38 protein-coding genes and 1 pseudogene are annotated in these 49,238 nt (G+C 72.6%); 10 read left to right on the forward strand and 29 right to left on the reverse strand.

All coding sequences use genetic code 11. The features are described 5' to 3' along the window. The 4 genes from GA0115242_RS21870 to rimP form a co-directional block, all read right to left on the reverse strand. On the reverse strand, nt 1-230 hold a 230-nt coding region (locus GA0115242_RS21870), incomplete at its 3' end, for a translation initiation factor IF-2 N-terminal domain-containing protein (protein ID WP_141721708.1). A gap of 147 nt (nt 231-377) precedes the next feature. Further along, nucleotides 378-674 (reverse strand): YlxR family protein, encoded by a 297-nt coding sequence (locus GA0115242_RS21875; protein WP_093831052.1) that lies wholly within the window; start codon nt 672-674, stop codon nt 378-380. Nucleotides 675-803: 129 nt separating this feature from the next. Then, nucleotides 804-1,799 carry a transcription termination factor NusA gene (gene nusA, locus GA0115242_RS21880; RefSeq protein ID WP_093831054.1) on the reverse strand — a complete coding sequence of 332 codons (996 nt, stop codon included), beginning with the start codon at nt 1,797-1,799 and terminating at the stop codon, nt 804-806. A 2-nt stretch (nt 1,800-1,801) separates the two neighbouring features. After that, nucleotides 1,802-2,314 (reverse strand): ribosome maturation factor RimP, encoded by a 513-nt coding sequence (rimP, locus tag GA0115242_RS21885; protein ID WP_093831056.1) that lies wholly within the window; start codon nt 2,312-2,314, stop codon nt 1,802-1,804. Nucleotides 2,315-2,516: 202 nt separating this feature from the next. Here rimP and GA0115242_RS21895 point away from each other — a divergent pair, with 202 nt between their 5' ends. The 3 genes from GA0115242_RS21895 to GA0115242_RS21905 all read left to right on the forward strand — a co-directional run bounded on the left by GA0115242_RS21895 (nt 2,517) and on the right by GA0115242_RS21905 (nt 4,601). Continuing rightward, nucleotides 2,517-3,071 carry a hypothetical protein gene (locus GA0115242_RS21895; RefSeq protein WP_093831058.1) on the forward strand — a complete coding sequence of 185 codons (555 nt, stop codon included), beginning with the start codon at nt 2,517-2,519 and terminating at the stop codon, nt 3,069-3,071. 26 nt (nt 3,072-3,097) lie between these two features. Further along, complete coding sequence (locus tag GA0115242_RS21900; protein WP_093831060.1) at nt 3,098-3,607, forward strand: ferritin-like domain-containing protein; 510 nt, start codon at nt 3,098-3,100, stop codon at nt 3,605-3,607. A 94-nt stretch (nt 3,608-3,701) separates the two neighbouring features. Continuing rightward, on the forward strand, nt 3,702-4,601 hold the full coding sequence (locus GA0115242_RS21905) for an aminoglycoside phosphotransferase family protein (RefSeq protein WP_093831062.1): 900 nt from the start codon (nt 3,702-3,704) through the stop codon (nt 4,599-4,601). Between the two features lie 110 nt (nt 4,602-4,711). Here GA0115242_RS21905 and GA0115242_RS21910 read toward each other — a convergent pair whose 3' ends face one another. From GA0115242_RS21910 to dxr, 6 genes are all read right to left on the reverse strand, one after another. After that, the gene (locus GA0115242_RS21910) at nt 4,712-6,415 is read right to left on the reverse strand and encodes a proline--tRNA ligase (RefSeq protein WP_093831064.1); all 1,704 of its coding nucleotides are present in this window, start codon (nt 6,413-6,415) and stop codon (nt 4,712-4,714) included. Nucleotides 6,416-6,488: 73 nt separating this feature from the next. Then, nucleotides 6,489-7,019 carry a GNAT family N-acetyltransferase gene (locus GA0115242_RS21915; RefSeq protein WP_093831066.1) on the reverse strand — a complete coding sequence of 177 codons (531 nt, stop codon included), beginning with the start codon at nt 7,017-7,019 and terminating at the stop codon, nt 6,489-6,491. Between the two features lie 107 nt (nt 7,020-7,126). Then, nucleotides 7,127-7,975, reverse strand: a complete 849-nt coding sequence (locus tag GA0115242_RS21920) for a GNAT family N-acetyltransferase (RefSeq protein ID WP_093831068.1) — start codon at nt 7,973-7,975, stop codon at nt 7,127-7,129. 166 nt (nt 7,976-8,141) lie between these two features. Beyond that, the gene (gene ispG, locus GA0115242_RS21925) at nt 8,142-9,299 is read right to left on the reverse strand and encodes a flavodoxin-dependent (E)-4-hydroxy-3-methylbut-2-enyl-diphosphate synthase (protein ID WP_093831070.1); all 1,158 of its coding nucleotides are present in this window, start codon (nt 9,297-9,299) and stop codon (nt 8,142-8,144) included. A 180-nt stretch (nt 9,300-9,479) separates the two neighbouring features. Next, nucleotides 9,480-10,772: a M50 family metallopeptidase gene (locus GA0115242_RS21930; protein WP_176729880.1), complete on the reverse strand. Its 1,293-nt coding sequence runs from the start codon at nt 10,770-10,772 to the stop codon at nt 9,480-9,482. Nucleotides 10,773-10,780: 8 nt separating this feature from the next. After that, entirely contained in the window at nt 10,781-12,040 is a 1,260-nt protein-coding gene (gene dxr / locus GA0115242_RS21935; RefSeq protein ID WP_093831074.1) for a 1-deoxy-D-xylulose-5-phosphate reductoisomerase, read from the reverse strand. Nucleotides 12,041-12,226: 186 nt separating this feature from the next. Between dxr and GA0115242_RS21940 the strand changes: the two genes are divergently transcribed. Then, nucleotides 12,227-12,676 (forward strand): lamin tail domain-containing protein, encoded by a 450-nt coding sequence (locus GA0115242_RS21940; RefSeq protein ID WP_093831076.1) that lies wholly within the window; start codon nt 12,227-12,229, stop codon nt 12,674-12,676. A gap of 51 nt (nt 12,677-12,727) precedes the next feature. Here GA0115242_RS21940 and GA0115242_RS21945 read toward each other — a convergent pair whose 3' ends face one another. Continuing rightward, nucleotides 12,728-14,662, reverse strand: a complete 1,935-nt coding sequence (locus GA0115242_RS21945; RefSeq protein WP_093831078.1) for an acyl-CoA dehydrogenase family protein — start codon at nt 14,660-14,662, stop codon at nt 12,728-12,730. A 279-nt stretch (nt 14,663-14,941) separates the two neighbouring features. Here GA0115242_RS21945 and GA0115242_RS21950 point away from each other — a divergent pair, with 279 nt between their 5' ends. Further along, entirely contained in the window at nt 14,942-15,961 is a 1,020-nt protein-coding gene (locus tag GA0115242_RS21950) for a LacI family DNA-binding transcriptional regulator (RefSeq protein WP_093831080.1), read from the forward strand. 67 nt (nt 15,962-16,028) lie between these two features. Further along, a complete protein-coding gene (locus GA0115242_RS21955) occupies nt 16,029-18,077 on the forward strand; it encodes a glycoside hydrolase family 31 protein (protein ID WP_093831082.1) in 2,049 nt (682 codons plus the stop codon). A 50-nt stretch (nt 18,078-18,127) separates the two neighbouring features. On the opposite strand, the gene GA0115242_RS21960 is transcribed toward GA0115242_RS21955, so the two are convergent. From GA0115242_RS21960 to GA0115242_RS21985, 6 genes are read right to left on the reverse strand one after another with little or no spacing between them, the layout of a single operon-like run. Next, nucleotides 18,128-18,841: a glycoside hydrolase family 12 protein gene (locus tag GA0115242_RS21960; RefSeq protein WP_093831084.1), complete on the reverse strand. Its 714-nt coding sequence runs from the start codon at nt 18,839-18,841 to the stop codon at nt 18,128-18,130. Nucleotides 18,842-18,876: 35 nt separating this feature from the next. After that, the gene (locus GA0115242_RS21965; protein ID WP_093831086.1) at nt 18,877-21,063 is read right to left on the reverse strand and encodes a glycosyl hydrolase family 95 catalytic domain-containing protein; all 2,187 of its coding nucleotides are present in this window, start codon (nt 21,061-21,063) and stop codon (nt 18,877-18,879) included. Then, nucleotides 21,060-23,039: a beta-galactosidase gene (locus tag GA0115242_RS21970; protein WP_093831088.1), complete on the reverse strand. Its 1,980-nt coding sequence runs from the start codon at nt 23,037-23,039 to the stop codon at nt 21,060-21,062. The genes GA0115242_RS21965 and GA0115242_RS21970 overlap by 4 nt, the downstream gene beginning before the upstream one ends. Further along, the gene (locus GA0115242_RS21975) at nt 23,036-23,974 is read right to left on the reverse strand and encodes a carbohydrate ABC transporter permease (RefSeq protein WP_093831090.1); all 939 of its coding nucleotides are present in this window, start codon (nt 23,972-23,974) and stop codon (nt 23,036-23,038) included. The genes GA0115242_RS21970 and GA0115242_RS21975 overlap by 4 nt, the downstream gene beginning before the upstream one ends. Continuing rightward, entirely contained in the window at nt 23,971-25,005 is a 1,035-nt protein-coding gene (locus GA0115242_RS21980; protein ID WP_093831092.1) for an ABC transporter permease, read from the reverse strand. The genes GA0115242_RS21975 and GA0115242_RS21980 overlap by 4 nt, the downstream gene beginning before the upstream one ends. A gap of 26 nt (nt 25,006-25,031) precedes the next feature. Continuing rightward, a complete protein-coding gene (locus GA0115242_RS21985) occupies nt 25,032-26,735 on the reverse strand; it encodes an extracellular solute-binding protein (RefSeq protein WP_093831094.1) in 1,704 nt (567 codons plus the stop codon). 372 nt (nt 26,736-27,107) lie between these two features. Between GA0115242_RS21985 and GA0115242_RS21995 the strand changes: the two genes are divergently transcribed. Beyond that, nucleotides 27,108-29,948: a glycoside hydrolase family 3 C-terminal domain-containing protein gene (locus GA0115242_RS21995; RefSeq protein ID WP_093831096.1), complete on the forward strand. Its 2,841-nt coding sequence runs from the start codon at nt 27,108-27,110 to the stop codon at nt 29,946-29,948. Between the two features lie 79 nt (nt 29,949-30,027). Here GA0115242_RS21995 and GA0115242_RS22000 read toward each other — a convergent pair whose 3' ends face one another. The 3 genes from GA0115242_RS22000 to GA0115242_RS22010 form a co-directional block, all read right to left on the reverse strand. After that, complete coding sequence (locus tag GA0115242_RS22000) at nt 30,028-31,473, reverse strand: aldehyde dehydrogenase family protein (RefSeq protein ID WP_093831120.1); 1,446 nt, start codon at nt 31,471-31,473, stop codon at nt 30,028-30,030. Between the two features lie 135 nt (nt 31,474-31,608). After that, the gene (locus tag GA0115242_RS22005; RefSeq protein WP_093831098.1) at nt 31,609-33,198 is read right to left on the reverse strand and encodes a PucR family transcriptional regulator; all 1,590 of its coding nucleotides are present in this window, start codon (nt 33,196-33,198) and stop codon (nt 31,609-31,611) included. A gap of 151 nt (nt 33,199-33,349) precedes the next feature. Next, on the reverse strand, nt 33,350-35,476 hold the full coding sequence (locus GA0115242_RS22010) for an ATP-binding protein (protein ID WP_093831100.1): 2,127 nt from the start codon (nt 35,474-35,476) through the stop codon (nt 33,350-33,352). Nucleotides 35,477-35,744: 268 nt separating this feature from the next. On the opposite strand from GA0115242_RS22010, the gene gabT reads away from it, so the two are divergent. Together gabT and GA0115242_RS22020 are read left to right on the forward strand one after the other, a co-directional pair. Beyond that, entirely contained in the window at nt 35,745-37,079 is a 1,335-nt protein-coding gene (gene gabT, locus GA0115242_RS22015; protein WP_093831102.1) for a 4-aminobutyrate--2-oxoglutarate transaminase, read from the forward strand. A gap of 418 nt (nt 37,080-37,497) precedes the next feature. After that, nucleotides 37,498-38,079: a phosphatase PAP2 family protein gene (locus GA0115242_RS22020; protein WP_311638852.1), complete on the forward strand. Its 582-nt coding sequence runs from the start codon at nt 37,498-37,500 to the stop codon at nt 38,077-38,079. Here the strand turns inward: GA0115242_RS22020 and GA0115242_RS22025 are convergent. The 8 genes from GA0115242_RS22025 to GA0115242_RS22060 all read right to left on the reverse strand — a co-directional run bounded on the left by GA0115242_RS22025 (nt 38,067) and on the right by GA0115242_RS22060 (nt 47,762). Continuing rightward, a complete protein-coding gene (locus GA0115242_RS22025) occupies nt 38,067-39,878 on the reverse strand; it encodes a chitinase (protein ID WP_093831104.1) in 1,812 nt (603 codons plus the stop codon). The genes GA0115242_RS22020 and GA0115242_RS22025 overlap by 13 nt on opposite strands. Nucleotides 39,879-39,963: 85 nt before the next feature. After that, nucleotides 39,964-40,419 carry a hypothetical protein gene (locus GA0115242_RS22030; RefSeq protein ID WP_093831106.1) on the reverse strand — a complete coding sequence of 152 codons (456 nt, stop codon included), beginning with the start codon at nt 40,417-40,419 and terminating at the stop codon, nt 39,964-39,966. Between the two features lie 141 nt (nt 40,420-40,560). Next, nucleotides 40,561-41,979, reverse strand: coding sequence for an NAD(P)/FAD-dependent oxidoreductase (locus GA0115242_RS22035; RefSeq protein ID WP_093831108.1), 1,419 nt, complete (start codon nt 41,977-41,979; stop codon nt 40,561-40,563). Nucleotides 41,980-42,026: 47 nt separating this feature from the next. After that, entirely contained in the window at nt 42,027-42,827 is an 801-nt protein-coding gene (locus tag GA0115242_RS22040; protein WP_093831110.1) for an ABC transporter permease, read from the reverse strand. Continuing rightward, nucleotides 42,828-43,754 (reverse strand): ABC transporter permease, encoded by a 927-nt coding sequence (locus GA0115242_RS22045; RefSeq protein WP_093831112.1) that lies wholly within the window; start codon nt 43,752-43,754, stop codon nt 42,828-42,830. Then, nucleotides 43,754-44,908, reverse strand: a complete 1,155-nt coding sequence (locus GA0115242_RS22050) for an ABC transporter ATP-binding protein (protein WP_176729878.1) — start codon at nt 44,906-44,908, stop codon at nt 43,754-43,756. Before GA0115242_RS22050 ends, GA0115242_RS22045 begins: the two co-directional genes overlap by 1 nt. A 5-nt stretch (nt 44,909-44,913) precedes the next feature. Next, entirely contained in the window at nt 44,914-46,158 is a 1,245-nt protein-coding gene (locus GA0115242_RS22055; protein ID WP_093831116.1) for a polyamine ABC transporter substrate-binding protein, read from the reverse strand. 68 nt (nt 46,159-46,226) lie between these two features. Continuing rightward, the gene (locus tag GA0115242_RS22060; RefSeq protein WP_093831122.1) at nt 46,227-47,762 is read right to left on the reverse strand and encodes a gamma-aminobutyraldehyde dehydrogenase; all 1,536 of its coding nucleotides are present in this window, start codon (nt 47,760-47,762) and stop codon (nt 46,227-46,229) included. 209 nt (nt 47,763-47,971) lie between these two features. On the opposite strand from GA0115242_RS22060, the gene GA0115242_RS22065 reads away from it, so the two are divergent. Then, nucleotides 47,972-48,562 carry an NADAR family protein gene (locus tag GA0115242_RS22065; protein ID WP_093831124.1) on the forward strand — a complete coding sequence of 197 codons (591 nt, stop codon included), beginning with the start codon at nt 47,972-47,974 and terminating at the stop codon, nt 48,560-48,562. A 151-nt stretch (nt 48,563-48,713) separates the two neighbouring features. On the opposite strand, the pseudogene GA0115242_RS22070 reads toward GA0115242_RS22065, so the two are convergent. Further along, a pseudogene (locus GA0115242_RS22070) lies at nt 48,714-49,238 on the reverse strand (hypothetical protein); the annotation flags it as partial.

Here is a 49,238-nt window from a genome sequence, read left to right on the forward strand (position 1 = left end):
GCAGCCGGACGTGCCGCCTGCGCCTGGGGCGCGGCGGGCCTGGGGGCTGCCTTGCGCGGGGCCGGCTTGCCGCCGCCCTGGAACGCGTCGGTCAGCTTGCGTACTACGGGCGCCTCGATCGTCGAAGACGCCGAACGGACGAATTCACCGAGTTCCTGGAGCTTGGCCATGACGGCCTTGCTCTCCACACCGAACTCCTTGGCGAGTTCGTATACCCGGACCTTAGCCACTTCGCTCCTTTTAGGTCCGGGTTGCGGCCGGACCGTCGCTACTTCATGGGCGTACTCATCGCGTACTCATCGAGTGCTCATCGCAATCTCGACCTACTTCCGACTCGCGAGGTACCAGGGCCGCACGGAGGTTCCGCACGACGCTTCTTACGGTGTTGCCTGCTGGGCAACGATTGCCTGCTCGACGTAGAGGCGCAACGCCTTTGTGTCGAGCGCTCCCGGGGCACGCAACGCCCTCGTGAACGCCCGGCGGCGTACCGCCAGGTCGAGACAGACCAGGGCGAGGTGCACGTAGGCACCCCGGCCGGGCAGCGTACCGCGATGATCGGGGAGACATTCACCCTCGACCGCCACGATGCGCAGCAGTTCTTGTTTGGCCGCTCGCTGCCTGCACCCCACACAGGTGCGTTCAGGGCATGCGCGGGCTCGCGTCCGGCCAGACACCTTCAAGTCTACCTCCCCGCGCCGACCTCACCCGTTCGGGGCAACAATCGAACACCTGCCGCGCAAGAACTGTCGTGATCTCAGCGGACGGCGGCTTGGATCTATTCCCCGGCCGCCTGCCCCGGCCGCCTACTCCTCGGACTGGCCCTGCTCCTCGGTGTCCGGCCGGATGTCGATCCGCCAGCCGGTGAGCCGGGCGGCGAGGCGGGCGTTCTGGCCCTCCTTGCCGATGGCCAGGGAGAGCTGGTAGTCGGGGACCGTCACCCGCGCGGAGCGGGCGGCGAGGTCCACGACCTCCACCTTGGAGACGCGGGCCGGGGAGAGCGCGTTGGCGACCATCTCCGCCGGGTCGTCCGACCAGTCGACGATGTCGATCTTCTCGCCGTTCAGCTCGCCCATCACGTTGCGCACCCGGCCGCCCATCGGGCCGATGCAGGCGCCCTTGGCGTTCAGCCCCGACCGGGTGGAGCGGACGGCGATCTTGGTGCGGTGACCGGCCTCGCGGGCGATCGCGGAGATCTCGACGGAGCCGTCGGCGATCTCGGGCACCTCGAGGGCGAACAGCTTCTTCACCAGATTGGGATGTGTGCGCGAGAGGGTCACGGACGGACCGCGCACGCCCTTCGCCACCCGGACGACGTACGAGCGCAGCCGCATGCCGTGCTGGTACGTCTCGCCGGGGACCTGCTCCTGCACCGGCAGGATGGCCTCCAGCTTGCCGATGTCGACCAGCACGTTCTTCGGGTCGCGGCCCTGCTGGACGACGCCCATCACGATGTCGCCCTCGCGGCCGGCGTACTCACCGAGCGTCGCGTCGTCCTGGGCGTCGCGCAGCCGCTGGAGGATGACCTGCTTGGCCGTGGTGGCCGCGATCCGGCCGAAGTCCGACGGGGTGTCGTCGAACTCGCGCGGCTGCTGGTCCTCCTCCAGGTCCTCCGGGTCCTCCTTCGCCCACACCGTGACGTGTCCGCTGTCCCGGTTGAGCTCCACGCGCGCGCGGCGGCGGCTGCCGTCGGTGCGGTGGTACGCGATGAGGAGGGCGGACTCGATCGCCTCGACCAACAGGTCGAAGGAGATCTCCTTCTCCCGCACCAAGCCCCGCAGGGCGCTCATGTCGATGTCCACGGCTACGCCTCCTCTTCCTTGTCGTCGCCGACGTTCTTGTCCTTGCGGTTGAACTCGACCTGCACGCGCGCCTTGTCGACGTCCGCGAGGGCGATCCGCCGGGCGGTGGGCCTGCGCCCCTTCACCCCGGGCACCTCGACGTCGAGCGCGTCCTCGTCGACGGTCAGGATCCTGGCCACCAGCTCGGTGCCGTCGGTCAGCCGGAACGTCACCAGGCGGTCCACCGCGCGGCGGTAGTGGCGGTGCTCCTCAAGGAGCCGCTCCGCGCCCGGGGTGCCGACCTCCAGGGTGTACTCGCCCTCGCCCATCGCGTCGGTCTCGTCGAGCTTCGCCGAGAGCGCGCGGCTCACATCGGCGATCCGGTCGAGGTCCGCGCCGTCGTCCGAGTCGACGACCACCCGCAGCACCCGCTTGCGTCCCACGGAGTCCACCGCGATCTCCTCGAGATCCAGTCCCTGGGAGCCGACGAGCGGTTCCAGCAGTGCTCGCAGCCTCTCGCTCTGGGTGGTGCTCATCCGGGTGACTCCTCGGCCGCGTGTGCTGTTGTGGGATGGTCGCGTGTCTGGTCAAAGGGTATCCGGTCGCGGGGTGTGTTGCCGTCCACCCCGGGGACGTGCGGTGCCGATGAGCGGCGATCGCCGGGGGCGCGGGTACGGTGATCACGGCGGGCCGCCCTTCCCCGCCCGTGTGTTCGTACGAGCCCCGAGGACGCCTGCCGTGCCGTACCCCTCACCGCCGCGCCCCCTCGCGGGTCCGCGCAGAAGATCCGTGCTCGTCTCGGCCGTCGGGGCCGCCCTGCTGGCGGCCTGTTCGCCGGGTTCCGGCGGCGACGGCGGGGCGGGCGACGGCAGTTCGGCCGCGGCCGAGCGGGCGCGGGAGCGCGCCGCCCGGGACAGCGCGGCCCTGCGCGAGCGGTACGACGCGGCGATCGCCGCGTTCCCCGCGCTCGCGGGCCGGCTCGCGCCGCTGCGGGCCGAGGTGGACCGGCACGCGCGGGCGTTCGGCTGGACGGCGCGGGAGAGCGGGCAGCCGGCGAAGGGCGCCGGTGGCGCCAAGTCGACGCCCACGCCCACGGGTTCGGCCGCGCCCTCCGCCCCGGCGACCGAGAAGGACGCCCTCGCCGGACTGGCCGCCGCCGAACGCGCCCTGGCCGACCGGCGCACCGAGGACCTTCTCGACCTTCCGGGCGAACCGGCCCGCCTGCTGGCGTCGGTGGCGGCGGCCGGGGCGGCGCACGTGTATCTGCTGACGGAGAACGGGAACGCGAAGTGAGCGGGGCGACGGACGGAGGGGGACCGGTGAGCGACGGTGACCGGCGGATGCTGACGGCGCTGCAGGCGGCGCTGGGCGCCGAGCACGCGGCGGTGTACGGGTACGGCGTGGTCGGCGGGCAGGTCAGGGCCGCGCGGCGGGCCGAGGCGCGGGCGGCGTACGAGGCGCACCGGGCCAGGCGGGACGTGCTGGCGCGGCAGGTGCGGGAGCTGGGCGGCACACCGGTGGCCGCGTCCGCCGGGTACGCGCTGCCGTTCGCGGTGACCGACCAGGCCGGGGCGGTGCGGCTGGCCGCCGAGCTGGAGGAGCGGGTCGCCGGGGTCTACTCGGACCTGGTGCGGGCGTCGTCGGGCGACCGGCGGCGCACCGCGGCCGAGGGGCTGCGGGAGGCCGCCGTCCGTGCGGTGCGCTGGCGCGGGGAGAGCGTAGCCTTCCCTGGGCTGGCCGAACGGGCGTCCGCCGGCGCGACCCCGTCGGCCCCTGCCACCCCGGCGACCCCTGCCACCCCCGCGACTCCCGCGACCCCCGCGGGATGACGCGCGCGCCGTCGTGAGCTGACGGCGCCGGTGGCACAGCGCCGGACGAAGCGGCCCCTCGGACGGGCGATCGACAGAAGGGAACGACTCGCGCATGGCTTTCGAACCGCCCAGGCGGCTGCTCCGGGCGCTCGGTGAGACGGCGCCCGGGGGTGACGACTGGCTGGCGAGGCTGCCCGGGACGGCCCGGGACGCGGTCGAGCGGCGCGGGTCCACGGTGGAGCGGGTGCAGGAGCCCGGCGGACGCAGCAGCCTGGTCGTGCTGGTGCGGCTGGCCGACGGCGCCCCCGCCGTGCTGAAGCTGGCGCCGCCCCGGGCCCGTCCGGAGAGCGAGCGGGCCGCGCTGGCGCACTGGGCGGGGCGCGGTGCCGTGCGGCTGCTGGAGCCCGCCGGGCCGGACGGCGAACTGCTGCTGGAGCGGCTGCATCCGGACGTCTCGGTGCGGTCGCTGCCGGAGGCGAGGGCGCTGCTGGAGGCGGCCGGGACGCTGCGCAGGCTGTGGGTGGAACCGCCCGCCGACCACTCCTTCGAGACGGTGGCGGAGCGCACCGGGCGGCAGGCCGCGGCGATGCGGGCGACGGCCGCGGCGCGTCCGGAGGTGGCGCAGTTGGTCGACGCGGCGCTGATGGCCCGGGACGAGCTGCTGGAGGCCGGGCAGGAACGGCGGCTGCTGCACGGGACGTTCCGGCAGAGCAAGGTGCTCGCGGGCGAGCGTTCGCCGTGGCTCGCGGTGGGTCCCGACCCGGTGGTCGGGGAGTGCGCCTTCGACCTCGCCCGGCTGGTGCGCGACCGGGTCGAGGACCTGATCGCGGTGCCGTCCGGGGCGTCGACCGCGCGGCGGCGGGTGAAGCGGCTGGCGGAGTCCCTTGACGTGGACCAGGACCGGCTGCGGGGCTGGGCGCTGTTCCGGGCGGTGGAGTCCGGGGTGCGGGCGCTGCGGGTGGGACGCCCGAAGGACGCGGAGCTGCTGCTGGAGTTCGCCGGGTGGCTGTGAGGCGGGTCGGCGGGGCGGGGCGGTAGCGGCCGTCCCCTTCCCGGGCGGCGCGGTGTCGCGCGCCGCGGTCGGGGGACGGCCGGTGGGAGTCCGTGGGGCTCCGGGTGCGGTCAGAGGGCGCGGAGGCGGGCGATCGCGTCGTCCACGGTCAGTTCCTCGCGCTCGCCGCTCCTGCGGTCCTTCAGTTCCAGGACGCCCTCGGCGGAGCGGCGGCCGGCCACCAGGATGTGCGGCACGCCGATCAGTTCCGCGTCGGTGAACTTGACGCCGGGAGAGACCCCGGCGCGGTCGTCGACGAGGACGCGGAGTCCGGCCTCGCGGAGCTTCTCCGCGACGTCCAGGGCGAGTTCGGTCTGCAGCGCCTTGCCCGCGGCGACCACGTGGACGTCGGCGGGGGCGACCTCGCGGGGCCAGACCAGCCCGTGCTCGTCGGCGGTCTGCTCGGCGAGGGCCGCGACGGCGCGGGAGACGCCGATGCCGTAGGAGCCCATGGTGACGCGGACCGGCTTGCCCTGCTGGCCGAGGACGTCGAGCTTGAGGGCGTCGGCGTACTTGCGGCCGAGCTGGAAGATGTGGCCGATCTCGATGGCGCGGTCCAGCTTGAGGCCGGTGCCGCAGCGGGGGCAGGGGTCGCCCTCCTGGACGACGACGACGTCGACGTAGGCGTCGACGTCGAAGTCGCGGCCCGCGACGACGTTCCTGGCGTGCGTGCCGGGCTTGTTGGCGCCGGTGATCCAGGCGGTGCCGGGGGCGATCCTGGGGTCGGCGAGGTAGGTGACCTTCTCCAGGCCCTGCGGTCCGACGTAGCCGCGGACCAGGTCGGGGCGGCCGGTGAAGTCCTCGGCGGTGACCAGTTCGACGGTGGCCGGGGCGAAGTGCGCCTCCACCTTGCCGAGGTCGACCTCACGGTCGCCGGGGACGCCGACGGCGACGATCTCGCCGTCCACCGTGACCAGGAGGTTCTTCAGGGTGGCGGAGGCGGGGACGCCGAGGTGGGCGGCGAGGGTCTCGATGGTCGGGGTGTCGGGGGTGGGGATCTCCTCCAGGGCGGGCACGGCGGACGCGTCGGCCGGCTTCAGCTCGTAGGTGATCGCCTCGGTGTTGGCGGCGAAGTCGCAGTTCGGGCAGTCGGCGAAGGTGTCCTCGCCCGCTTCGGCGGGGGCCAGGAACTCCTCGGACTTGGAGCCGCCCATGGCTCCCGCGGTGGCCGCGCAGATGCGGTAGTCGAGGCCGAGGCGCTCGAAGACCCGCTGGTAGGCCTGGCGGTGCAGGGCGTAGGAGTGGGCCAGGCCCTCGTCCTCGGTGTCGAAGGAGTAGGAGTCCTTCATCAGGAACTCGCGGCCGCGCAGGATCCCGGCCCGGGGGCGGGCCTCGTCACGGTACTTGTGCTGGATCTGGTAGAGGATGACGGGCAGGTCCTTGTAGGAGGACGCCTGGTCCTTGACCAGCTGGGTGAAGATCTCCTCGTGGGTGGGGCCGAGGAGGTAGTCGGCGCCCCTGCGGTCCTGGAGGCGGAAGAGTTCCGCGCCGTACTCCTCCCAGCGGCCGGTCGCCTCGTAGGGCTCGCGCGGCAGCAGGGCGGGGAGCAGCACCTCCTGGGCGCCGATGGCGTCCATCTCCTCGCGGACGATCCGCTCGACGTTGGCGAGGACCCGCTTGCCCAGCGGCAGCCAGCTCCAGATGCCGGCGGCGGTGCGGCGGACGTAACCGGCGCGCACGAGCAGCTTGTGGCTGAGGACCTCGGCGTCGGCCGGGTCGTCGCGCAGCGTCTTCGCCATCAAACGGGACATGCGCTGGACCGGTGCGTTCGCCATGGTTCTCGTACTCCTGCCGGGAAAGGGTGATGGCTAGGAGGTTAGCCGGGGCCGCTGTGCGGGTGGAAATCGGTTATCGGCGGCGCAGCGGGAGGGGGGCGCCCATCACCGCGTAGGGCCTGGGGGCGCTCGGGAAGAGGACCCGGCGGGCCAGGTCCTGGTAGCCGAGCGAGTGGTAGAGGCCGCGGGCGGGGCTGTCGGTGTCGATGGCCGAGAGGATCGAGCGGGGCTCGGCGGCGCTGTCGGTGATGCGGGTGATGAGGGCGCGCCCGACGCCCCGGTTCTGGTGGTGGGGGTGGACGTGCAGCTCGGTGATGACGAAGGAGTCGTCGAGCCAGCCGTCGTGGTCCTGGGCGCGGAGGTAGGGCTCGACGACGGTGGACCACCAGTGGGTGCGGTCGTTGGGCATGCCGTAGACGAATCCGACGAGGTGGCCGCCCTCGGTGACGCCGAGCGCGCGGGCGCCGGGGTAGGCCATGTGGCGCAGGACGATCTGGCGGCGCACGGCGACTTCGTCGGCGTCGAGGCCGAACGCGACGGCCTGGACGGCGAGGGCCTCGTCGACGTGGGCGGACAGGTCGAGGGGGCCGATGACGAGGTCCATGCGGGGAGGGTACAGGGGTGGCGGGCGCGGTGCCGGACGGGGCGTCAGCCGGGGTCCGTCGTGCGGATGACGCGCCGTGCCCCGGCGCCCGGTCCGGACGGCAGGTCCTAGAAGAGGACGCTCGTGAAGGCGCCGACCTCCTGGAAGCCGACGCGGTGGTAGGTGCGCCTGGCCGCGGTGTTGAAGTCGTTGACGTAGAGGCTGACCACGGGGGCGACGTCGGCGAGGGCGTAGCGCAGGACGGCCGCCATGCCGGGGGCCGCGTGGCCCTGGCCGCGGTACTCGGGGGCGACCCAGACGCCCTGGATCTGGCAGGCCTGGGTGGTGGCGGCGCCGATCTCGGCCTTGAAGACGACGTTGCCGCGTTCGTCGACGCGGGCGAAGGAGCGTCCGGAGCCGACCAGTTCGGCGACGCGGGCCTGGTAGAGGAGGCCGCCGTCGCCCGCCATCGGGGAGACGCCGACCTCCTCGGTGAACATCGCCACGCAGGCCGGCATGATCGTTTCCATCTCGTCCTTGCGGATGCGGCGGACGTACGGGTCGGGGGCGATGTCGGCGGGCATCCGGTCGGTGACCATGAGGGGCTGGTGGGCGCGTACCTCGCGGGCCGGGCCCCAGCTCGGTTCGAGCAGGCGCCAGAGCTGGGTGGTGGGTCCGGCGGGGCCGACGATGGAGGAGCAGCGGCGTCCGGCGCGGCGGGCGCGGTCGGCGAAGGCGCGCACGGCGCGCGGGGTGGCGCAGATCGGGACGAGGTTGGCGCCGGCGTAGCAGAGGGACGTCAGCATGCCGTCCTCGTAGAAGCCCCACATCTCGCCGCCGAGCCGCCAGGGGTCGAGCCCGGCGATCTGGACCCGGGAGGTCACGAAGGCATTGGTGACCGGCTCGCGGCCGAGGATGGCGAGCGCGGCGTCAAGGTCGCTCGGTTCGAGCACCCGGGAGGTGGTCTGGGTCAACACGTGCGGGGCCTCACCCTGGGGTTCTGCTGATCTCCGCACTGTACCCGCCGAAATTGTGCGGCGCCGCCCCTGTGGGAGGGCGGGCGGCGGGGGCTCCCGACCGTCGTGGACGACGCACCCCCCGTCACCGGATCGGGTGACGGGGGGTGCGCAGGACCGGGTGGTGTCAGCCCGCGACCGCCACCGACGGCTCGCCGGAGGTGATGCCGTCGGCCTCCATCTGGGCCGCCAGCTTCATGGCCTCCTCGATGAGGGTCTCGACGATCTTCGACTCGGGGACGGTCTTGATGACCTCGCCCTTGACGAAGATCTGGCCCTTGCCGTTGCCGGAGGCGACGCCGAGGTCGGCCTCGCGGGCCTCGCCGGGGCCGTTGACGACGCAGCCCATGACGGCGACCCGCAGCGGGACCTCCATGCCGGTGAGTCCGGCGGTGACCTCTTCGGCGAGCTTGTAGACGTCGACCTGGGCGCGGCCGCAGGACGGGCAGGAGACGATCTCCAGGCCGCGCTGCTTGAGGTTGAGGGACTCCAGGATCTGGATGCCGACCTTGACCTCCTCGGCGGGCGGCGCCGAGAGGGAGACGCGGATGGTGTCGCCGATGCCCTGGGAGAGGAGGGCGCCGAAGGCGACGGCGGACTTGATGGTGCCCTGGAAGGCGGGGCCCGCCTCGGTGACGCCGAGGTGCAGGGGGTAGTCCGACTGGGCGGCGAGCTGCTTGTACGCCTCGATCATGATGACCGGGTCGTTGTGCTTGACGGAGATCTTGATGTCGCGGAAGTCGTGCTCCTCGAAGAGGGACGCCTCCCACAGCGCGGACTCGACGAGCGCCTCGGGGGTGGCCTTGCCGTACTTCTGGAGCAGACGGCGGTCCAGCGAACCGGCGTTGACGCCGATGCGGATGGGCGTGCCGTGCTCCTTTGCGGCCTTGGCGATCTCCTTGACCTTGTCGTCGAACTGCTTGATGTTGCCGGGGTTGACGCGGACGGCGGCGCATCCGGCCTCGATCGCCGCGAAGACGTACTTCGGCTGGAAGTGGATGTCGGCGATGACCGGGATCTGCGACTTGCGGGCGATCGTCGACAGCGCGTCCGCGTCGTCCTGCGTCGGGCACGCCACCCGCACGATCTGGCAGCCGGACGCCGTCAGCTCGGCGATCTGCTGGAGCGTGGCGCCGATGTCGGAGGTGCGCGTCGTGGTCATCGACTGCACGGAGACGGGGGCGTCACCGCCGACGGCGACGGAGCCGACCTGGATCTGCCGGCTCTTCCGGCGCTCGGCGAGCCGGGTCGGGACGGACGGCATGCCGAGAGAAATCGCAGTCATCTGCTGTGCAACCCCAAGTCGTGGATCAGGCTCCGGTCCCGCAGTCATCGGGCTCCAGGCTTCGAGATTACGACACATGTCTTGGCCCGAGCACATCACAGGGGGAAACCCACCCGATGGAAGGCGGCCCGGCACCGAGGGTGCCGGGCCGCCGTGAACCGCGGGTGTCCAGGAGCCGTCCTAGGAGATCCGCACCGGGTTCACCACGTCCGCGATCAGGACCAGGATGGTGAAGCAGACGAAGATCCCGGCCACCACGTAGGCGACCGGCATGAGCTTCGCCACGTCGAACGGACCGGGGTCCGGGCGGCGCAGCACCTTGGCCGCGTTGCGGCGCAGCGCCTCCCACAGGGCGCCGGCGATGTGGCCGCCGTCGAGCGGGAGCAGCGGGAGCATGTTGAACAGGAACAGCGAGAGGTTGAAGCCCGCGACCAGCATGACGAACATCGCGAGCTGCTGGCTGGCCGGGATGTCGAGGGTGAAGATCTCACCGCCGACGCGGGCGGCGCCGACCACGCCCATCGGGGAGTCCGCGGCCCGCTTGCCGTCGCCGAAGGCGGCGTCCCAGAGGCCGGGGATCTTGCCGGGCAGGGCCACGATGGAGTCGACGGCGTCGCCGACGCGGTCGCCCATCCAGGTCACGGAGTCGCCGAAGTCCTGGCGGACGATGCCGGTGGCGGCGCTGAAGCCGAGGAATCCGGCCTTGACGTACTGGCCCTGGACGATGGCCCCGCCGGAGTCCTTCTTGGCGACCTGGTTGGTGGCGATGGTCGCGTGCAGGGTGAGGTCCTTGCCGTCGCGCTGGACGACGATCGGGACGTCCTTGCCGGGGTTGGCGCGGATCAGGTCGGAGAGCCTGTCCCAGTCCTGGGTCCGCACCCCGCCGAAGGAGAGGATCTTGTCGCCCGCCTTGAGCCCCGCGGCGGCGGCCGGGGAGGCGGGGTCGCCGGTCCGGCAGCTGTCGCGGTTCTCGCTCTGCGCGATGACGCACTGGGAGACGGAGCTGACCGTGGTGGTCTGCTGGGAGATCCCGAAGCCCATCAGGACGACGAAGAACAGCGCGACCGCGAGGACCAGGTTCATGAAGGGGCCCGCGAACATCACGATGACCCGCTTCCACGGGGCACGGGTGTAGAAGAGGCGGGTCTCGTCGCCGGGGCGCAGTTCCTCGAAGGCGGCCGAACGGGCGTCCTCGATCATGCCGCGCCAGGGCGAGGTGGAGCGGGCCTCCAGGCGGCCGTCGGGGCCCGGCGGGAACATGCCGATCATGCGGATGTAGCCGCCGAGCGGGACGGCCTTGATCCCGTACTCGGTGTCGCCCTTGGTGCGGGAGAAGATCGTCGGGCCGAAGCCGACCATGTACTGCGGGACCCGGATGCCGAACAGCTTGGCCGTGGAGAGGTGGCCGAGCTCGTGCCAGGCGATCGAGAACAGCAGGCCGAACGCGAAGACGACTATGCCGAGGATCATCATCAAGGACGTCATGCACGCGCCTCCGCGGTCGCCGTCTGCGCTGTCAGTTCCCGGGCACGGGCCCGTGCCCAGGTCTCCGCTTCGAGGACGTCCTGAACGGTGAGCGAGGTTCCCGTGTCCGGGGTGCCGTGCTCCTCGACCACCCGGGTCACGGTGTCCATGATCCCGTTGAACGGCAGCGCGCCGGCGCGGAAGGCCTCGACGCACTCCTCGTTGGCGGCATTGAACACCGCCGGGGCGGTCCCCGCGAGCCCGCCCACGTGCCTGGCGAGGTTCACCGAGGGGAACGCCTCGTCGTCCAGGGGGAAGAACTCCCAGGTCGACGCCTTGCTCCAGTCGAACGCGGGGGCCGCGTCCGGTACCCGTTCGGGCCAGCCGAGGCCGATGGCGATCGGCCCACCCATGTCGGGGGGCGTCGCCTGGGCCAGGGTCGATCCGTCCGTGAACTCCACCATCGAGTGAACATACGACTGGGGGTGCACGACCACCTCAATGCGGTCGAAGGGAATGTCGTAGAGGAGGTGCGCCTCGATCACCTCCAGGCCCTTGTTGACGAGGGTCGCGGAGTTGATCGTGATCACCGGGCCCATCGCCCAGGTGGGATGGGCGAGGGCCTCCTCGACGGTGACGCGGGCCAGGTCGGCCCTGCTCCGGCCGCGGAAGGGGCCGCCGGAGGCGGTGACGACGAGCTTGCGGACGTCGGCGCGGGTGCCGGCGGCCAGGGCCTGGAAGAGGGCCGCGTGCTCGGAGTCGACCGGGATGATCTGGCCGGGCTCGGCCAGCGCCTTGACCAGGGGTCCGCCCACGATGAGCGACTCCTTGTTGGCGAGCGCGAGGGTGCGGCCCGCGCCGAGCGCGGCGAGGGTGGGCGCGAGGCCGATGGAGCCGGTGATGCCGTTGAGCACGGTGTGGCAGGCGGTGGCCGCCAGTTCGGTGGAGGCGTCCGGGCCCGCGAGGATCTCGGGGAGCGGTTCGGTGCCGTAGCGCGCGGAGAGCGCCTCGCGCAGGGCCGGTACGACGCTGTCCCGGGCGACGGCGACGGTCCGCACCCGCAGCCGGTGGGCCTGCTCGGCGAGCAGGGACAGGCGCCCGCCGTCGGCGGAGATGCCGGTGACCGCGAAGCGGTCGGGGTTGCGCAGCACGAGGTCGATGGCCTGGGTGCCGATCGACCCGGTGGATCCGAGGATCACCAGATCCTTGGGGCCGCCGCCCGCCACGGGGTCGTAGACGCGGTGGGGGTCGGCGAGGGGTGCTGGACTGTCGCTCATCCCCCCATTGTTGCCGTATCCGGAGGGTGGCAGGACAGGGCGTCCCTCGGGCGGGTGGCTTGTCGCTCCTTGGGTCGATTGCAGGGAAAACCGCCTTTGTCAGATCCGGGTGAAGATCCTGTGATAGCACTTGGCCTACCGGTCGGCGGACGACCGACCGGCGAACGGACATCCGGGGGGATATCCATGCGCATGCGCGCCGCTCTGCCCGCTCTCGCGGGCGCCGCCGTCCTGACCGGCACCCTGCTCAGCTCGCCCGCCGAGGCCGCCGGCGGGGTCGTCATCCACCACGTCTGGTTCGACAGCCCCGGCCCCGACGATCGCTCGAACCGGAGCCTGAACGCCGAGTGGGTGCAGATCAGGAACACCGGCCGGTCCGCCGTCGCCCTCAAGGGCTGGGTCCTCAAGGACGCCTCGAACCACCGGTACACCTTCAAGGACGTCAGGATCGGGGCCGGGAAGTACATGAAGATCCGGACCGGCAAGGGCACGGACACCGCGTCGGACAAGTTCCAGAACCGGCGGGCGTACGTCTGGAACAACACCAGCGACACCGCGACGCTGACCAGGGCCGGCGGCAGCAAGGTCGACTCCTGCTCGTGGACGACGCGGGACCCGAGCGACAAGTACTGCTAGGGCGCCCCGCGGGGCGGGCCCGTCGCCGGGGAGGACGGCGGGCCCGGTCGGTCAGCCGATCTTCCGGTGCGCGTTCTCCTCCCGCGAGGGCCCCGGATCGGTCGCCGCGATCCAGGGGCCCTCCCCCGAGGGGTCGACGACGCCGTCCTCCAGCCAGGTGTAGGTGCCCGCGAGGACCCCCTCGACGACCTTGCGGTCCAGGTCGTCGGTGTTGGTCCACAGCCGTCCGAAGAGTTCCTCGACGCGGATGCGGGACTGTCGGCAGAAGGCGTCGGCGAGCTGGTACGCCTCGCGGCCGTGTTCGCCCCTGGCGCGCAGGAGTTCGGCCCGTACGCAGGCCGCGCTCATCGCGAACAGTTCGGCGCCGATGTCGACGATCCGGCCGAGGAAGCCCTGCTTGGTCTCCATCCGGCCCTGCCAGCGGGACATGCCGTAGAAGGTGGCGCGGGCCAGCCTCCGGGCGGTCCGCTCCACGTAGCGCAGATGCCGGGAGAGGTCGGTCCCGTGGCGGAACTCCCCGTAGGCGCCCGGGAGCTGGCCCTGTCCGGCGACCAGCCTGGGCAGCCATCTGGCGTAGAAGACCCCGGCGTTCGCGCCCGCCCGCGCCTTGTCCTGGAGGGACGCCTCGGGGTCGATGAGGTTCCCGGCCACGGCGAGGTGGGCGTCGACGGCCTCCCGCGCGATCAGCAGGTGCATGATCTCGGTGGAGCCCTCGAAGATGCGGTTGATGCGCAGGTCCCGCAGCAACTGCTCGGCGGGGACGGCCCGTTCGCCGCGGGCGGCGAGGGAGGCGGCGGTCTCGAAGCCCCGGCCGCCGCGGAGCTGGACCAGTTCGTCGGCGATCCGCCAGCCCATCTCGGAGGCGTACAGCTTGGCAAGCGCGCCCTCGATGCGGATGTCGTTGCGGTCCTCGTCGGCCATCTGGCTGGACAGGTCGAGGACGGCCTCCAGGGCGAAGGTGGTGGCCGCGATGAAGGAGATCTTCGCGCCGACCGCCTCGTGGTGGGCGAGCGGCTTGCCCCACTGCTCGCGGGCGGCCGACCACTCGCGGGCGATCTTCAGGCACCACTTGCCCGCCGCCACGCAGGACGCGGGGAGCGAGAGCCTGCCGGTGTTGAGGGTGGTCAGGGCGATCTTGAGTCCGGCGCCCTCGGGGCCGATGCGGTGGGCGGCCGGGACCCGGACCCGGTGGAAGCGGGTGACGCCGTTCTCGATGCCGCGCAGGCCCATGAAGGCGTTGCGGTTCTCGACGGTGACCCCGGGCGAGTCGGCCTCCACCACGAAGGCGGTGATGCCGCCCTTGTGGCCCTCGCTCCTCGGTACCCTGGCCATCACCACCAGCAGGTCGGCGACGACGCCGTTGGTGGTCCACAGCTTCACGCCGTCGAGGAGGTAGTCGTCGCCGTCGGGGACCGCGCTCGCGGCCAGGCGGGCCGGGTCGGAGCCGACGTCGGGCTCGGTGAGCAGGAAGGCGCTGATGTCGGTGCGGGCGCAGCGGGGCAGGAAGGCCCGCTTCTGCTCGTCGGTGCCGAACAGCTTCACCGGCTGCGGGACGCCGATCGACTGGTGGGCGGAGAGCAGCACGCCGACCGCAGGGGAGGCCGAGCCGACCAAGGCGAGCGCCTTGTTGTAGTACACCTGGGTGAGGCCGAGGCCGCCGTACTCGGGGGCGATCTTCATGCCGAGGGCGCCGAGTTCCTTGAGTCCCTCGACGACCTCGTCGGGGATGCGCGCCTCGCGTTCGACAAGGGCGCCGTCGATCCGGGTCTCGCAGAAGTCGCGGAGCCGGACGAGGAACTCCTCGCCGCGCCGGACGTCCTCGGCGGCGGGGGTGGGGTGCGGGTGGACCAGGTCGAGCCGGAAGCGGCCGAGGAACAGCTCCTTGGCGAAGCTGGGCTTGCGCCACTCCTGGTCGCGGGCCGCCTCGGCCACCGCGCGGGCCTCGCGCTCGGAGACGGTGGGTCTGCTGCTGGGTGGTGCGGACATGGGGTCCACCTCGTCGCGGATCGGGATCGTGGTCCTGTCTGGCTACCGACGGGTGCTACCTGAACGTATGTACCGGATCCGGGGCGGGGCCACCACCCCGCGCGCGGCCGTTCGGCGCAGGGGCGCGGCGGGCGGTCCGGCGCGGGTGCGGGAATCGGAGTCGAAGCGCTTCGACAGCCTATGGACACCCCCTCGGAGGGGAGCTACTGTCGAACCACCCTCACCTGCCCCTGTACACCCCGCGCACTGTCGAAGCGCTTCACACGCTGGGAGAGCTGGATGGTCACCCTCGCCGAGGTCGCCCAGCACGCCGGAGTCTCGGCGAGCACGGTGAGCTATGTCCTCAGCGGCAAGCGGTCCATCTCCTCCACCACCCGCACCCGGGTCGAGGAGTCGATCCGGGAGCTGGGCTACCACCCGAACGCGGGGGCGCGGGCGCTGGCCAGCAGCAGGTCGAACATCATCGCGCTGATGGTGCCGCTGCGCACCGACATGTACGTGCCGGTGATGATGGAGATCGCCATCGCGGTCGCCACCGCGGCCCGCGCCCACGGCTACGACGTCCTGCTGCTGACCGGCGAGGAGGGCCCGGACGCGGTCCGCCGGGTCGCCGGCAGCGGGCTGGCCGACGCGATGATCCTGATGGACGTCGAACTGGACGACGAGCGGCTGCCGTTGCTGCGCGGCACCGACCAGCCGTCGGTGCTGATCGGGCTGCCCGCCGACACCGCCGGGCTCACCTGTGTCGACCTCGACTTCCGGGCGACCGGCGCGCTGTGCGTGGAGCACCTGGCGCTGCTCGGCCACCGCGACATCGCTGTCATCGGCGAGGCCGCCGCCGTCTACGAGCGGCACACCGGTTTCGCCGAACGGACCCTGGACGGACTCCGGTCCCGGGCCTCGGAGCTGGGCGTGCGGCTGCTGCACCGGCCGTGCGAGGGCGGCTACGACGCGATGGCCGCGACGCTCGCCCGGGTGCTGGACGAGCGGCCGGGCACCACCGGGTTCGTGGTGCAGAACGAGTCGGCGGTGGAGCCGCTGCTCGCGCTGCTGCGCCAGCAGGGCCGGGCGGTGCCGGAGGACGTGTCGGTGGTCGCCGTCTGCCCCGAGCAGGTCGCCGTGCAGGCGTCCGTGCGGCTGACCTCCGTCGCCATCCCGGCCCAGGAGATGGGCCGCAGCGCCGTCGAGCAGCTCGTGGCCAAGCTCGACGGCCGGGGCAGCGACGACGTCGTGCTGATCGCACCCGAGTTGACGGTCAGGGCCAGCACGGGTCCGGCGCCCGCCGCCACCCCCGCCTGACCCGTCCGCGCACCGCCCGCACGCCCTCCGGGGCACCCCCCTGTCTCCACGTCGAGGAGCACCCCACGTGAATCAGCCTGCCGAGAACCAGTCACCGGGCACGGTCAGCCTGGCCCAGTCGTCGCCCACCGTCGGCACCTTCCGCGAGCGGGACGGCGCGCTGGAGTGGAGCGGACGTCAGGAGACCCTGCGGATCGAGCCGTGGGGTCCGGACGCGGTCCGGGTCAGGGCCCGCCTCGGCGGCCCCCTCGTCGAGGACCTGCCGGGCGCGCTGCTCGACACCCCGCCGGAGTCCTCGTCCTGCGTCAAAGCCGGTGAGACATCGGGGCAGTTGACGGTCGGCGCGCTCACCGTGGAGGTGGACTCCGAGGGGCAGATCCGGTTCCTGCGCACCGAGGACCGCGGCGAACTGCTCGCCGAGCAGCGCGCCCACTTCTGGTGGCCGGGCCCGCGCCTGTACACGCCGGTCGGCGGCGGGCGGCACCGCCTGGAGCAGCGGTTCGCCGCCTACGACGACGAGAAGCTGTACGGCCTCGGCCAGCACCAGCACGGGCGGCTCGACCAGAAGGGCCTGGTGGTGGACCTGGTGCAGCGCAACGCGGAGGTCTCCGTGCCGGTGCTGTCCTCCAGCCGGGGCTACACCCTGCTGTGGAACAACCCGGCGATCGGGCGGGTGGAGCTGGCGGGCAACGGCACCCGGTGGGTGGCCGACGCGGCGCGGCAGATCGACTACTGGATCACCGCGGGCTCCCCCGCCGACGGGCAGCGCCGCTACAGCGCGGTCACCGGACGGACCCCGATGCTGCCCGCGTGGGCGGCCGGGTTCTGGCAGTGCAAGCTGCGCTACCGCACCCAGGACGAACTGCTCGCCGTGGCACGGGAGTACAAGCGGCGCGGGCTGCCGATCTCGGCGATCGTCTGCGACTTCTTCCACTGGACGCACCTGGGCGAGTGGAGGTTCGACCCGGCGGAGTGGCCCGACCCGGCGGCGATGGTGCGTGAACTGGACGCGCTGGGCATCACGTTGGTGGTGAGCGTGTGGCCCTCGGTGTCGCCGCTCAGCGAGAACCACCGGCCGATGGAGCAGAACGGTCACCTCATCGGCACCGAGTACGGTCCGGTGGCGCACGCCGACTGGCCGGACAAGGGGGTCGCCTCCACCGTCCAGGTCGCCTTCTACGACGCCACCCACCCGGGGGCCCGGGAGTTCGTGTGGTCCAGGATCAAGGAGAACTACCTCGACCCGTACGGCATCTCGGCGTTCTGGCTGGACGCCTGCGAGCCGGAGCTGAAGCCGGGTTTCCAGGAGAACCTGCGCTACTGGGCGGGTCCCGGCCTGGAGGTCGGCAACTGTTACCCGGCGGAGAACTCCCGCGCCTTCTACGAGGGGCTGCGGGCGTCCGGGCGGGACGAGGTGATCACCCTCAACCGCTCGGCGTGGGCGGGCAGTCAGCGCTACGGCGCCGCGGTGTGGTCCGGTGACATCGGCACCGACTTCCCGACCCTGCGCCGGCAGATCGCGGCGGGGCTCAACACGTCGATGTCCGGCATCCCGTGGTGGAACACGGACATCGGCGGCTTCCACGGCGGCGACCCGGACGACCCGGCGTACCGGGAGGTGATGGTCCGCTGGTTCCAGTTCGGCGCGCTCTCCCCGGTGATGCGGCTGCACGGCTTCCGCGACCCGGGGACGCCGCTGGGCCCGGAGATGACCGGCGGGCCCAACGAGGTCTGGTCGTACGGCCCGGAGGCGGGCGCGATCCTGGAGCGGTACCTGCGGCTGCGGGAGCGGCTGCGGCCGTACGTCCTGGACGTGATGCGGCAGGCGCACGAGGAGGGGCTGCCGGTGATGCGCCCGCTGTTCCTGGAGTTCCCCGGCGACGCGGCGGCCTGGTCCGTGGACGACGCCTACCTCTTCGGCCCTGACCTGCTGGTCGCGCCGGTCCTCGACGCGGGCGCCAGGGCCCGGGACGTCCACCTGCCCGCCGGGGCGACCTGGACGGACGCCTGGACCGGCGCCGTTTACGAGGGCGGTGGGGTGGTCACCGTCGACGCGCCGCTGGAGCGCATCCCGCTCTTCCTGCGGGACGGGGCGTCGCTGCCGGTGGCCGGGTAGCGGCCCGCCCGGGGGCGGGGACCGGTGCGGCCCCGCCCCCGGGAACGGGGTCAACTGCTGCTGACCGTCAGGTTGTTGGTGGTGAAGTCCAGGCCGCCCGAGGACGAGGTGATCTCGTAGCCGAACTGGACGTCGCCGATCGTCTCGTTGCCGAACCAGCCCTTGGTGTCCTTGATCCACTTCAGGATCGGCAGGACGTCGACCGTGCCGGAGGTCGAGTTGGAGGTGCGGACGAAGGAGAAGACCTGGTTGGCGCCGTTGCTGCCCTTGTAGACGGTCCAGGTGTGGCCGCCGAGGGTCAGGTTGCCCTGCGAGGTGCCGAGCGGCCCGACCGCGCCGGTCTTGTTGACCCACAGCATGATCTCGTAGTCGTAGTCGGTGTCCCAGATGTCGTACGAGGTGTTGTACGCGCCGGAGGACGGGACCGTGACGTTGTAGCTGCTGGTGAGCGAGGCGAGCGAGGTGATCGACTTGTTGATCACCTTCTTGGAGTTCGGGTAGGACTTGATGCCGCCGGTGTTGGGGTGGTTCGCCCAGACGCCCCAGTTGGTACCGGAGTTGGCCCAGACGCACTGGCTGCCCGCGCCCGAACCCCAGATGTTGTTGTAGAGCGTGTAGCCGTTGAGCGTGGTGTTGCCCCACTGGTCGCAGGAGTTCCAGACGGCCGCCGATGCGGGCGCGGAGGCGACGCCGACGGTGAAGCCGAGGGCGACGGCGGGGGCCAGCAGGACCTTGCCGATCCTGCTCAGGGTGGTCGGTGCCATGGTGTCCCTTCCATGGGTGGGGGGAGGTACCCGGGTCACCACGTCCCCGTCAGGGTGAGGACGTGGTCTTCTCCGGCGACGAGATCGAGCGGCCTGCCGCCGGCGGAAGTCCTGAGTTCGACGCGGTGGCTGCGGGTGGGGCGGAGCACCGCGGTACAGCTCTCGGGGGTCCAGGCGAGGTCGAGCCCGGCGCCGAACCGGGTCCGCACGCCCAGCAGTCGTCCCCGGGGGCGGACCGGCGCGGGCAGCAGGACCAGCCGGTCGGGCGTCGACTGCACCAGCGACTCGACGACCACGGCGGGCAGCGTGTGGGCGGCGTCCGCGTTGTAGACGTCGCGCCCCGGGTAGTGGGCGCTCATCAGGGAGTCGTGGAAGAAGTCGCCGCGCAGCACCCGGTCGAGGGCGTGCCCGACCCGGTCGCCGTCGCGCAGCCGGGCGGCGACCAGGGCGTGGTGGAGGTACCCGTGCGCGGAGTCGTTCTCGGCGCCGCGCAGGGCGAGGGCGCGGTGGGCGGCGGCGGCGAGGGCGGGCGTGTCGTAGGGGGTGATCTCGTCGAGCGGCCAGACGCCGTAGAGATGGGAGAGGTGGCGGTGGTCGTAGCGGTCGTCCAGGCCCTCGCGGGCCCATTCGGCGAGGGCGCCGTCGGCGTTGACCCGGTGCGGCGGCAGCCGGTCGGCGAGCGCGCGCCAGCGGTCGGCGTCCGGCCCGGGGTGGTAGTCGGCGGCGGTGCGCAGGGCGTGCCGGGCGGCGGAGAGGTCCATGGCCGCGTCGACGGCGCCCCAGCCACCGTCGGCGGGCCGGTTCTCCGGTGAGTAGGAGGGGACCAGGACGAGCCGTCCGGCGGCGTCGGTGCGGGTGAGGAAGTCCTCGTAGAAGAGGGCCACTCGGGCGAGGGCGGCGGCGGTGCGCGGGTCGCGGGCGCCCCGGGTCTCGTCGTGGTCGACGAGCGGTTTCAGCAGCCAGTCGGCGCCCGCCGTCCACAGGTGCAGCGGGTACTCGCGGCTGAAGTGGTAGGCGAGTCCGCGGTCGCCGTCGCTGTGCGCGGGCGCCACCGTGCCCCGGGCGCCGAAGACGGCGCGGGCGTTCTCGGCCCAGTCGCCGGCCTGGCGGTGGACGAGGGACGCGTGGGCCTCGGTCACCTCGGGGAGGTCGGTCGCGGCGGCCGAGGCGGTCTGCAGGTTGAGGTTGGCGTCGTTGGTGAAGGCGCCGGACCAGGCGGTGTCCCAGTCGCCGGTCCACAGCCCGGTCAGGCGGGGCGGGTTGACGCCGCTGGCGGAGAGCAGGTGGTAGCGCCCGGCGGCGAACAGCCGCTCCAGCAGGGCGGGGCTTCCGGGCCGGGTGAGCAACTCGGAGCCGGGCAGAGCGCGTTCGGCGGGGTCGGCGGCCAGGTCGAGGGTGACGCGCCGGTAGGCGGCGGTGTGCCGGGCGGTGTGCCGCTGAAGGAGGCGGGCGTAGGGGTCGGGGCCGTCCGGCAGCAGGGCGCGCAGGGCCAGGCCGTCCTCCGTGGGGTCGGGTTCGCCGGTGTGCCGCCGCACCCGGGTGAGCAGCAGCACCGAGCGGGCGCCGGTGACGCGGACGCCGGGCGGGGTCAGCCGGACCCGGCCGCCGTCGGCCGCCACCAGGGTGAGCCCGGTGTAGGCGCGGTCCCCGCCGGGGTAGCGCACGCGCAGGCTGAGCTGGGCGCCGTCGGCGGTGAGGACGGCGCTGTCGCCGACGGCGAGGCCGGGCGGCGCCCCGGGCAGGCGGTGGTCGAGGGTGAGGTCGAGGTCGGGCCCCGTGATCCGCTGGACGACGACGTCGTCGGCGCGGGAGACGAAGACCCGGCTGTCGCCGCCGTCGAAGACCGTCGAGGCGACGCCGGTGGTGAAGTCGACGGAGCGCCGGTAGCGGGCCCGCTCGCCCGGCGGGCGGCGCAGCCGGATCTGGAAGGCGGGGTGGAAGGGCTGCACCCACTGGAGGGGGCGTCCGTCGGTGAAGGAGTCGGCGGCGTGCCGGTCCCCGGCGAGCAACCGGTCCTGGAGCGCGCGGAGTCGGGCGGCGAGCGCGGGCGGACGGGCGTGTTCACCGCCGTTGGGGCGGACCAGGGTGTGCTGGGTGACGACGACCCGCTCATCGTCCGGGTCACCGAACGCGAGGGTGCCGTGGTGGCCGTTGCCGCTCAGGAAGCCGTCCTCCCAGCGGGTGGCCGGGCGCGGTTCCCAGGTGCCGTGGGCGAGGGTCATGGCGCCAGCACCGCCGCCCCGTACCGGCCGAGCACGACCGTGCCGGTGTGGACGGTGCCGGTGAGCAGGTCGCGGTGGCTGCCGGGCACCTCGACGGTGACCGTTCCGCGTCCGTGGTGGAGCAGGAAGAGCAGGTCGCCGCGGCGCACCGCCTCGACGTCGGCGGGCAGCCCGGCGAGGACCGGGCCGGTCCCGGCGTCCCGGGCGATCGAGGCGAGCAGGTCGCGCAGGGCGTCGGGGGCGGGGAGGGTGGAGAGGTACCAGGCGCGGCCGGTGCGCAGGACGGCGGGCAGGCCGTCGAGGTCGCCGCCCCGGTAGACGGCCTCGGCGACGGCGTCCGGGGTCTTGTCGATCTCCTCCGACCAGAGGGTGCCGTCGAAGGCGTCGGTGGTGGCGGTCTCGCCGGTCTCCAGGGGCCACCACTCGTGCAGGGTGCGGATGCCGAACAGGGCGCGCAGCCGGGCGTCCATGCCGCCCTCCCTGATCCGGTCGTCCTGGTCGGCGACGCCGGTGAGGAAGCCGCTGACCAGGGTGCCGCCGTCGCGGACGTAGCCGACGAGGTTCTCCACGGCGCGGTCGGTGAGGGCGTAGAGCTGCGGGACGACGACCATCCGGTAGGCGCCGAGGTCGTGCTCGGGGTGGGCGAAGTCGGTGGCGAGGTGGGCCCGCCACAGGGCGCGGTGCCAGGTGGTGAGCAGGTCGGCGTGGTCGACGCGGGTCGAGAGGCGGCCCTCGTGGGCGCTCGCCCACCAGGCGTGCCAGTCGTGCAGCACGGCGATGTCGGCGCGGCTGTGACGTCCCGTCACCTCGGGCGCGATGCGGGCGAGTTCGGCGCCGAGGCGGCCGACCTCCCGGAAGGCACGGCCGTGCTCCCCCGCGTGGCCGACCATCCCGGAGTGGAACTTCTCGGCGCCCTGCCGGGACTGGCGCCACTGGAAGTAGCAGACGGCGTCGGCGCCCCGGGCGACGGCCTGGAGGGACCAGAGCCGGTTGAGGCCGGGCGGCTTGGGGCGGTTGACGGGCCGCCAGTTGACGGCCGACGCCGCCTGTTCCATGAGCATCCAGGGGCCGCCGGCCTGCGAGCGGGTCATGTCCTGCACCAGGGCGCCGTGCTGGGCGCCGTGGGGGTCGCGCGGGTCGGGGTAGAGGTCGACGGAGACGACGTCCTCCTCCTCGGCCCAGCGCCAGGCGTCCTGACCGGCCCACAGCGGCATGAAGTTGGTGGTGACCGGGACGCCGGGGGTGTGACGGCGCACGATGTCGCGCTCGGCGGTGTAACACTCCAGGAGCATGTCGGAGGTGAACCGCTTGAAGTCCAGGACCTGGGTGGGGTTCTTCAGGTAGTGCGCGTGCCGGGGCGGCAGGACCTCCGCCCAGTCGCCGTAGCCCTGGCTCCAGAAGGCGGTGCCCCAGGCGGAGTTGAGTCCCGCGAGGTCGCCGTGGCGGGCGCGCAGCCAGTCCCGGAAGCGGGCGGCGGCCTCGTCGCCCCAGTCGGCGGTGCAGTACTCGTTGTTGATGTGCCAGAGGGTGAGGGCGGGGTGGTGCGCGTAGCGGGCGGCGAGGTCCTCGGTGATGGCCGCGGCGTGACGCCGGTAGACGGCGCTCGAATGGGAGAAGTGCTGCCGTCCGCCCCACCACTCGACGCGTCCGTCCGCGTCCCTGGGCAGGGTCTCGGGGTGGAGTCTGCCGAGCCAGGGCGGGGGCGCGGAGGTGGGGGTGGCGAGCACCACGCCGATCCCGTGCTCGTGCAGGAGGTCCATCAGCCGGTCGAGCCAGCCGAACTCGCGGACGCCGGGCCGGGGTTCGAGGCGGGACCAGGAGAAGACGCCGACGGTGACGGAGTTGACCCCGGCGTCCCGCATCAGGCGGACGTCGTCGTGCCAGGTCACCTCGGGCCACTGCTCCGGGTTGTAGTCGCCGCCGAACAGGATGCGGCCGCGGGTCACGGCGCCGAGGCCGGGGCGCGGGGCGCTCATCCCTTGACCGCCCCGGTCAGCATGCCCTTCTTGAAGTGGCGCTGGACGAACGGGGAGAGCACGGCGACCGGCAGCAGCGCCATCACCATGACCGCCATCTGCACGGCGAGCCCGGACAGCTCCCCCGTCTTGATGGCCTGCCCGAGGCCCACCGGCGCCTCCTGCTTCTGCACCAGTTGGATCATGACGTTCTGCAACGGCATCATGTCCTGGTCGTTGAGGTACAGGGAGGCGTTGAACCAGGCGCTCCAGTAGCCGACCGCGTAGAACAGGGTGATCACCGCGAGGACGGCGCGGGAGAGCGGCAGCACGATCTGCCACAGGATGCGGAGGTCCCCGGCGCCGTCGATGCGCGCGCTGTCGACGAGTTCGGGCGAGATGCCCATGAAGAACCCGCGCAGCACGAGGATGTTGAAGACGCTGATCGCGCTGGGCAGGATCAGCGCGAGATAGCTGTCGGTCAGTCCGAGGGACTGCACGAGCAGGTAGGTGGGGATCAGGCCCGCGCTGAAGAACATGGTGGCGAGCAGGGTCATCAGCAGCCAGCGGTGGCCGACCGAGGCGGTGCGCGAGAGCCCGTAGGCGCACAGCACGGAGACGGTCATCGAGAACGCGGTGCCGACCAGCGTGACCAGGACGCTGATGACGGTGGCGCGGGTGACCTGGCCGCCGCTGAGGAGTTCGCGGTAGGCGACGAAGGTGATGTCGTGCGGGACCATCACCAGTCCCCCGGCCTCGTCGATGGTCCGGCGCGAGGAGAGGCTCGTGACGACGACGATCCAGAGCGGGAGGAGGACGCCGAGGCAGGCGAGGGCGAGCACCAGGCCCTTGCCCGCGAGTCCGGCCGCGCGGGGCTCCTCCTCCCACACCGGCCGGGGCGGCGCGGCCCACCGGGACGCCGCGCGCGCCTGCTGTCGGTCGACGGCGGTGCTCACTTCCTGTACACCCCCTGCTCGCCCATCAGATGGGCCACCTTGTTGGCGGCGAGGACCAGCCCCAGGCTGACCACGCCCTTGACCAGACCGGCCGCGGCCGCGTACCCGAAGTCCTGGTTGCGGACGCCGTTCCACCACACGAAGGTGTCGAGGACCTCGGACGCGCCGGGTCCGACGGCGTCGCGCTGGAGCAGGATCTGCTCGAAGCCGACGGTGAGCGCGTCGCCGACGCGCAGCACCAGCAGCAGCGCGATGACCGGGCGCAGCGCGGGCAGCGTGACGTGCCACATGCGGCGCCAGCGGCCCGCGCCGTCCATCGCGGCGGCCTCGTAGAGGTCGGGGCTGACGGAGGCGAGGGCGGCGAGGAAGACGATGATCCCCCACCCGGCGTCCTTCCAGACGCTCTGCGCGGTGACGAGGAGCTTGAAGGTGTCCGGGTCGGTCATGATGTCGAGCCCGTCGTACCCGTGCAGACGCAGCAGTTGGGAGAGGATGCCCGCGCCGCCGAACAGCTGCTGGAACACGGCGATGACCAGCACCCAGGAGAAGAAGTGCGGCAGGTAGAGGACGGCCTGCGACAGGGCCCGCACCCGGGGCCTGACGACGCTGTTGATGAGCAGCGCGAGCAGGATCGGGATCGGGAAGAACAGCACGAGCTGGAGGAAGAACAGCAGCAGGGTGTTGCTCACCGCGTTCCAGAACGCCGAGTCGGCGACGATCCGCTGGAAGTTCTCGACGCCGACCCAGGGGCTGTGCAGGATCGAGACGACGCCGTTGTCGCTGATGTAGGGGTCGTAGTCCTGGAAGGCGACGATGTTGCCGAGGATCGGCACGTAGTTGAAGAGCAGCACCAGCAGCAGCGCCGGGAGGGTCATCAGCAGCAGGACGCGGTCGCGGCGCAGCCGGACGCGCAGGGGCACCCGGCCGGTGCGGGCGGTGCGCGGGGGGCCGGTGGCGTCGCCGGACGCCGCCGGGGGTCCGTCTGGGGGGTCGGCCTCGGTCCTGTTCCGAGGCACCGTGCTGTGGGACACGGCCGTTCTCCTCGCCTCGGTGCCGGTCAGCTCGTGGCCGTGCCGTTGTCGTCGAGCAGCTTGCGGTACCAGTCGCGGAGCTGATCGCCGCCCTTGCTCCGCCAGTCGGAGACGGCCCGCTGCATGTCGGAGACCTTCTTGCGGCCGCGCACGATGTCGTCCTCCAACTGCTCGAAGTCGTTGGAGAGGTTGGTGTAGCGGGTCGGCTCGGTGATCTGCTGGCCGTAGAAGGCGGACTTCTCGGTGAAGGCGCCCATCCGCTGCTGCCACTCGACCATGGCCCTGGTGACGTCGGGGAAGTCCGGGTGGGCGATGGTCGGGGCGGGGCTGGCCACCATCACGAAGGCGTTGAGGACGTCGATGTTGCCCTGCTTGGTCTTGGTGGGCACGCCGTCCTTGACGGTGTAATGGGTGCCCTCGACGCCGTAGTTGGTGAGCATGTACTCCTTGGTGCCGTACGGCGCGGCGGTGACGTCGGCGACCGCGAGCACGTCCCTGACCACCGACTCGGGCGCCTTCTTGCTGACGAAGGCGAAGATGTTGGCGGGCTGGGTGGCCCAGATCGTGGGGTCGCCGCCGTCGTGGCCCCAGATGTCCATGCCCCAGATCCGGTACTGCGGGTTCTGGGCGGCCTGTTCGGCGGTGCGGCTCCACCACTGCGAGATGTCCTGGTTGTAGACGAGGAACTCGCCGGCCGCGAACTTGGGGCCCGGGTCGGTGGCGCTGCTCTTGCCCAGCATGGCGTCGGGGTGGACGACGCCCGCGGCGAACAGCTTGCGGGTCCACTCCAGGGCTTCGAGGTAGGCGTCGGTCTCGACGCGGTAGACGAGCTTGCCGTCGACGAGGTTCCAGCCGAGCGGCTTCTCGCTGCCGGAGAGGACGCCGAAGGTGTTGAAGGCCGTCCACTTCATGTCCTGGCAGGCCCAGCGCTTGGCCCTGGCGTTGGTGATGTCCTTCGCGAGCGCCAGGAACTCGTCGGCGGAGCGCGGTACTTGGTACCCCTCCTTGTCGAAGATGTCCTTGCGGTAGAGGGGCACGATGTTGGTGACGTACGAGGAGGGCATCGGCAGGCCGCGCAGTCTGCCGCCGAAGATGCAGCGCCGCCAGGCGTCGGTGGGGATCGCCGCGAGGTTCGGGTACTTCCTGACCTCGTCGCCGGAGAGGTAGGGGCCGAGGTCGGCGAACTTGCCGGTGATGGCGCTGGGGATCTTGCCGCCCATGTTCCAGCCGGGGACGACCACGACGTCCGGCACGTCGCTCGACGCGAGGACCGCGCCGAGCTTCTGGTCGTAGGTATTGCCGTCCTGGTTCTGCCAGACGACGTCGACGCCGGTCAGCTCGTTCATCGCCCGGTAGTAGGCGTTGTCGTTCTTGGGCGGCGAGCCCCAGAACGGCGACATGACGGTGACCTTGCCGCCCTTGCCGAGCTTCTCGGGCACCGAGGTCTTCAGGCCCGCGATGTCGAGTTCGGCGGTGAATCCGGCGGCCGAGCCGTTCTTGGCGGGCAGGTCGGGGGTGACGACGCTGTTGGCCGCGTAGGAGGGCAGCAGCTTCTTGGCGCCCTTGCCCGCCGACGAGCCCCCTCCGGAGCCGCTGTCCGAGCCGCCGCACGCGGAGAGCAGCGGCAGCCCGCCCGCGACCGCCGCGGTGGCGACCGCGGTGGAGGCGAGGAAGCTGCGGCGGCTCGGCCCTGTGGAACCACCGGAGCGGGAAGCGGCGTTCGGCGTCATTGCGTCAACCCTTCATGGCGCACCAGGACACCCGGCGGTGGGGACGTCGGCTGCGGTGTCGTGAGTGGAACTGCTGAGCCGAAGCGGTCCTCCGACCTCTGGGCCGGGACGCGCACCAGGCGCGGTGGCCACGCAAGGGAGTCGAAGCGCTTCGATGTTGCTGCGAGGTTAAGTGAAGGGCAAGGGGCGCACAAGGGTCGCTCCCAAGATTCCTCCGAGGCGCCGGGGTTGAGTGCGGGTGCATACGCTGCTTGCGATGCCGGGAAAAGTCGGAGGTGTTGCGGGGGGACGTCTTGACACCCGACGGTCCGTCGAATCAGCATCGAAGCGCTTCGAAAGAGTTCCGTCGCTCCATCGCAAGGGGACCCTCACGTGACCGCACAGACGCCGACCACGCCGTCGTTCCGCGATCCGCGGCTGCCGTTCGCGAAGCGCATCGACGACTTGCTGGCCCGGCTCACCCCCGCCGAGAAGGTCTCCTTCCTGCACCAGTACGCGCCCGCCGTCGACCGCCTGGGCGTCGCCGCGTTCCGCACCGGGCAGGAGGCGCTGCACGGGGTGGCGTGGATGGGCCCGGCGACGGTCTTCCCGCAGGCCGTCGGCCTCGGCGCGACCTGGAACCCCGACCTGGTGCGCCGGATCGGCGAGGCCGTCGGCCGCGAGGCCCGCGCGATGCGCGCCGGTGACGACCGGGTCGGCCTGAACGTCTGGTCCCCCACCGTCAACCTGCTGCGCCACCCGCTGTGGGGCCGCAACGAGGAGGGCTACTCCGAGGACCCGCGGCTGACGTCGTCCCTGGCCACCGCGTACACCCGCGGCCTGCGCGGCGACCACCCGGTGTACTGGCGCACCGCGCCGGTCCTCAAGCACTGGCTGGCCCACAACAACGAGACGGACCGGGACACCTCGTCGAGCACGGTGCGCCCGCGGGTGCTGCACGAGTACGACCTGCGGGCCTTCAGGGAGACCGTCGAGGCGGGCGCGGTCGCCGGGGTGATGCCGGCCTACAACCTGGTCAACGGCCGCCCCAACCACGTCTCGCCGCACCTCCGCGAGCAGTTGCGGACCTGGACGGACCAGGAGCTGCTGGTCTGCTCGGACGCCGGGGCCCCCTCCAACCTGGTCGACTCCGAGCACTACTTCGCCACCCACGAGGAGGCGACGGCGGCGGCCCTGCGGGCGGGCGTGGACAGCTTCACCGACCACGGCACGGACCCCTCGCGGATCGTCGCCCGCGTCCAGGGCGCCCTCGACCAGGGCCTGTTGACCGAGGCGGACGTCGACACCGCGGTGCGCAGACAGCTCGCGGTGCGCTTCGCGCTCGGGGAGTTCGACCCGCGGGAGGACCCGCACACGGACGACTCCGGCTTCGACACCCCCGAGCACCGGGCGCTCGCCCGGGAGGCCGCGGAGCAGGCGATCGTCCTGCTGCGCAACGACGGACTGCTGCCGCTCGCCCCCGACACCCGGGTCGCGGTGGTCGGCCTCCTCGCCGACGAGTGCAAACTCGACTGGTACAGCGGCACGTTGATCCACCGCAGCACCCCGCTCGAAGGTCTCTACGAGCGGTTCGGCGCCGACCGCGTCACCTTCGCCGAGGGCGTCGACCGGATCAGGCTCAGGACCTCCGCCGGCACCTTCCTGCGCGTCCCGGCCGCCCCGGACCAACCCGCGCAGGCCCGCGGCGCGGACGGCGCCCTGGACCCGGCGCTGCTCGCGGGCCGCACCGACCTGCCGCCGCTGACCTGCGACGCCACCGGCAGCGAACTCGCCCTGACCGACTGGGGCGAGGGCGTGCTGACCCTGCGCGCGCCGGACGGCCGCTACCTCTCGGTCGCCGACGACGGCCTGGTGCGCGCCTCCGCCGACCAGCCCGGCGGCTGGATCGTCCAGGAGACGTTCCGGCTCGAACCCCACGCGGGCGGCCACCTCCTCCGGCACCTCGGTACGGGGCACCCCGTCTCAGTCGCCGCCGACGGCGTGCGGGTTGCCGGTCGGCCGCCCGAGGTCTTCGAGATCGTGGTCGCCGAACGCGGCGAGGACGCGGTGGCCCGCGCGGCGGCGTCGGCGGACGTGGTCGTGGTGGTCGCGGGCAACGACCCGCACATCAACGGCCGGGAGACCGAGGACCGTTCGACGCTGCGGCTGCCCGAGCACCAGCGGCGGCTGCTGCGGGCGGCCCGGGACGCCAACCCGCGCACCGTCCTCGCGCTGGTCTGCGCCTACCCGTACGCCCTCGGGACGCCGTCGCCGCCCGCGATGCTGTGGACCGCGCACGGCGGGCAGGCCGCGGGCACCGCGCTGGCCCGGGTGCTGGCCGGTGACGTCCCGCCCGCCGGACGGCTGCCGCAGACCTGGTACGAGAGCGACGCCGACCTGCCCGACCTGCTCGACTACGACGTGATCGGAAGCCGCCAGACCTATCTGTACTTCGAGGGGACCCCGCTGTTCCCCTTCGGACACGGCCTGTCCTACACGTCGTTCGGCTACGCGGACCTGACGGCCCGGGTCGGCGACGGGGCGCTGCGGGTCTCCTTCCAGGTGACCAACGCCGGGGACGTCACCGCCGACGAGGTCGCCCAGCTCTACGGCCGGGCGGTGGAGGCGTCGGTGCCCAGGCCGCGCCGCGAACTCCTCGCGCACCGCAGGGTCACCCTCGCGCCCGGCGAACGGACCCGCCTCGACTTCGAGATCCCGCTCTCCGCCCTCGCGTTCTGGGACGTGGCACTCGGCGACTGGCGGCTGGAGCCGGGCCCCTTCGAGGTGCTGGCGGGCGCGTCAAGCGAGGACGTCAGGCTGCGCGCCACGGTGCACCTGGAGGGAACGCCCGCCGTACCGCGGCCCGTTCTGCGCCGGGGCCTGGACGCGGCCGACTTCGACGAGCAGAGCGGGGCCGCGATCGTCGACCGGAGCAGGACGGCCGGGGACGCGGTGACGCCCGCGGTCGGCCGCAGCGCCGAACTCGTCTACCGGGACTGCGACTTCGCGGACGGCGTCACCGAGGTCAGCGCGCTGCTCGCGGGTGAGGGCACCCTCGAACTCGCCCTGGACGGCGGCCCGGTGCTGGCCTCGCTCACCCTGCGGCCGGAGGAACCGCTCGGCCCGTACGCGTACACCGCCGTCGGCGCCGGGATCGTCGCCGAGGGAGTCCACGACGTCCGCCTGCGGCTGCGCGGCCCGCTGCGGCTCGCGCACGTCGATTTCCGCGGCTGAGGGTCCGCGGAGACCGACGCGGAAGGGGCCCGGCAGCGGTGCCGGGCCCCTTCATCGCCTTCGGGTGCGGTCGGACGGGTCAGAGATCGATGCCGGTGAGCACCATGACCCGCTCGTAGGTGTAGTCGTCCATCGCGAACCGGACGCCCTCACGGCCCACGCCCGACTGCTTGACGCCGCCGTACGGCATCTGGTCGGCGCGGTAGGACGGCACGTCACCGATGATCACGCCGCCGACCTCCAGCGCCCGGTGGGCACGGAAGGCGGCCTGCAGGTCATGGGTGAACACCCCTGCCTGGAGGCCGTACTTGGAGTCGTTGACGGCGGCGAACGCCGCCGCCTCACCGTCCACGGTGACGATGCTCAGGACGGGGCCGAAGACCTCCTCGGCGGCGAGCGTGGTGTCGGCGGGCAGGTCGGTGAGGACGGTCGGCGCGTACGCGGCGCCGTCCCGCTCGCCGCCGGTGAGCAGTTCGGCGCCCGCCCCGACCGCCTCCGCCACCCACGACTCGACGCGCCGGGCGGCGTCCTCGCTGACCAGCGGGCCGACATCGGTCTTGGGGTCGGACGGGTCGCCGGTGACCTGGGCCTCCACGGCGGCGACGATGCGCGGCACCAGCCGGTCGCGGACCGAGGCGTCGACGATCACCCGCTGCACCGAGATGCAGGACTGGCCGCCCTGGTAGTTGGAGAAGGTCGCGATCCGGGTCGCGGCCCAGTCGAGGTCCGCGTCGCTCGCCCAGTCGGCGAGGACCACGGCCGCGCCGTTGCCGCCCAGCTCCAGGGTGCAGTGCTTGCGCGGCACCGAGTCCATGATCGCGTAGCCGACCTTCTCGGAGCCGGTGAAGGAGATGACCGGCAGCCGCTCGTCCCGCACCAGGGCGGGCATCCGGTCGTTGGCGACCGGCAGGATGCTCCAGGACCCGGCGGGCAGCTCCGTCTCGGCCAGCAGCTCGCCGATGACCAGCCCGGAGAGCGGGGTGGCCGGGGCGGGCTTCAGGATGATCGGGGCACCGGCCGCGATCGCCGGGGCGATCTTGTGGGCGCACAGGTTCAGCGGGAAGTTGAAGGGCGCGATGCCCAGCACGACGCCCTTCGGGAAGCGGCGGGTGAGGGCGAGCCTGCCCTGGCCGCCCGCGTCGGTGTCGAGGCGCTGCGCCTCGCCGCCGTTGAACCGCCTGGCCTCCTCGGCGGCGAACCGGAAGACCGAGACCGCCCGGCCGACCTCGCCGCGCGCCCACTTGACCGGCTTGCCGTTCTCGGCGGAGATGAGCTGCGCGATCTCCTCGGTGCGCTCGACGAGCCGCCGGCTGACGTGGTCGAGGGCGGCGGCGCGCACGTGCGCCGGGGTCGCGGCGAACTCGTCCCGCACCGCGTACGCGGCGGCCACGGCCTCCTCGACCTGCGCGTCGGTCGGCACGCTCACGGCGGCGACGAGACGCCCGTCCCACGGGGAGGTGACGTCGAAGGTGTCCTCACCGGTGGCCTGGCGGCCGGCGAGCCAGAAGGCGTAGCTGGAAGTCATGTGCGAGTCCCGGCCCTTCCACATTGGGGGTGTGCTTGCGGTGTCCGGGTCCACGGTAGGCGCGGGGTGGCGCGCACGCGTTTGTCCGGGGTGTAGCAGTGCGGCCCGCGCCCACTCCAGATGGGCGGGGAGCCGTCAGGCGGTGCCGGTGGTGGTCTTCAGCGCGAGCCACAGCTCCATCCGGACGTCGGGATCGTCCAGGGAGCGGCCGAGGATCTCCTCCACCCGGCGCATCCGGTAGCGCAGGGTGTGCCGGTGCACACCCAGGTCGGCCGCGGCGGCGTCCCACTGACCGTGCCGGGAGAGCCAGGCCCGCAGGGAGGCGACCAGGTCGCCCCGGCCGGTCGCGTCGTGCTCGTACAGCGGGCGCAGCAGCCCGTCCGCGAAGGCCCGCACCGCGTCGTCGGCGAGCAGCGGCAGCACGGAGCCGGACGCGAGCTGCTCGTGCTCCACGTAGACGCGGCCCCGCCGTCTGGCGACCGAGAGCGCCTGCTCGGCCTGCTTGTGCCCGGCCGCCGCGGCGATCGGGCCGACCGGCGCGGAGACGCCCACCACCAGCGCCTCCTCGTCGCCCGTCGAAGGTTCCCCGGCCGCCCGGGACGCCTCCGCCGCCGTCATGTGGGCGGCGCAGGCGGTCAGCGCGGCGCCGCCGTCGGCGGCCAGCACCACCAGGCGCCGTCCGTCGGGCACCGCGAGGACCGCCTCACCGGCGCGGGCCGCCGCGGACTCGACGGTCTCGGCGAGCGCGGCCAGCGGATCGCCGTCCGCGGGGCGGGCGGCCGGTGCCGACTCGGCGAGGACGATCCGGAACGGCGCGTCCAGGAGCCCGCCGTACAGGTCGCCCGCGACGGCGCGCGCGTGGTCGGGCTGCCCGGCGAGGAGCATGCGCAGGACGGCCGCGTCGATGCGCTGCCCGGCGGCCTGGAGCGAGCGGGACCGTTCGGTGGTGAGGGTCAGCAGGGCGATCGCGGAGTGGACGGCGTAGCGCTGGGCCGTGCCGAGGGTGGCCGCCGTGCCCACCGCGAGCGCGGCGCGCGGACGGCGTCCGGTGCCCAGGGAGTGCAGTTCGACGCGGTCCTCGTTGGCGGGGGCGCCCACCACGGCGGAGGCGGGCGCGGGCCGCTCCCGCAGCCGCTCCACGTCGGCGGTGAGCCGCGCGGCCCGCCGTCCGGCCCACCCGGGCGCGGTGGCGACGACGGCGCCGGACGCGTCGTAGAGCGCGGCCCACCCGTCGACCTGCGCGGCGAGCGCGGCGAGGAGCCCCTCGGGACCGTCGGTGAGGGCCTGCCGGGTCAGCTCGCGCTGGGCGGCGAACCCGGCGGTGACCGCGCGGTACTGCTCGGCGGCGATCTCCGCGGAGACGGCCTTGCTGATGGCGAGGAACGGCGTCCTGCGCGGCACCTCGAGAAGCGGCAGCCCCTGTTCGCGGGCCGCGTCGACGAGCGCGTCCGGGACGGACCCGTAGTGCACCCCGACGGCGAACCCGAGACCGGCGACCCCCGCCCCGACCAGCCGCCGCACGTAGCGGCGCATGGCGTCGGGGTCCTCGGCGTCCAGCTTGAGCGCGGTGATCAGCAGCAGCTCACCGCCCTCCATGTAGGGCACCGGATCGGCCAGCTCACTGGCGTGCGCCCAGCGGACGGGCACGTCCAGCCGGTCCGCACCGGCGCGCACGGTCAGCTTGAGCGCGGTGTGCTGGACGAGCGAGGCGAGCGTCGGGGGCATGGGGCCTTCAGGGGCGTCGGAGCGGAGCGTCGGGGCCCGCACGGAACCGGCCACGTGCCTTTTGGCCGCACCGTACGAACGGACCCTTCCGATTCTGCCTCACCGTAGCGACGGACGACGCGCGAGCGGGGCCGTCCTGGGCCCGCCCGGCTCACCCCCGCAGGTCGACCAGGAGAGGGGGCGCGTGGTCGCCGGTGACCGTCGTCAGGGAGAGCACCGCGTGCCCCGGTGGCACCCCGTGGGCCAGTTCGGACGCCGACCAGCGTTCGCGCTCGACCTGGCGCACGGTCACCGCGCGGGCGGTGGGCGCCTTGCCGGTGATCACCCGGCGCAGCATGTGGACTGCCTTCCCCGCGGGGGTCTCGGCGATGATCTGGCGGTCGGTGACGTCCCGTGCCTCGATCCACTCCTTGCCCCAGACCTCGGCGAAGTCCTGGCCGTCCCACGGGGTGAGTCCGGAGAGCGCCATCCGGCAGCCGGTGGCCCCGAGCAGCGGGCCGCGCAGCGGACGCGGGACGTCGTCCAGGGTGCGCAGGGTCAGGACGGCGCCCGCGTTGGCGGACCGCAGCCGCTGGATGCCGCGCACCGCCTCCGGGGTCACCACCGCGGAGGCGTCGTCCAGCACCAGGCAGGCGAAGAGGGACCGGTCCTCGCGGGCCGCGACGCTCGCCGTGAACTGGGCGAGGACCAGCCGGGCCAGCATCCGGGAGGCGTCCGCGTGCCCGCGTTCGGGCAGGTCGACGCGGACCCGGACGGGATGGTCGAGGGAGGTGAGGGAGAAGGGGCGGGAGCGTCCCGAGGTGTCGAAGAAGCCCGCGAAGGCGGGCCGGTCCAGGAGGGCCACCCGGTCGGCGAGGACCGCGGCGACGTCGCCCGGCTGCCGCGCCTGCCGCTCCCTGGCGTCCAGCTCGCGCAGCAGCGACTCCTGGCCCGAGCCCTGGAGGCCGGTGCGCAGGGCGTCCCACGGGCCGGGCGCCATGTCGAGGAGCTGGCGCAGCTCGGGCACCGAGGGGAACCGGCCGTGGACCGCGCGGAACGGTCCGAGGAGCTGGGCGAGGACGGTGGTGGAGCGGCGGCTGTCACCGCTGGGGTGCGGGTCGGTGAGGTCGCCGACGAGCGCCTCGGCGAGGACGGCGGCGGCCTCGTCGGGGTCGCCGCTCCCGCCGTACAGGTCCAGGTCGTAGACGGAGTCCGGGTTGCCGATCCGCACGACGACGTCGTACGCGTCGGCCGGACCGAGCCCGGCGCCCGCCCCGCCGACCACCACGACGGCGGCCCGCCCGGCGAGCGCGTTCAGGCAGAGGGACTCGGCGAGCGGCCTGACCACCGCGCCGGTCTTGCCCGACCCGGGCGGGCCGACGGCCAGCAGGGAGGTGCCGAGCAGATCGGGTCCGAGGCCGAGACCGGCGCCCCGGTAGGCGTACGGGTTGCGGGCGTCGTCGGCGGTCGCGCCGAGCCTCACCTGTCCGGTCACCAGGTCGTGCCGGGCGACGCGGGAGGTCAGGTCGCGGGCGCCCGAGGGGTGGGCGCAGGCGGCGGCGCCGTCCTTGAGCACGGCGCCGGTGAAGGTGGCGAGCGGGTGCAGGCCGGTGCGCACGCCCTGCCAGGCGCGGGAGATCCGGGCGTGGTCGACGTCCCGCATGAGCCCGGCGCGGGCGTCACCGGCGAGACGCTCGGCGGCGTCGTCGGCCCCGGCGGCCCGCAACTGGGGCCACTCGGCGGGGTCCTCCTGCGGATCGGGAAGCTTCTCCTGTACCGGAGCGGCCTGGTGCCAGGCAGGAGGGCCGAAGCGCTGCCAGATCTCGCCCCAGCGCCCGATCCGCCCGAGGCCGATGAAGACCAGACCGAACACCAGAGCCTCGTAGATCCACGAGGCCGCGCCTCCGACGGCTCCGCCCCTGCCCGTCGTCCATGAGTCCGGTGCCAGCGCGAACCAGGGCCAGAGCCAGAAACTGCCCAGGTACCCGTTGTACAGAAGGGAGCAGAGGAGCCAGGCGCAGAGCAGCCCGATCAGCGCCCCGCTGAGGAGCTGGCGCGTGGGTGTCAGCTCGGGTTCCTCGACCGGGCGAGGACGGTACCCGAACCGCCACACCCCCGGCAGCGCCTCCGGCCGCGGGGCCCGGAGCCAGTTCAGGAACGCCGTGCCGTCGGGGCGGGGCGGTACGGCCTGTTCGGTGGGCGGGCCCGGGGGCATCGCGGGGATCCGGGGTGGCCCCGCCGGACGCGGCACCGGGTTCGCCTGTGTGCCCCGCGCGTCCTGCGTCCCGTCGCTGTCCATCGCGTTCGCTCCCTGACCAGCCGTTCCGACCACCGCCTGCGGCCAATCTAACGCCCCGGCAAGGGGAGTTCACCGTTTACGCGGCCGGGACCGCGGTGCCGCGCGGGCGGGCTGCTATGTCCACGGCGGACAACGCGCCCCGCCGACAACGCCCACATGGAGCATGCCCACCTTCCGTTCACCGCCCTAGCCTGCGAGAAAAGAACGCAAGCGTCCGAAAAGGCACCGCCCCGGAACCGTCCGGAACGCACGATCTCAGGGAGCCCCCATGACCGCACTTCCGCAGGAGCGCCGGCTCGTCACCGCCATCCCCGGCCCGAAGTCGCAGGAACTCCAGGCCCGCCGCGCCGCCGCGGTCGCGCAGGGCGTGGGCTCGGTGCTTCCGGTCTTCACCGCCCGCGCCGGCGGCGGGATCATCGAGGACGTCGACGGCAACCGGCTGATCGACTTCGGTTCCGGCATCGCCGTGACCAGCGTGGGCGCCTCCGCCGAGGCCGTCGTGCGGCGGGCCGCTGCGCAGCTCGCCGACTTCACCCACACCTGTTTCATGGTCACCCCGTACGAGGGCTACGTGGAGGTCGCCGAGGCGCTGTCCGAGCTGACCCCGGGCGACCACGCCAAGAAGTCGGCCCTGTTCAACTCGGGTGCCGAGGCCGTCGAGAACGCGGTGAAGATCGCCCGCGCCCACACCAAGCGCCAGGCGGTCGTCGTCTTCGACCACGGCTACCACGGCCGCACCAACCTGACGATGGCGCTGACCTCGAAGAACATGCCGTACAAGAACGGCTTCGGGCCGTTCGCGCCCGAGGTGTACCGGGTGCCGGTGGCGTACGGCTACCGCTGGCCGACCGGGGCCGAGAACGCGGGCCCCGAGGCCGCCGCGCAGGCCGTCGACCAGATCAGCAAGCAGGTCGGCGCGGAGAACGTGGCCGCGATCATCATCGAGCCGGTGCTCGGCGAGGGCGGCTTCATCGAGCCCGCCAAGGGCTTCCTCCCGGCGATCAGCCGGTTCGCGCGGGAGAACGGGATCGTCTTCGTCGCGGACGAGATCCAGTCCGGGTTCTGCCGCACCGGCCAGTGGTTCGCCTGTGAGGACGAGGGCATCGTCCCCGACCTGATCACCACCGCCAAGGGCATCGCGGGCGGGCTGCCGCTGGCCGCGGTGACCGGCCGAGCCGAGATCATGGACGCGGCGCACGCCGGCGGCCTCGGCGGCACCTACGGCGGCAACCCGGTGGCGTGCGCCGGTGCGCTCGGCGCCATCGAGACGATGCGGGAGCTGGACCTCAACGCGCGGGCCAAGCACATCGAGTCGGTCATGAAGGCCCGGCTCTCGGCCATGGCGGAGAAGTTCGACGTCATCGGCGACGTCCGGGGCCGGGGCGCGATGATCGCCGTCGAGCTGGTCAAGGACCGGGCGACCAAGGAGCCGGACGCGGCGTCGACCGCCGCGCTGGCCAAGGCCTGCCACCAGGAGGGGCTGCTGGTCCTGACCTGTGGCACCTACGGCAACGTGCTGCGGTTCCTGCCGCCGCTGGTGATCGGCGACGACCTGCTGAACGAGGGTCTGGACATCATCGAGGCGGCCTTCGCGGGCCTCTGAGCACCCGGTTGCCCGGCCGGTCCGGAGGGCCGCGCCGGGCTGCGGCAGAGGGTGTGAAGAAGGTGTGCGAGGTAGATGGCGGGACGCGATTGCGTCTGTCGTGGGCCTCCCGGCTGTCGTAGGTTCTTCCCAGATGAGAGATACACCCCGCCCACAGGGGACTGTGGGCGACAACAGGTCGGAGCCTCCCCAGCCGAGACCTGGCCGTGCCCTCGCGCACACACCCGGAGTCTCCGGCTCCGGTTCTCCTCACCGATCGGACAGTCGCTCACCCCAAACCCCCCGGGGTGGGCGTCGATCCGGTCCGGTCGGCCGCCCCGGAACCACCCCCCCTGTTCCGGGGCGGCCGACCTCCTCTCTCCTCCTCGGACTTCTCGGGCTTCCCGCCCTCCTCCTCGCGCTGATCACCTGGCAGGTCGTGGCCGACGGCCCCCTGCTCCGCCTCGACGCCCGTGTCAGCGCCGCGCTCCGCCACCCCGACCGCTTCTCCGAGATCCTCTCCGACCTGGGCAACGTCGAGGTCGCGGTCCCGGTGCTCGCGGCCGTCCTGGTCCTCGCCGGGCTGCGCCGCCGGTCCTCCGGTACAGACCACTGGTGGCTACCGTCCCTCGCCGGGGCGGTGGCGACGGCGGTGGTCCCCGCCCTCGTCGTCCCGCTCAAGGTGTGGACCGACCGCCCCGGCACCCCCGCCGTGCCGCCCGCGACCGGCTACTTCCCGTCGGGGCACACGGCGACGGCGGCCCTCGCGTACGGGAGCGCCGCCCTGGTGCTGCTCCCGCTGCTGCGCACGCCCGCCGCCCGGCGGGCCGTCGTCGGCGCCGGCGCCGCCCTGGTCCTCGCCGTCTCCTACGGCCTGGTCCGCCGCGGCTACCACTGGCCGCTCGACGTCGTCGCGAGCTGGTGCCTGGCCACCGTGCTGCTGACCCTGCTGGCGCTCGCCCTCGGCCGGGCCGGACGGACCGGCCGGGGCGGCGGCGCCGGGCCGGGTCAGCCGAAGTAGCCGTCGAAGGTCCGCTGGAACTCCCAGCCCGCGAACCGGTCCCAGTTGACCGACCACGTCATCAGGCCGCGCAGCGCGGGCCAGGTGCCGTGCGGGGTGTAGCCGCCGCAGCCGGTCCGCCGGGTCAGGCAGTCGAGGGACTTGGTGACCTCGGCGGGGGCCACGTACCCGTTGCCCGCGTTGACCGAGGCGGGCATGCCGATGGCGACCTGGTCGGGGCGCAGCGGCGGGAAGACGCGGTTCGGGTCGCCCGCCACCGGGAAGCCGGTGAGCAGCATGTCCGTCATGGCGGTGTGGAAGTCGGCGCCGCCCATGGAGTGGTACTGGTTGTCGAGGCCCATGATCGGGCCCGAGTTGTAGTCCTGGACGTGCAGCAGGGTGAGGTCGTCGCGCAGGGCGTGGATGACGGGCAGGTAGGCGCCGCAGCGCGGGTCCTGGCCGCCCCAGGGGCCGGTGCCGTAGTACTGGTAGCCCATCTGCACGAAGAACGTCTCCGGGGCCATGGTGAGCACGAACCGGGCGCCGTACCTGGCCTTGAGGGTCTTCAGGGCGGAGATCAGGTTGACGACGACCGGGGTGGTCGGGTTCCTGAAGTCGGTGTCACCGGCGGCGAGGGAGAGCGAGTGGCCCTCGAAGTCGACGTCGAGGCCGTCGAGGCCCCAGGTGTCGATGATCTTCGAGACGGAGGTGACGAAGGCGTCGCGGGCCGCGGTGGTGGTCAGCTGGACCTGGCCGTTGGCGCCGCCGATGGAGATGAGGACCTTCTTGCCCGCCGCCTGCTTGGCCTTGATCGCGGCCTTGAAGTCGGCGTCGCTCTCCACGGTCGGGCATTCGCTCACCGGGCAGCGGTCGAAGCGGATGTCGCCCGAGGTGGCCGAGGTGGGTTCGCCGAAGGCGAGGTCGATGACGTCCCAGCTGTCGGGGACGTCGGCGAGGCGGGTGTAGCCGGAGCCATTGGCGAAGCTGGAGTGCAGGTAGCCGACGAGGGCGTGGGCCGGGAGGTCGGACGATCCGCCGCCTCCGCCTCCGCCGCCCGAGCCGGTCGCGGTGGTGGCCCGGACGGCCGCCGAACGCGCGGACTCCCCCGCGGCGTTGGTGGCGGTGACCTGGAAGGAGTAGGCGGTGGCGGCGGTGAGGCCGGTGACGGTGGCCGAGGTGCCGCTCGCGGTCTGCGTCCTGACGCCGTCGCGGTAGACGGCGTAGCCGGTGGCGCCGGGGACCGCCGTCCAGGACAGGGCGACGCTGGTGGAGGTGACGGTGCCGGCGGTGAGCCCGGCCGGGGCCGCGGGCGGCTGGCCCTGGTCGGCGGCGGGGCCGGTCAGGGTGAGGTCGTCGGCGTAGTAGGCGCCGGTGCCGTACCAGCCGTGGGTGTAGATGGTGACGCTGCTGGTGGTGGGGCCGGTGCGGAAGGTGGTGGTGAGCCGCTGCCAGTCGGGGGCCGACTGGGTCCAGGTGGAGACGTCCGTGGTGCCGGTGCCGCTCGCGCCGAGGTAGACGTAGGCGCCGCGGACCCAGCCGCTGAGCGTGTACTGCGCGTCGGGGCGCACGGTGACCCGCTGCGCGCACTGGGCGTTGTCGCTGCCGGCCGGGGTGGCCCGCAGCGCCGAACCGCCACTGTGCACAGGGGTGTCGACCGTGGTGCCCGCCGGGCAGGTCCAGCCGTCGAGACCGGTCTCGAAGCCTCCGTTCCTCGCGAGGTCCGCGTCGGCCGCACGGGCGGCCGACGAGAGCGCGGTGATGCCGGGCACAGCGAGCAGAGCGGCTGTCAGCACGGCGAGGACAGGTCTGAAGCGATCCACAAGTGCCTCCGGGCATGGGGGAATTGGAGGGGTGGAGCGCGCCCAATTTGGTCCAGACCAATCCTGTTGTCAAGACCTCACGCGGTCACCCGGTGCCTCCCTCACCGGCCAGGCCTGCCGCCGCCTCGTGCATGGCCAGCTCCAGGAGCGCCGGATCGGTGAGGGTGCCCGAGCCGTCCGGCGGGACCAGCCAGCGCACCCCGCCGGTGGCCCGGCCCGGGTAGGGCACCACGATCCAGGTGCCCGACCCCGCGGTGCGGATGCCGGTGCCGAGCCAGCGCGCGGCGGTGCCCGGCGGCACGAAGAACCCCATCCGGGCGTCGCCGAAGTCGACCAGCACCGGGCCGGGCTGGTCGATGACCCGGGTGAGCACGTCGAGCGTCGGATAGCCCAGCGTGGCGGGCAGGATCAGCACGTCCCAGGCCTTGCCCGCGGGCAGCAGCGCGACGCCGAGCGGATTGCGCTCCCACTCCCACCGGCACGCCTCGGGTTCCGGTGCCACGGATGCCAGCCATTCGACGGCCGTCTTCGCCCCAGTCATGAAAAGAGCTCCCTCTCTCGCGTCGACGCGGTCGCGTCACGGGAGAGAGGGAGGTACGCGCCGGGCATTACGCGGGTTACGCAATCCCGTGCGGGTGAACTGGATCACACCCGCGACGACCGCGCCGGGCTGCCGCGCGGCTCAGCTGTCGAAGCCGAGGCCCATCCGGTCCATGGTCCGCAGCCACAGGTTGCGGCGGCCGCCGTGGCTGTCGGCGCGGGCCAGCGACCACTTGGTGAGGGCGATGCCGGTCCAGGCGAACGGCTCGGGCGGGAACGGCAGCGGCTTCCTGCGGACCATCTCCAGCCGGGTCCGCTCGGTGTCCGCGCCGTCCAGCAGGTCCAGCATCACGTCCGCGCCGAACCGGGTGGCGCCCACCCCGAGCCCGGTGTACCCGGCCGCGTAGGCGACGTCGCCGCGGTGGGCGGTGCCGAAGAACGCGGAGAAGCGCGAGCAGGTGTCGATGGCGCCGCCCCACGCGTGCGAGAAGCGGACGCCCTCCAGTTGCGGGAAGCAGGTGAAGAAGTGCCCGGCGAGCTTGGCGTAGGTCTCCGGGCGGTCGTCGTGCTCGGCGCGCACCCGGCCGCCGTACGGGTAGACGGCGTCGTAGCCGCCCCACAGGACGCGGTTGTCGGCGGAGAGCCGGAAGTAGTGGAACTGGTTGGCCGAGTCGCCGAGGCCCTGCCGCCCCCGCCAGCCGATCGAGGCGAGTTGCGCGTCGGAGAGCGGCTCGGTCATCAGCGCGTAGTCGTAGACCGGGACGGTGTAGGCGCGCGCCCGCCTGACCAGGTTCGGGAAGACGTTGGTGCCGAGGGCGATCTTGCGGGCGCGCACCGAGCCGTACGGGGTGCGGACGGCGAGGGCGGCGCCGTGCCGCCGCAGGGCGAGGGCCGGGGTGTGCTCGTGGACCCGGACGCCGAGCCGGAGGCAGGCCGCCTTCAGGCCCCAGACCAGCTTGGCGGGGTGGAGCATGGCGACGCCCCCGCGGTCCCAGAGGCCGCCGAGGAAGGTCGGCGAGTCGACCTGGTCGCGGACCGCGTCGGCGTCCAGGTGCTCGACGCCGTCGGCGAGCCCGGCCCGCTCGGTCTCCTCGTACCAGTCGCGCAGTTCGCGGGCCTGGTACGGCTCCGTCGCGACGTCGATCTCCCCGGTGCGTTCGAACTCGCAGTCGATGCCGTACCGGGCGACGGCCGCCTCGATCCCGTCGAGGTTGCGGGCGCCGAGCTCCTGGAGGCGGTGGATCTCCCCCGGCCAGCGGGCCAGGCCGTTGGCGAGGCCGTGGGTGAGGGAGGCCGCGCAGAAACCGCCGTTGCGGCCGGAGGCGGCCCAGCCCACCTCGCGGCCCTCCAGCAGGACGACGTCCCGGCCGGGGTCGCGCTCCTTGGCGAGCAGCGCCGTCCACAGTCCGCTGTACCCGCCGCCGACGACCAGCAGGTCGCAGGAGTCGGCGGCGGTGAGCGCGGGCTCGGGGCGGGGCCTTCCGGGGTCGTCGAGCCAGTACGGCACCGGCTGCGCGTCGGAGAGGGATGCGGTCCAGCGGGTCATGGCGCTCGGGGCCATGATGTCAACTCCCTACAGGGCTCTGCCGGGTCGTCCCGGATTCTTTTTTATGCCTTCTGCTTCGTACGGCGATGGGTGATGAGCATCGACGCCAGCACGAACAGTACGGCGACGAGGAACATGGCCGTACCGATGACATTGATCTGGACGGGTGTTCCGCGCTGTGCCGAACCCCAGACGAACATGGGGAAGGTGACGGTCGAGCCCGCGTTGAAATTGGTGATGATGAAATCGTCGAAAGAGAGCGCGAAGGACAGCAGCGCGCCCGCGGCGATGCCCGGTGCCGCGATGGGCAGGGTGACCCGCAGGAAGGTCTGCGCGGGTCCGGCGTAGAGGTCCTGGGCGGCCTGTTCGAGGCGCGGGTCCATGGACATCACGCGGGCCTTCACGGCGACCACGACGAAGCTCAGGCAGAACATGATGTGGGCGATCAAGATGGTCCAGAAGCCGAGCTGGGCGCCCATGTTGAGGAACAGGGTGAGCAGCGAGGCGGCCATCACGACCTCGGGCATCGCCATCGGCAGGAAGATCATCGAGTTGACGGCGCCGCGCGCGCGGAACCGGTAGCGCACCAGCGCGAAGGCGATCATCGTGCCGAGCGCGGTGGCGCCGAGCGTCGCCCAGAAGGCGATCTGGAGGCTGAGCGAGAGGGAGCCGCACATGTCGGCGACCCCGCACGGGTCCTTCCAGGCGTCCAGGGAGAACTGCTGCCAGGCGTAGTTGAAACGGCCTTTCGGTTTGTTGAAGGAGAAGACCGTGACGACGATGTTGGGCAGCAGGAGATATCCGAGCGTCACCAGTCCCGCGATGACGACGAGATGCCGCTTGAGCCAGTTGACGAAAGGCATTTAGACCAGATCCTCCGTCCCGGACCTGCGGATGTAGAAAGTCACCATGAAAAGGATCGTGGCCATCAGGATGAAGGAGAGGGCGGCGGCCGTCGGATAGTCCAGGATGCGCAGGAACTGCGTCTGGATGACGTTTCCGATCATGCGGGTGTCGGTGGAGCCGAGGAGTTCGGAGTTGACGTAGTCGCCCGCCGCGGGGATGAAGGTCAGCAGCGTGCCGGAGACGACGCCCGGCATCGAGAGCGGGAAGGTGACCTTGCGGAAGGTGGTGGACGGCTTCGCGTACAGGTCGCCCGCCGCCTCGTGCAGCCGCCCGTCGATGCGCTCGAGCGAGGTGTAGAGCGGCAGGATCATGAACGGCAGGAAGTTGTACGTCAGTCCGCATACCACCGCGAGCGGGGTGGCGAGCACCCGGTCGCCCGCCGTCCAGCCGAGCCAGCTCGTGACGTCGAGGACGTGCAGCGTGTTGAGGGCGCCGACCACGGGACCGCTGTCCGCGAGGATCGTCTTCCAGGCGAGGGTGCGGATCAGGAAGCTGGTGAAGAACGGCGCGATCACCAGGATCATGATCAGGTTGCGCCAGCGGCCCGCGCGGAAGGCGATCAGGTACGCCAGCGGGTAGCCGAGCAGCAGGCACAGGACCGTCGCGGCGGCCGCGTACAGGACCGAGCGCAGGAACTGCGGCCAGTACTCGGCGAGCGCGTCCCAGTAGGTCACGAAGTGCCAGGTGACCTTGTAGCCGTCCTCAAGGGAGCCGGTCTGCACCGAGGTGGACGCCTGGTAGATCATCGGCAGCGCGAAGAAGACCACCAGCCAGAGCAGTCCCGGCAGCAGCAGCCAGTACGGCGTGAGGCGGCCCCTCCTGCGCGGCGGCTTCGGCTCCTCGGTGCCGGGCGTCAGGGGTGGCGCCCCGGTGGCGGCGGCCATCAGGCGGCCGCCTCGTCCGCGCCGGTGCCCGCGTCGATGGCCTGCGCCGCGTCGAGCCCGAAGGTGTGGGCCGGGTTCCAGTGCAGGACGACCTCGGCGCCGGGGACCAGCCGGGCGTCCCGGTCGATGTTCTGGGCGTAGACCTCGAACTCCGGGCAGACCGGGCTGTCGATCACGTACTGGGTGGAGACGCCGATGAAGCTGGAGTCGGCGATCCGCCCGGTGATCCGGTTGCGGCCCTCGGGCACGGCGCCCGCCTCGTCCGCGTGCGCCAGCGAGATCTTCTCCGGCCGCACCCCGACCAGCACCTTGCCGCCGGCCGTGGTCGGCGCCGAACATCGCGACCCGGGCAGCACCAGCTTGCCGCCGCCCGCGCGCAGGACGATGTCCTCGCCGCTCCGGGTGTCGACCTCGGCCTCGATCAGGTTGGAGGTGCCGAGGAAGTTGGCGACGAACGTGGTGGTCGGGTTCTCGTACAGGTCGCTCGGGGAGCCGAGCTGCTCGACCCGGCCCGCGTTCATCACGGCGACCGTGTCGGCCATCGTCATGGCCTCCTCCTGGTCGTGCGTGACGTGCACGAAGGTGATGCCGACCTCGGTCTGGATGCGCTTCAGCTCAAGCTGCATCTGGCGGCGCAGCTTGAGGTCGAGGGCGCCGAGCGGCTCGTCGAGCAGGAGCACCTTGGGGTGGTTGATGAGGGCGCGGGCGACGGCCACCCGCTGCTGCTGGCCGCCGGAGAGCTGGTGCGGCTTCTTGCGCGCCTGCTCACCGAGCTGCACCAGCTCCAGCATGGACTCGACCTGCTTCTTCACCGACTTGATGCCGCGCCTGCGCAGTCCGAAGGCGACGTTCTCGAAGATGTCGAGGTGCGGGAAGAGGGCGTAGGACTGGAAGACGGTGTTCACCGGCCGCTTGTACGGCGGCAGGTGGGTGACCTCCTGGTCGCCGAGGTGGACGGAGCCGCCGGACGGCTCCTCAAGGCCCGCGATCATCCGCAGGGTGGTGGTCTTGCCGCAGCCGGAGGCGCCGAGCAGGGCGAAGAAGGAGCCCTGCGGGACGGTCAGGTCGAGCGGGTGCACGGCGGTGAAGGAGCCGTAGGTCTTGCTGATGCCGGTGAGGCGGACGTCGCCGCCCCCGTCGTTGCTGGTCGTCATCGTCGTCACGCCCCTGTGAGCTTCGCGAACTTCTCTTCGTAGGCCGTCTCTTCCTTCGCGGACAGTGCGCGGAAGGCGTGGGACTTCGCGGCCATTGCCTTGTCGGGGAGGATCAGCGGGTTGTCCGCGGCTCCCTTGTCGATCTTGGTGAGGTAGGGCCGGACGCCGTCGACGGGGCTCACGTAGTTGACGTACGCGGCCAGCTCGGCGGCCGGTTCGGGCTCGTAGTAGAAGTCGATGAGCCGCTCGGCGTTCGCCTTGTGCCGCGCCTTGTTGGGGATCAGCAGGTTGTCCGTCGACGTCATGTAGCCGCTGTCCGGGATGATGTAGTCGACGTCCGGGCTGTCCGCCTGGAGCTGGACGATGTCACCGCCCCAGGCGACGCAGGCCGCGATGTCGCCCTTGGTGAGGTCGGAGGTGTAGTCGTTGCCGGTGAAGCGGCGTATCTGGCCCTTGTCGACGGCCTTCTGGATCCGGGCGACGGCCGCGTCGTAGTCGTCGTCGGTGAACTTCGCCGGGTCCTTGCCCATGTCGAGGAGGGTCATCCCGATGCTGTCGCGCATCTCCGACAGGAAGCCGACCCGCCCCTTCAGCTCGGGTTTGTCGAGCAGGTCCGAGACGGACTTCACCTCGACGCCGTCGAGCGCCTTGCGGTTGAAGGCGATGACCGTCGAGATGCCCTGCCAGACGTAGGAGTAGGCGCGGCCCGGGTCCCAGTCGGGGTTGCGGAACTGCGCCGACAGGTTGGCGTAGGCGTGCGGCAGGTTCGAGGCGTCCAGCTTCTGCACCCAGCCGAGGCGGATCAGCCGGGCGGCCAGCCAGTCGGTGAGGACGATCAGGTCGCGGCCGGTGGACTGGCCCGCGGCGAGCTGCGGCTTGATCTTGCCGAAGAACTCGTTGTTGTCGTTGATGTCCTCGGTGTACTTGACGGCGATGCCGGTCCGCCGCTGGAACTGGGTCAGGGTCGGGTGGCTCTTGCCGCTGTCGTCGACGTCGATGTACTCGGTCCAGTTGGAGAAGTTCACGGTCTTCTCGGTGGCCGAGTGGTCCTCGGCGGAGGTCCCGCCCTCCGTCCGGCCCGCGGCGGGGATGCCGCAGCCGCTCAGCGCGCCGAGGCCGCCGACCGCGAGCGCGCCGCCCGCGGAGGCGCGCAGCAGCGAACGGCGGGTGAGGGCGGCCCTGCCGCCGCGGAGGCTGCGCCGCATGGCGGCCACCTGGGCCGGGGACAATCCGGGCTCGTACTGCTCCATGCGCTTGATGCCCTTTCGGGAGGGTCGGTCCGTTTCTGCCGCGCGGGTCCGGCCTGCGCCGGTCGTCGCTAGCGGTCCCCGAAGACGGTGCGGTGCCAGTCCTTGGCCGCCACCGCGGTGTTGTCGAACATCACATGCTTCACCTGCGTGTATTCATCGAACGAGTAGGCCGACATGTCCTTGCCGAAGCCGGAGGACTTGTATCCGCCGTGCGGCATCTCGCTGATGATCGGGATGTGGTCGTTGACCCACACACACCCCGCCTGGATCTCCCGGGTCGCGCGGTTGGCCCGGTAGACGTCACGGCTCCAGGCGGAGGCCGCGAGTCCGTAGGGGGTGTCGTTGGCGAGGGCGATCCCCTCGTCGTCGCTGTCGAAGGGGAGCACCACCAGCACCGGCCCGAAGATCTCGGACCGGACGACCTCGCTGTCCTGCGCCGCGTCGGCGATCAGGGTGGGGAGATAGTACGCGCCGTTGGCCAGATCGCCCAGGGGGGTCGCGCCGCCGGTGACCACGCGCGCGTACCCGCGGGCCCGGTCGACGAAGCCCGCCACCCGGTCGCGCTGGGCGTGCGAGACCAGCGGGCCGAGGTCGGTGTCCGGAGCGGACGGGTCACCCACCCGGACGGTCTCCATCAGGGCGGCGGTCCGCTCGACGAACGCCTCGTACAGCGGGCGCTGCACGTACGCGCGGGTGGCGGCGGTGCAGTCCTGGCCGGTGTTGATGAGCGACCCGGCGACCGCGCCGTGGACGGCCGCCTCCAGGTCGGCGTCGTCGAAGACCAGGAAGGGCGCCTTGCCGCCCAGCTCCAGGTGCAGGCGCTTGACGGTGGCGGTGGCGATCTCCGCGACCCGCCTGCCGACGGCGGTGGAGCCGGTGAACGAGGTCATGGCGACGTCCGGGTGGCCGACGAGGTGCTCGCCCGCCTCCCGTCCGGTGCCGCTGACGATGTTGACGACGCCGTCGGGGATCCCGGCGTCGGTGACGGCCTGGGCGAACAGCAGCGAGGTCAGCGGGGTCAGCTCGGCGGGCTTCAGCACGATGGTGTTGCCCGCGGCGACGGCCGGGAGGATCTTCCAGGCGGCCATCTGGAGCGGGTAGTTCCAGGGCGCGATGGAGCCGACGACGCCGATCGGCTCGCGGCGGACGTACGAGGTGTGGTCGCCCGAGTACTCCCCGGCGGACTGCCCCTGGAGGTGGCGGGCGGCGCCCGCGAAGAACGCGGCGTTGTCGACCGTCCCCGGCACGTCGAACTCGCGGGTCAGCTTGAGCGGCTTGCCGCACTGGAGGGACTCGGCGCGGGCGAAGTCCTCCGCGCGGTCGGCGAGCACCCCGGCCAGCCGGTGCAGCGCGTCCGAGCGCTCGCCCGGGGTGGCGCCCGCCCAGCCGGGGAACGCGGCGCGGGCTGCGGCGACGGCCGCGTCCACGTCCGCCGTCCCGGCCAGCTCGTAGCTGAGGACGTCCTTGCCGGTCGCCGGGTCGACGACCGTGTGGACGTGGCCCGACGTACCGGCGACCAGCCGTCCTGCGATGTACTGCGCCCCGGCCGCGAAACGATCCTGCGCGGGGAATCGGTCCGGGGTGGCAGTGCCCGGGTAGTGCATGTCGCTCTCCTCCGCCGGCATCCCGCGGCGCGGGGCCGGATGGCGTAGCTCCAGCTCGATTTGAGTGCCGATCCTGACAGAGCAGGGGGCGTCCAACAAGTGATTCCGTTGTTGCCTTTTGGTTACGCGACGGAATCTGTCGACCAGGTGTCGAGTGGGCGCGAAAAAGGAGGGACGGAGTGTCCGTGGTCGCTGTCACACTCCCGTGCATGGAAGCGACCACGGGGAAGATCGACTCACGGGAGACGCTGGTCAGGGCCGTCCGGGCCGGGGCCAGGGTGAGATACCTGCCCTTCTGGGGCAACCAGCCGCTCCCCGGCGGACGGCTCGGCCCGAGCTGCCTCAGCCAGTGGTGGCCCTCGCCGTTCACGGTCGACGGAGTCGCGTACGCGACCGCCGAGCACTGGATGATGGCCGCGAAGGCCCGGCTCTTCGGCGACGCGGAGAACGAACGGCGCGCGCTGACCGCGGACCACCCGGCGGAGGCGAAGAAGGCGGGCGGGCTGGTGCGCGGCTTCGACGAGCGGACGTGGAGGCGCGAACGCGTCGGGATCGTCGTCGAGGGCAACGTCCACAAGTTCACGGCCGACGAGGGGCTGCGCCGGTATCTGCTCGGCACCGGCGACCGGGTCCTGGTGGAGGCGAGCCCCATGGACCGGATCTGGGGCATCGGCCTCGCCGCCACCGACGAGGCGGCCCTCGACCCGACCCGCTGGCGCGGCACGAACCTGCTGGGCTTCGCCCTGATGGAGACCCGCGACCGGTTGCGGGGGCGCGCGGCGGAGAGGGACGGGGTGTAGGGGGCGGGGTGTAGGGGCGGGCTGTCTGGACTTCTCGGCTGGGGAGGGAGGGGCGTTGAGGCTGGGGCTCCGGAACGTCCGGGCCGAGGGCCGGGGTGTCCAGGACGTCCGGGCCGAACCAGGACGCGGGCGGGCTCGCGGCGGCGTCGGGTCAGAAGCTGGCGAACAGCAGGACGAACATCCCGAGGCCGGACAGGATGCCGAAGCCGCCGCAGATCATCCCCGCCAGGGCCACGCCGGGGTTGGTCGCCTCGCCCCGGGTGACCTTGCCCCGGCCTATGCCGCCGAAGATCAGGGCCAGCACCCCGAGCAGGATCGCCAGCGGCCAGAAGCAGAAGCCGACGGCCGCGAGGATGCCGAGCACCAGGGCGGCGGTGCCCATGCCGTTGCTGGGCGGCGGCGCCATCCCACCGGCCCAGGCCGGGTAGCCGGCGATGCCCTGCGGGCCGGGGACGCCGTATCCGGGCGCGGTCGGGTAGCCGTACCCGCCCGGGTAGCCGTACGCGGCCGGTCCAGGACCGCCCGGCGCCGTCGGGGGCGGCGGCACGGGCTCGCCGGAGTGCCCGATCGGGGGCGCGTAGGGCAGGGGGCGCCCCGACCGCCCGCCGGGGACGGGGCGGCCGGGGCTGGCCCGTAGACCGGGCGGGACGACCGGGGCGCGGGGCTGGCCCGTACG

Source organism: Streptomyces sp. SolWspMP-5a-2, from assembly GCF_900091845.1.
Classification (GTDB): domain Bacteria; phylum Actinomycetota; class Actinomycetes; order Streptomycetales; family Streptomycetaceae; genus Streptomyces; species Streptomyces doudnae.

What these genes read in the sequence shown, in the direction of transcription:
- GA0115242_RS22005 (WP_093831098.1), bottom strand. Translation starts at nt 33,198, where the DNA reads ATGCCCCCGACGCTCGCCTCGCTCGTCCAGCACACCGCGCTCAAGCTG.
- GA0115242_RS21910 (WP_093831064.1), bottom strand. Translation starts at nt 6,415, where the DNA reads ATGGCGAACGCACCGGTCCAGCGCATGTCCCGTTTGATGGCGAAGACG.
- GA0115242_RS22065 (WP_093831124.1), top strand. Translation starts at nt 47,972, where the DNA reads ATGGAAGCGACCACGGGGAAGATCGACTCACGGGAGACGCTGGTCAGG.
- GA0115242_RS22040 (WP_093831110.1), bottom strand. Translation starts at nt 42,827, where the DNA reads ATGCCTTTCGTCAACTGGCTCAAGCGGCATCTCGTCGTCATCGCGGGA.
- GA0115242_RS22055 (WP_093831116.1), bottom strand. Translation starts at nt 46,158, where the DNA reads ATGGAGCAGTACGAGCCCGGATTGTCCCCGGCCCAGGTGGCCGCCATG.
- GA0115242_RS21930 (WP_176729880.1), bottom strand. Translation starts at nt 10,772, where the DNA reads ATGATGATCCTCGGCATAGTCGTCTTCGCGTTCGGCCTGCTGTTCTCG.
- GA0115242_RS22060 (WP_093831122.1), bottom strand. Translation starts at nt 47,762, where the DNA reads ATGCACTACCCGGGCACTGCCACCCCGGACCGATTCCCCGCGCAGGAT.
- ispG (WP_093831070.1), bottom strand. Translation starts at nt 9,299, where the DNA reads ATGACTGCGATTTCTCTCGGCATGCCGTCCGTCCCGACCCGGCTCGCC.
- GA0115242_RS21985 (WP_093831094.1), bottom strand. Translation starts at nt 26,735, where the DNA reads ATGACGCCGAACGCCGCTTCCCGCTCCGGTGGTTCCACAGGGCCGAGC.
- dxr (WP_093831074.1), bottom strand. Translation starts at nt 12,040, where the DNA reads ATGAGCGACAGTCCAGCACCCCTCGCCGACCCCCACCGCGTCTACGAC.
- GA0115242_RS21945 (WP_093831078.1), bottom strand. Translation starts at nt 14,662, where the DNA reads ATGTCCGCACCACCCAGCAGCAGACCCACCGTCTCCGAGCGCGAGGCC.
- GA0115242_RS22050 (WP_176729878.1), bottom strand. Translation starts at nt 44,908, where the DNA reads ATGACGACCAGCAACGACGGGGGCGGCGACGTCCGCCTCACCGGCATC.
- GA0115242_RS22035 (WP_093831108.1), bottom strand. Translation starts at nt 41,979, where the DNA reads ATGGCCCCGAGCGCCATGACCCGCTGGACCGCATCCCTCTCCGACGCG.
- GA0115242_RS22030 (WP_093831106.1), bottom strand. Translation starts at nt 40,419, where the DNA reads ATGACTGGGGCGAAGACGGCCGTCGAATGGCTGGCATCCGTGGCACCG.
- GA0115242_RS22010 (WP_093831100.1), bottom strand. Translation starts at nt 35,476, where the DNA reads ATGGACAGCGACGGGACGCAGGACGCGCGGGGCACACAGGCGAACCCG.
- GA0115242_RS21970 (WP_093831088.1), bottom strand. Translation starts at nt 23,039, where the DNA reads ATGAGCGCCCCGCGCCCCGGCCTCGGCGCCGTGACCCGCGGCCGCATC.
- GA0115242_RS21905 (WP_093831062.1), top strand. Translation starts at nt 3,702, where the DNA reads ATGGCTTTCGAACCGCCCAGGCGGCTGCTCCGGGCGCTCGGTGAGACG.
- GA0115242_RS21915 (WP_093831066.1), bottom strand. Translation starts at nt 7,019, where the DNA reads ATGGACCTCGTCATCGGCCCCCTCGACCTGTCCGCCCACGTCGACGAG.
- GA0115242_RS21960 (WP_093831084.1), bottom strand. Translation starts at nt 18,841, where the DNA reads ATGGCACCGACCACCCTGAGCAGGATCGGCAAGGTCCTGCTGGCCCCC.
- gabT (WP_093831102.1), top strand. Translation starts at nt 35,745, where the DNA reads ATGACCGCACTTCCGCAGGAGCGCCGGCTCGTCACCGCCATCCCCGGC.
- GA0115242_RS21950 (WP_093831080.1), top strand. Translation starts at nt 14,942, where the DNA reads ATGGTCACCCTCGCCGAGGTCGCCCAGCACGCCGGAGTCTCGGCGAGC.
- GA0115242_RS22045 (WP_093831112.1), bottom strand. Translation starts at nt 43,754, where the DNA reads ATGGCCGCCGCCACCGGGGCGCCACCCCTGACGCCCGGCACCGAGGAG.
- rimP (WP_093831056.1), bottom strand. Translation starts at nt 2,314, where the DNA reads ATGAGCACCACCCAGAGCGAGAGGCTGCGAGCACTGCTGGAACCGCTC.
- GA0115242_RS21965 (WP_093831086.1), bottom strand. Translation starts at nt 21,063, where the DNA reads ATGACCCTCGCCCACGGCACCTGGGAACCGCGCCCGGCCACCCGCTGG.
- GA0115242_RS21940 (WP_093831076.1), top strand. Translation starts at nt 12,227, where the DNA reads ATGCGCATGCGCGCCGCTCTGCCCGCTCTCGCGGGCGCCGCCGTCCTG.
- GA0115242_RS22000 (WP_093831120.1), bottom strand. Translation starts at nt 31,473, where the DNA reads ATGACTTCCAGCTACGCCTTCTGGCTCGCCGGCCGCCAGGCCACCGGT.